Origin of the sequence: Paenibacillus sp. 2TAF8 (genome assembly GCF_052114825.1) — a bacterium.
In the GTDB taxonomy this organism is placed as follows: domain Bacteria; phylum Bacillota; class Bacilli; order Paenibacillales; family Paenibacillaceae; genus Paenibacillus.
The window spans coordinates 1-48,239 of the sequence record NZ_JBFRFN010000034.1 but is presented as its reverse complement, the minus strand read 5'-3'; the positions used below and the strand labels follow the sequence as shown (position 1 = coordinate 48,239).

Annotated in this window: 47 protein-coding genes and 1 pseudogene; 37 read left to right on the top strand and 11 right to left on the bottom strand. The window is 45.4% G+C overall.

Going from position 1 to position 48,239, the window contains the following annotated elements; translation table 11 throughout:
* Positions 1–302: 302 nt before the first annotated feature.
* Both AB4Z30_RS28470 and AB4Z30_RS28465 read right to left on the bottom strand, forming a co-directional pair.
* Positions 303–1,253 (bottom strand): aldo/keto reductase, encoded by a 951-nt coding sequence (locus tag AB4Z30_RS28470; protein WP_441931000.1) that lies wholly within the window; start codon positions 1,251–1,253, stop codon positions 303–305.
* Between the two features lie 97 nt (positions 1,254–1,350).
* Complete coding sequence (locus AB4Z30_RS28465) at positions 1,351–2,355, bottom strand: Gfo/Idh/MocA family protein (RefSeq protein ID WP_441930999.1); 1,005 nt, start codon at positions 2,353–2,355, stop codon at positions 1,351–1,353.
* Positions 2,356–2,473: 118 nt separating this feature from the next.
* Between AB4Z30_RS28465 and AB4Z30_RS28460 the strand changes: the two genes are divergently transcribed.
* The 4 genes from AB4Z30_RS28460 (at position 2,474) to AB4Z30_RS28445 (ending at position 5,844) form a co-directional block, all read left to right on the top strand.
* Complete coding sequence (locus tag AB4Z30_RS28460; RefSeq protein WP_441930998.1) at positions 2,474–3,313, top strand: AraC family transcriptional regulator; 840 nt, start codon at positions 2,474–2,476, stop codon at positions 3,311–3,313.
* A 132-nt stretch (positions 3,314–3,445) separates the two neighbouring features.
* Complete coding sequence (locus tag AB4Z30_RS28455; RefSeq protein ID WP_441930997.1) at positions 3,446–3,853, top strand: RrF2 family transcriptional regulator; 408 nt, start codon at positions 3,446–3,448, stop codon at positions 3,851–3,853.
* Positions 3,854–4,141: 288 nt separating this feature from the next.
* Positions 4,142–5,317 (top strand): MFS transporter, encoded by a 1,176-nt coding sequence (locus tag AB4Z30_RS28450; protein WP_441930996.1) that lies wholly within the window; start codon positions 4,142–4,144, stop codon positions 5,315–5,317.
* Between the two features lie 74 nt (positions 5,318–5,391).
* Entirely contained in the window at positions 5,392–5,844 is a 453-nt protein-coding gene (locus tag AB4Z30_RS28445; protein WP_090924326.1) for a nuclear transport factor 2 family protein, read from the top strand.
* A gap of 618 nt (positions 5,845–6,462) precedes the next feature.
* On the opposite strand, the gene AB4Z30_RS28440 is transcribed toward AB4Z30_RS28445, so the two are convergent.
* Positions 6,463–7,833, bottom strand: coding sequence for an MFS transporter (locus AB4Z30_RS28440; protein WP_441930995.1), 1,371 nt, complete (start codon positions 7,831–7,833; stop codon positions 6,463–6,465).
* Between the two features lie 204 nt (positions 7,834–8,037).
* Between AB4Z30_RS28440 and AB4Z30_RS28435 the strand changes: the two genes are divergently transcribed.
* The 6 genes and pseudogenes from AB4Z30_RS28435 (at position 8,038) to AB4Z30_RS28410 (ending at position 12,311) form a co-directional block, all read left to right on the top strand.
* On the top strand, positions 8,038–8,364 hold the full coding sequence (locus AB4Z30_RS28435) for an ArsR/SmtB family transcription factor (protein WP_441930994.1): 327 nt from the start codon (positions 8,038–8,040) through the stop codon (positions 8,362–8,364).
* 173 nt (positions 8,365–8,537) lie between these two features.
* Positions 8,538–8,732 carry a hypothetical protein gene (locus AB4Z30_RS28430; protein ID WP_434749335.1) on the top strand — a complete coding sequence of 65 codons (195 nt, stop codon included), beginning with the start codon at positions 8,538–8,540 and terminating at the stop codon, positions 8,730–8,732.
* Between the two features lie 137 nt (positions 8,733–8,869).
* Positions 8,870–9,397 (top strand): annotated as a pseudogene (locus AB4Z30_RS28425) (helix-turn-helix transcriptional regulator); the annotation flags it as partial.
* A 379-nt stretch (positions 9,398–9,776) separates the two neighbouring features.
* On the top strand, positions 9,777–10,778 hold the full coding sequence (locus tag AB4Z30_RS28420) for a hypothetical protein (protein WP_441930993.1): 1,002 nt from the start codon (positions 9,777–9,779) through the stop codon (positions 10,776–10,778).
* 67 nt (positions 10,779–10,845) lie between these two features.
* Positions 10,846–11,880 carry a hypothetical protein gene (locus tag AB4Z30_RS28415; protein ID WP_441930992.1) on the top strand — a complete coding sequence of 345 codons (1,035 nt, stop codon included), beginning with the start codon at positions 10,846–10,848 and terminating at the stop codon, positions 11,878–11,880.
* A 242-nt stretch (positions 11,881–12,122) separates the two neighbouring features.
* On the top strand, positions 12,123–12,311 hold the full coding sequence (locus tag AB4Z30_RS28410; RefSeq protein WP_441930991.1) for a Spo0E family sporulation regulatory protein-aspartic acid phosphatase: 189 nt from the start codon (positions 12,123–12,125) through the stop codon (positions 12,309–12,311).
* Here the strand turns inward: AB4Z30_RS28410 and AB4Z30_RS28405 are convergent.
* The gene (locus tag AB4Z30_RS28405) at positions 12,283–12,564 is read right to left on the bottom strand and encodes a hypothetical protein (RefSeq protein WP_441930990.1); all 282 of its coding nucleotides are present in this window, start codon (positions 12,562–12,564) and stop codon (positions 12,283–12,285) included. The two genes, AB4Z30_RS28410 and AB4Z30_RS28405, sit on opposite strands and share 29 nt — an antisense overlap.
* 475 nt (positions 12,565–13,039) lie before the next feature.
* Here AB4Z30_RS28405 and AB4Z30_RS28400 point away from each other — a divergent pair, with 475 nt between their 5' ends.
* The 4 genes from AB4Z30_RS28400 to AB4Z30_RS28385 all read left to right on the top strand — a co-directional run bounded on the left by AB4Z30_RS28400 (position 13,040) and on the right by AB4Z30_RS28385 (position 18,654).
* Entirely contained in the window at positions 13,040–14,764 is a 1,725-nt protein-coding gene (locus tag AB4Z30_RS28400) for a DUF6138 family protein (RefSeq protein ID WP_441930989.1), read from the top strand.
* A 29-nt stretch (positions 14,765–14,793) separates the two neighbouring features.
* On the top strand, positions 14,794–15,843 hold the full coding sequence (locus AB4Z30_RS28395; RefSeq protein ID WP_441930988.1) for a hypothetical protein: 1,050 nt from the start codon (positions 14,794–14,796) through the stop codon (positions 15,841–15,843).
* The gene (locus tag AB4Z30_RS28390; RefSeq protein WP_441930987.1) at positions 15,833–16,549 is read left to right on the top strand and encodes a hypothetical protein; all 717 of its coding nucleotides are present in this window, start codon (positions 15,833–15,835) and stop codon (positions 16,547–16,549) included. Before AB4Z30_RS28395 ends, AB4Z30_RS28390 begins: the two co-directional genes overlap by 11 nt.
* 134 nt (positions 16,550–16,683) lie before the next feature.
* Positions 16,684–18,654: a hypothetical protein gene (locus AB4Z30_RS28385; protein ID WP_441930986.1), complete on the top strand. Its 1,971-nt coding sequence runs from the start codon at positions 16,684–16,686 to the stop codon at positions 18,652–18,654.
* 154 nt (positions 18,655–18,808) lie between these two features.
* Here the strand turns inward: AB4Z30_RS28385 and AB4Z30_RS28380 are convergent, their stop codons facing one another.
* On the bottom strand, positions 18,809–19,915 hold the full coding sequence (locus AB4Z30_RS28380; protein ID WP_441930985.1) for a stalk domain-containing protein: 1,107 nt from the start codon (positions 19,913–19,915) through the stop codon (positions 18,809–18,811).
* Positions 19,916–20,117: 202 nt separating this feature from the next.
* On the opposite strand from AB4Z30_RS28380, the gene AB4Z30_RS28375 reads away from it, so the two are divergent.
* Positions 20,118–21,002 carry a phosphotransferase gene (locus AB4Z30_RS28375; protein WP_441930984.1) on the top strand — a complete coding sequence of 295 codons (885 nt, stop codon included), beginning with the start codon at positions 20,118–20,120 and terminating at the stop codon, positions 21,000–21,002.
* A 16-nt stretch (positions 21,003–21,018) separates the two neighbouring features.
* Here the strand turns inward: AB4Z30_RS28375 and AB4Z30_RS28370 are convergent, their stop codons facing one another.
* Positions 21,019–21,225 carry a hypothetical protein gene (locus tag AB4Z30_RS28370; RefSeq protein WP_311278476.1) on the bottom strand — a complete coding sequence of 69 codons (207 nt, stop codon included), beginning with the start codon at positions 21,223–21,225 and terminating at the stop codon, positions 21,019–21,021.
* 390 nt (positions 21,226–21,615) lie between these two features.
* On the opposite strand from AB4Z30_RS28370, the gene AB4Z30_RS28365 reads away from it, so the two are divergent.
* The 12 genes from AB4Z30_RS28365 (at position 21,616) to AB4Z30_RS28310 (ending at position 33,982) form a co-directional block, all read left to right on the top strand.
* A complete protein-coding gene (locus AB4Z30_RS28365) occupies positions 21,616–23,262 on the top strand; it encodes a copper amine oxidase N-terminal domain-containing protein (protein ID WP_441930983.1) in 1,647 nt (548 codons plus the stop codon).
* 238 nt (positions 23,263–23,500) lie between these two features.
* Entirely contained in the window at positions 23,501–23,956 is a 456-nt protein-coding gene (locus AB4Z30_RS28360; RefSeq protein ID WP_441930982.1) for a disulfide oxidoreductase, read from the top strand.
* On the top strand, positions 23,956–24,399 hold the full coding sequence (locus AB4Z30_RS28355; RefSeq protein WP_441930981.1) for a FixH family protein: 444 nt from the start codon (positions 23,956–23,958) through the stop codon (positions 24,397–24,399). Before AB4Z30_RS28360 ends, AB4Z30_RS28355 begins: the two co-directional genes overlap by 1 nt.
* 91 nt (positions 24,400–24,490) lie before the next feature.
* A complete protein-coding gene (locus AB4Z30_RS28350; RefSeq protein ID WP_441930980.1) occupies positions 24,491–25,471 on the top strand; it encodes a LacI family DNA-binding transcriptional regulator in 981 nt (326 codons plus the stop codon).
* A gap of 137 nt (positions 25,472–25,608) precedes the next feature.
* Positions 25,609–26,940 carry an ABC transporter substrate-binding protein gene (locus AB4Z30_RS28345; protein ID WP_441930979.1) on the top strand — a complete coding sequence of 444 codons (1,332 nt, stop codon included), beginning with the start codon at positions 25,609–25,611 and terminating at the stop codon, positions 26,938–26,940.
* Positions 26,941–27,108: 168 nt separating this feature from the next.
* Positions 27,109–27,993: a carbohydrate ABC transporter permease gene (locus AB4Z30_RS28340; protein WP_441930978.1), complete on the top strand. Its 885-nt coding sequence runs from the start codon at positions 27,109–27,111 to the stop codon at positions 27,991–27,993.
* Positions 27,990–28,820: a carbohydrate ABC transporter permease gene (locus AB4Z30_RS28335; protein ID WP_441930977.1), complete on the top strand. Its 831-nt coding sequence runs from the start codon at positions 27,990–27,992 to the stop codon at positions 28,818–28,820. The genes AB4Z30_RS28340 and AB4Z30_RS28335 overlap by 4 nt, the downstream gene beginning before the upstream one ends.
* A gap of 45 nt (positions 28,821–28,865) precedes the next feature.
* A complete protein-coding gene (locus tag AB4Z30_RS28330; RefSeq protein ID WP_441930976.1) occupies positions 28,866–30,353 on the top strand; it encodes a glycoside hydrolase family 32 protein in 1,488 nt (495 codons plus the stop codon).
* A gap of 84 nt (positions 30,354–30,437) precedes the next feature.
* Positions 30,438–31,934 carry an alpha/beta hydrolase family protein gene (locus AB4Z30_RS28325; RefSeq protein ID WP_441930975.1) on the top strand — a complete coding sequence of 499 codons (1,497 nt, stop codon included), beginning with the start codon at positions 30,438–30,440 and terminating at the stop codon, positions 31,932–31,934.
* Positions 31,935–31,958: 24 nt separating this feature from the next.
* Positions 31,959–32,360, top strand: coding sequence for a MerR family transcriptional regulator (locus tag AB4Z30_RS28320; protein ID WP_441930974.1), 402 nt, complete (start codon positions 31,959–31,961; stop codon positions 32,358–32,360).
* Between the two features lie 174 nt (positions 32,361–32,534).
* On the top strand, positions 32,535–33,593 hold the full coding sequence (locus tag AB4Z30_RS28315; RefSeq protein ID WP_441930973.1) for a serine hydrolase domain-containing protein: 1,059 nt from the start codon (positions 32,535–32,537) through the stop codon (positions 33,591–33,593).
* A 59-nt stretch (positions 33,594–33,652) separates the two neighbouring features.
* On the top strand, positions 33,653–33,982 hold the full coding sequence (locus tag AB4Z30_RS28310; protein ID WP_441930972.1) for a hypothetical protein: 330 nt from the start codon (positions 33,653–33,655) through the stop codon (positions 33,980–33,982).
* 261 nt (positions 33,983–34,243) lie between these two features.
* Here the strand turns inward: AB4Z30_RS28310 and AB4Z30_RS28305 are convergent, their stop codons facing one another.
* From AB4Z30_RS28305 to AB4Z30_RS28290, 4 genes are all read right to left on the bottom strand, one after another.
* Entirely contained in the window at positions 34,244–34,921 is a 678-nt protein-coding gene (locus tag AB4Z30_RS28305) for a deacylase (RefSeq protein WP_441930971.1), read from the bottom strand.
* A 107-nt stretch (positions 34,922–35,028) separates the two neighbouring features.
* A complete protein-coding gene (locus tag AB4Z30_RS28300) occupies positions 35,029–35,997 on the bottom strand; it encodes an ABC transporter ATP-binding protein (RefSeq protein ID WP_441931002.1) in 969 nt (322 codons plus the stop codon).
* Positions 35,998–36,083: 86 nt separating this feature from the next.
* Positions 36,084–36,884 carry an ABC transporter permease gene (locus tag AB4Z30_RS28295; RefSeq protein ID WP_441930969.1) on the bottom strand — a complete coding sequence of 267 codons (801 nt, stop codon included), beginning with the start codon at positions 36,882–36,884 and terminating at the stop codon, positions 36,084–36,086.
* The gene (locus tag AB4Z30_RS28290; protein WP_441930968.1) at positions 36,881–37,657 is read right to left on the bottom strand and encodes an ABC transporter permease; all 777 of its coding nucleotides are present in this window, start codon (positions 37,655–37,657) and stop codon (positions 36,881–36,883) included. The genes AB4Z30_RS28295 and AB4Z30_RS28290 overlap by 4 nt, the downstream gene beginning before the upstream one ends.
* 304 nt (positions 37,658–37,961) lie before the next feature.
* Between AB4Z30_RS28290 and AB4Z30_RS28285 the strand changes: the two genes are divergently transcribed.
* The 10 genes from AB4Z30_RS28285 (at position 37,962) to AB4Z30_RS28240 (ending at position 47,223) form a co-directional block, all read left to right on the top strand.
* Positions 37,962–38,804 carry a DegV family protein gene (locus tag AB4Z30_RS28285; protein ID WP_441930966.1) on the top strand — a complete coding sequence of 281 codons (843 nt, stop codon included), beginning with the start codon at positions 37,962–37,964 and terminating at the stop codon, positions 38,802–38,804.
* A 214-nt stretch (positions 38,805–39,018) separates the two neighbouring features.
* A complete protein-coding gene (locus tag AB4Z30_RS28280; protein ID WP_441930964.1) occupies positions 39,019–39,735 on the top strand; it encodes a response regulator transcription factor in 717 nt (238 codons plus the stop codon).
* Positions 39,736–39,740: 5 nt separating this feature from the next.
* On the top strand, positions 39,741–40,697 hold the full coding sequence (locus AB4Z30_RS28275) for a sensor histidine kinase (protein ID WP_441931001.1): 957 nt from the start codon (positions 39,741–39,743) through the stop codon (positions 40,695–40,697).
* Positions 40,698–40,875: 178 nt separating this feature from the next.
* On the top strand, positions 40,876–41,799 hold the full coding sequence (locus AB4Z30_RS28270) for an ABC transporter ATP-binding protein (protein WP_441930962.1): 924 nt from the start codon (positions 40,876–40,878) through the stop codon (positions 41,797–41,799).
* Entirely contained in the window at positions 41,792–42,490 is a 699-nt protein-coding gene (locus AB4Z30_RS28265) for an ABC transporter permease (protein WP_441930960.1), read from the top strand. The genes AB4Z30_RS28270 and AB4Z30_RS28265 overlap by 8 nt, the downstream gene beginning before the upstream one ends.
* A 118-nt stretch (positions 42,491–42,608) precedes the next feature.
* The gene (thiD, locus tag AB4Z30_RS28260; RefSeq protein WP_441930958.1) at positions 42,609–43,421 is read left to right on the top strand and encodes a bifunctional hydroxymethylpyrimidine kinase/phosphomethylpyrimidine kinase; all 813 of its coding nucleotides are present in this window, start codon (positions 42,609–42,611) and stop codon (positions 43,419–43,421) included.
* A 294-nt stretch (positions 43,422–43,715) separates the two neighbouring features.
* Entirely contained in the window at positions 43,716–44,396 is a 681-nt protein-coding gene (locus AB4Z30_RS28255) for a response regulator transcription factor (RefSeq protein WP_441930956.1), read from the top strand.
* Positions 44,393–46,156, top strand: a complete 1,764-nt coding sequence (locus AB4Z30_RS28250; protein ID WP_441930954.1) for a sensor histidine kinase — start codon at positions 44,393–44,395, stop codon at positions 46,154–46,156. The genes AB4Z30_RS28255 and AB4Z30_RS28250 overlap by 4 nt, the downstream gene beginning before the upstream one ends.
* A 21-nt stretch (positions 46,157–46,177) precedes the next feature.
* Positions 46,178–46,723 carry a CDP-diacylglycerol--serine O-phosphatidyltransferase gene (gene pssA / locus AB4Z30_RS28245; RefSeq protein ID WP_441930952.1) on the top strand — a complete coding sequence of 182 codons (546 nt, stop codon included), beginning with the start codon at positions 46,178–46,180 and terminating at the stop codon, positions 46,721–46,723.
* 14 nt (positions 46,724–46,737) lie between these two features.
* On the top strand, positions 46,738–47,223 hold the full coding sequence (locus AB4Z30_RS28240) for a DedA family protein (protein WP_441930950.1): 486 nt from the start codon (positions 46,738–46,740) through the stop codon (positions 47,221–47,223).
* A gap of 613 nt (positions 47,224–47,836) precedes the next feature.
* On the opposite strand, the gene AB4Z30_RS28235 is transcribed toward AB4Z30_RS28240, so the two are convergent.
* Positions 47,837–48,239 (bottom strand): hypothetical protein (locus AB4Z30_RS28235; RefSeq protein ID WP_441930948.1); only part of this gene is annotated, 403 nt, incomplete at its 5' end.

Here is a 48,239-nt window from a genome sequence, read left to right as displayed (position 1 = left end):
GTGTGCGTGTGCGTGTGCGTGTGCGTGTGCGTGTGCGTGTGCGTGTGCGTGTGCGTGTGCGTGTGCGTGTGCGTGTGCGTGTGCGTGTGCGTGTGCGTGTGCGTGTGCGTGTGCGTGTGCAATATTGCGAACAATAGCAGGCCCAAGGTAATATTCCTTTACGAAACTATTCCAAAAAAGGACCAAGGCAGAAGTGCTCTGCCATGATCCTTTTTTTGTTTGGTCATTTGTGGTTTATCCACTGACTTTTGTTTTTTTATGTTAAGCGAATTTAAAGCTTTTAAAGTTTCAGAAACTAAACCTTACATACCTGCTGGCTTAATCTCACTCGCCAGATCGATCCAGGCGATCTCTTCCGAACTTAGCGTGATGCGGGAGCCTTCGTCACAGGAGAGCAACTCTGCCTGATTCTGTGCACCAATTAAGGCACAGGTTGGGAAGGACTGATTCAATACATAGGCCAAGGCAATCTGAATTGCCGTTGTATTCTTGGATTCAGCCAATTCCCCGGCACGACGCAGCCGCTCCCAATTGCCTTCGCTGTAGAATACACGCACCAGATCAGCATTGTCGCGTACCTCAGGCGTGAAACGTCCGGTGAAGAAGCCGCGAGCCTGGGAAGACCAGGACAGGAGTGGCAATTGTGATTGCTCATGCCATGCGAGCGTTTCGGCATCCGCCGATACACAGCCTGCCCAGAATGGCTCATTCGCTTTGGCAAGACTGAGGTTCGGGCTGCTGAACGTGAATCCTTTGAGACCGTGGGTGGCGGCATAAGCGTTAGCTTCTTCTAACCGCTGCCAGGTCCAGTTGGAGGCGCCGATGGCGCCGATTTTGCCAGACTCGATGTGCTCGTTCAGTGCCTCCAAAATGGTAGCTACAGGCATATTGGGATCGTCCCGATGCAGTGCGTACAGCTCGACATGATCCGTCTGCAACCGCTCCAGACTTTGAGTCAGGTCTTTGCGGATTGCATCGGCGTTCACGCGAGGGCCGTTCTGATCATGGTGTGCCCCTTTCGTGAGAATGACCATCTGGTCGCGATTGCCACGTTCCTTCATATAACGTCCGAGAACCTCTTCGCTCTGTCCGCCGCAATAGATGTGGGCTGTATCCACCGTGTTGCCACCGATCGCCAGAAACGCATCCAGATTTGTTGCAGCTTTCTCATACGTATCATGAAAGAAATAGTCTGTTCCTTTGATTAGTCGGGAGACTTTTTTGCCAGCACCGGCGATTTCAATATATTCCATAGATAAACCGTCCTCTCATATATAAGGGTGCAATTCGTTTTGAAGTTTTACCGTTCTTTGCAGTATCTTGTAGAGCATATGGTTTCTTGTTCACGCCTCACAGCGTAATTCGTGTACGTTCTTCTGCCGAGCGAAGGCAAGCTTCAAGCACTTTCATATTGGCTGCCGCATCCGAAGGAGCGAAACGAAGCTCTTTGCCCTGAAGTACAGCGCGAGCCATATCGTCGCCTTGCAGAGCATAATGATTGACCTGTGGCACCTCAACCTCCCGGCGTTCACCGCCTGCTGAAACAAAGAAGTTGGAGCTGCTGTCTGGACGAGCAATATAAGCAGAAGGGACTTCAATAATACCGTCAGAGCCGAGTACCTCCAGCGTATTACGGAAAGCCGCCCACATGCTGCTGTCAAATGTAACGCCAACATGGTTATCGAATTCAAGCAATCCGGAAGCCATCATATCCACCTGATCGTGTTCTGGTGAGAACATACCGATAACAGTCACGGCTTTCGGCTCCTGTCCCAGCAGGAGGCGAGCCGCACTAATGGAATAACAGCCGATATCATACAGCGCGCCGCCACCCCATTCCTTGCGGAAACGCACGTTGCCGGACGAACCGGAATTGTTAAATGAAAACGTACTGTGGATGCCACGAATTTCTCCGATCTCGCCGCTGGCAATGATCTCCCGAATCTGGTCATAACGCGGATGATGGCGGTACATAAACGCTTCAGCCAGATGCACGCCTGCATCAGCACAAGCTTCAACCATCTCAAGCGCTTCTTTTTCCGTGAGAGCAAGTGGTTTTTCGCATAAAATATGTTTGCCAGCCTGCGCTGCGCGGATTGTCCATTCCCGGTGCAGATGATTCGGAAGTGGAATGTAAACGGCATCAATTGAATCATCTTCTAAAATGGCCTCATAGCTTCCGTAACCCTTTTCAATTCCAAGTTTATCAGCGGTTTGCTGTGCTTTATCGAGATCCCGACTGGCAATAGCGGTAACCTCGTTCAACTCCGATTGCTGCAAGCCAGGAATGACGGAACCTATTGCAATGTTGGCGCTGCCGAGAATGCCCCAGCGTAACTTTTGAACAGAATTCATAACTTGTTTCCTCCTGTAATTGAATGTATATTGTGATTATAATGAATAGATGAATGAATTAAAATGATAATATATTGAATTTGATTAACACAATATTGTTTAATGGGGTGAACCAACCATGATGAGACAAACGGTATTGCTGACCCTGCAGGATATTCCTTATTTCTGTTACCCGGAATCTGTCGGACATTATACGGATCATGCCCAGCACGCTGTATTACGTGAGGCAGGGGTGCTGGGTAATTTCAATATTCACTATGTTGCGGCAGGCAAAGGATACGTGGAGGCGGATGGGGTGGTGCATGAGCTCAGGGCAGGTCAAGCGGTGCTCTATTTTCCGCATCAACGGCAGCATTATTATAGTAGCGAAGATGAGCCATGGGACGTACGCTGGGTCCATTTCTACGGAGAACGGCTGCATGATTATATGCTGGAGCGGGGATTGCACCGCAATCTATTATGGACGCTGAGACAGCGTACTTCCTGGGAAGACGCTCATCTGGCGCTGCTTGAAGAAGTGGAGCAGAACAGGATGCTTCGTCCAGCCCAGTTATCCACATTGACCTATGCTTTGCTGGCGGAATTTGTACAGCATGCGGTACCTCTCAAAAACACACGTACCACGAGCAAAACGGAGAGCCGAGTGCTGTCGCTATTGCCGCGGATGCAGCAGGAGGCTTGTGAGCCTTTTCTGTTGCAAGACTGGGCAGATCGCGCAGAAGTGAGTACGTACTATTTTTGCAAAATATTCAAGAATGCTGTAGAGATGACGCCAATGGAGTTTATCACACGTTCACGGCTGCAGATGGCCAAGCAGTGGCTGCTTGAACGTCCGTCGGCCAATATTGGGCAGATTGCAGAGGAAGCAGGATATCCCAATGCAAGCTATTTTAACCGCCAGTTTATGGCGCATGAGGGCATGACACCTACCGATTACCGAGGGTTGTACCATAAATAAGGAAGAAAAGTGGATGAAGCAGACTTCCAGCAACGCCATCTAGCTTGCGACTCTTGTGCTCATTCGTTTGACAGAGCCGTCAATCAGGTCTATTATGGATAAATTAAATCCGTATATATGAGGTGTCCTCTCATGAAATATTCCAAAGCGACCAACTATGCGTTGCATACGATGTTATATCTGGTTAGCACCGCGCCAGAACAGCTCATCAGCGTGCATCAACTGGCCGAGTTCCAGAAAGTATCTCCAACATACTTGTCGAAAATATTAACCAAACTAGTCAAGGCTGGAATGATCGAATCCACTTCCGGTGCCAATGGCGGTTATCGGTTGAGCCGTAGGAACCCTGATCCTTCTTTCCTGGAAATTATTCATGCCATCGAAGGCAAGGCTTCCTTGTTTGAATGCTCACAGAATCATAATGCAGCGTGTTTGATCCAGCAGGTTATGGTTCAGGCCGAAGAAGAGATGGAAAGCTTCCTGCAGCATAAAAAAATGTCAGAGCTGGCATCCCGGATGAGGGAAGCCCATTCACTGTAGTCTTTATTGCTCTAATATGTCTCAAGGCTGTCTATATTCAAGTGACTTCCAGAGTAAGTATACTCCCTCTGGAACTATACGATAAGGCAATCCCCCGAATCTCGTCAGAGAATTGGGGGATTTTTGACATGTGAATTAATATGTTACCTCTGGATTAGATAAAGGCGTGAGTATCATATATCACAGTAATGATATGGGATTTAATGATATAATAAGTAAATTTTCAGCATCATTTGATTGGAATTGTTTCTTTTTGGAATGATGCTTCATATTAGAGAGGTGCCTACTATGAAACATCAACAGCTCACCATTCCGTTAATGTTGATCTCACTGCCAGGTATATTTCTGTGGGTTTTACTCCCGATCTATATCAAGGAGTTAGGATATAGCACGTTTCAATATTCTTTAACCGTATCGATTCTATCTTTTACACAAATCTTGTTGAAGCTTGTACTTGGTAAAGTATCTGATCGTTATAGCCGTCATCGTATATTTCTGTGCGCATTATTATGTTGTACGGCATCTTACTTTATCTATGCATCAGCAACGAACTTATCTATTATCATTGTTGCAACTATTATGAATGGAATAGCCGGAATTCTGCTGACGATGGCATTAATCGGACTCATCTCGGACAGTAATCAAAAGTTAGGCCAACAAATGGGAGCTTTCAGTAGTAAACAGCAGATTGGGCGTCTGGCTGGAGTAGGGATCTGTTATGTCGTATTAAGTAGTTACGAATTTGTCCATGGCTGGAGTATGTTATTCCTGATTTGTGGGGTGGCTTCTCTGCTCGGATTTATGTATACGTTGAGATCGCCTGAAATCCCCAATAAAGAGATAACAAATGAAAAGAAGGGGAAAGTCAAGTTATCCAATGGGCAGCGTAAAATCTGGTGGTTTAACTTATGCCTTAGTATGATATCGGCTATATCGGGTATCATTTTTATTCCATATATGCAGAAGGTTTACGGTGCCAGCATCGAGCTTATCACTGTTGTATTCCTTGTGCCCATGATTATTTTTCCTTTTGTAAGTGCAAAACTGGGGAGGGTGGGAGATCAGAAAGGATATCGAAGAACAATTTTTGTGTCCATAGCTGTATGTAGCATGGGTGCACTCGGTCTGGCCTTTTCACCAAGTTTACTTTTGTTTGCGATCATCTGCACGGTAATGGACTTATTTTCTACTGCTCAGGAGTACGCTTTGGACGGTGCATTCATCAAAGGAACACCACAAGCTCATATTGGAGATGCATTTGGTAAATTCTCAATCAGCAACAATCTGGGAGGGATGGTTGGTGCTGCAGTCGGGGGATATATTTTCGATATGTTTGGTTCCAACGTGCCCTATATTGTGTTTGCTGTGATGATGCTATTATTTCTGCCATTCGGATTGTATTTGATCCCCTCGAGTAAAGAGCAGAGCAGAGCAGGCAAGAACGGGAAGTCTAGTATTTCATGAAGGCAAAATGCTACAATAAAGAAGATGCTATATATACATACTTAATCACATTAACATCTCTGGAGGGAATACACATGAGCCAAACGACGACGATGACGGAACTGGAGCAGCTGCTGGCACTCGAAAATATTAGAAATACCAAGGCGCGTTATTGCCGCTATATTGATACGAAAGCTTGGGACGAACTCGGTGACGTATTTGCCCCGGATGCTGTTGCGGATTTCAGTACGGAAGGCAATCCTATTCCCGTTTTGACTGGACGTGACACCATTGTACAAGTGTTCCGCGATCTGGTAGACCCAGCGGTAACTGTGCACCATGTACACAGTGCAGAGGTGGAGTTTGTATCTGCGACCGAAGCGAAGGTCATTTCTCCGATGGAGGACTGGGTGACGTTCCCGGAAGGCAATGAGAACAAATCCTTTCACGGATTCGGGCATTATCACGAAACATTTGTTAAGATCGATGGGCAGTGGCGTATTAAGCACACCAGTTTGAAACGTCTGCGACTGGATCTATTTGAATAAGGAAATTTAAAATAAGATCGGAAAAGAACCTGAACAATTTCAGGTTCTTTTATTTTTGCCAGAAAATGAAATTTGACTACTTGATATAAATCTAATTTATGTGATATGAAGGATTATATGGTTTTCGGTTGAAATTGTATTATAAAATAGGCGGTTCGGCAACTAGACCTTGTATGAAGTGTTCTGAAGAAAAGTGGGGCTGAAACGTGCTGTTATATTGAACCTTTTGAAATGAGGCTGTTATCGATGAACAAAATTCAAAAAAGAATCCTTATTACATACGGCGTGTTACTGATCTTGTTTGGTGTAATCCTCGTCCCATTCAAATTGGTGTATGGACCCGAGCATGTGATTTTTGATTTGAAATATGGCCCCTTATGGTCATTAGTGGACCATTCTAATTCAGTGAACGGCTTTAACCCGATGTATGAGTTGCAGACGTCGCGTTTGATCTATACAATTTTCATTTTAACTTTATTAGGAAGCGTCAGTTTTTTTCTTGCAAACAATAAGAGCAAAAACGTGGCATGAATATAGAAACAAAGGAAGAAGCCGTTAATTTTATTGGCTTCTTCCTTTGTTTAATTAAGGTATTCTAAAATAATTAGAGGTTAATAATTAGGCCACCTTATGTTTCCGTGACTGCATTCTCAGATAGATTTGCGAAAAGATAACCGATGCGAGGCCGACCGCGGTCATGCCCCAGAAAATAAAGCTGTAAGCCGAAGATAGCTGTATGTTCTGCATCGCGGTCAAAGCAACTCCGGTTACGGCTACGCTGAATGCACCGCTGAAAAATTGACTGAGCTGGAACAATCCCATACCTGCCCCAACTTGATCCATGGACAGATTGCCCGACAATTCGTTAGATACGCTGGTCGTCAAGGAAGAGAAACCAACACTGAGCAGCATGTATACAACCATGATGGCATAGATGCTTTGATCTGCAAACAGAGCGAACAGTCCAGCAGCCGCCAGGAGCAGCCAAGGTGCAAACTTCAGCAGCAACGTATTGCCGTGACGGTCAATCATGCGCCCGATACGGTTAGACAGCAGCATAGATATGAGTGCACCGGGGAAGATCACAAGTCCCGACTGTGCAGGTGTCAGTCCGTAGAGATGAGCCAGAACCTGCGGTAGCAGGAACAATGTAGCGAAGTTATTAATGTACGATACAATCCCGAGCGAGCTGAGAATCATATATTTTTTGTCTTTAAAGAGTGCAGGTTGCACAAATGGATCAGCTGCGCGGCGAATGCGGAACCAGAACAGCAGCAGTGCGGTTACCCCAATAATGAGTGTGACGATCTGACGAGAAGTCAGGAATAACAGAATCCCGGTTGTACCAATGGCAAGCAAGATTGCGCCGAGCAGGTCAAAGGAACCTTTTTGCTGCGTTTCTCGTGGTAACAGTTTATAAAAAACAGGAATCAAAAATAGCGCTAAACCTGTGACGATAAACAGATCATGCCACCCTAAAAACTGAGTAATGCTACCGCCAAGTACGGGGCCTAGTCCCAGACCCAGCGAACTGGCGGACATGATCACAGCCATGGATTTACCCCGGCGCTCATTCGGAATGTAGCGTGTAATTAGCACGATCGCTAGTCCCGGAACGGAAGCTGCGCCTGCCGCCTGAACCAGACGGGCAATGAGCAGAACAATGAAGTGGTCACTGAAGAAACCCAGAACAGAGGCGGCCCCAAGTAGCGTAAGCCCGGTTGTAAACAAGGTACGTATGGGCACAAAATCGGATAAACGGGAGAACGTAATTGAGGAAATCGCAAATACAATGGAATAACCCGTAACAATCCAGGATGAAGCGACAGAGGTCAGCTTGAATTCGGCTGCAATGTTGGGCAGAGCCAGATTAAACATCATCGTGTTCATTACAACGAGCACAACGGTGAATCCAAGCAACGCCACAATTAATCCTTCCTGTATGCCTGTCCGTTCCATCGGAGTTGCAGTAGTAGTCGTGTTGTTCATAAAAACCTCCTATCGTGATGTGTATTTCGCAACATTTCAGAAACGGTGTGTAACATTTGCAAAATGGTGTATAATGTCAGCCCCTGTGCTTCACACAAGGGATACATGCGAAATTTATAAGTTCGATTGGTGTCGAACATTAGAAATATATCATGGATGTATGTTAGAATACAATGCATAGTATTAAAAAAAGGAGACTGCCGTATGAAGATTTTACATCATCCGCAAGCGACGGATATTGAGCTTTCTTCCGTGCTATATGCGCTCAGCGATCCAACCCGGCTGGGAATTGTGGCCGAAGCCGCCAGAAGCGGGGAGCAGCCATGTAGTCATTTTCATGCTCGCGTTGTGAAATCGACGATGTCGCACCATATCCGTACTTTACGGGAGGCGGGTGTGATCCGAGTCCGAGTACAGGGTACACAGCATTTTATTACACTGCGGTCTGAGGATCTGGAAGAGCGATTCCCAGGGTTGTTACAACCTCTTCTCCAAGCTGCGGCGCAGACAAGTGCAGGTTCGTCCGAATGAATGTCCTTTCTTCCTTATGAAGAAGGGGCATTTTTTTATTTTTGGATAGATGTGCGCGATGACTCCAAATTGACTTGATAAAAGATTACTCCTGATGCGACATTCTGTGTCGTGCCAACGCCTCTATAATGATGGTGAACACACAAACCCTATTGAAAAGAGGTTCACAATCATTGGCTAAAACGAAAAGAGGTCGCGTTCTGTGGAGTCTTCCGTCCAGAGGACGGGGAACATGTCCGATATGCAAGAGTACACGAATCAAATTGTTGTATACGCAAACGAAAACAGATGGTACAAGTCTGAAAGTTTGTAAAAAATGCTCTAAAGCTGTGCAGTCCAGAGTAGATCTGGCAGAAGCGCATGTGTAGAGCAGAGACGGACAACTGGCATAAGTAAAAGTCATACGGAAAGCCTGTCCAGCCTGTTCTTCGGAACAGGCTATGTCCTTTTGATATAATACAGGAATAAACGGTGGAATGAGTCAGGGGGAGATGGCTTGAGCAACATGCATCGGATTCATTGGTTCGATGAACAGATTCGAAGCGGGCGTTTTCCGAACAGCGGTGGTTTGGCGCGTCAATTTGAAATCTCTCGGCGTCAGGCGCAGCGTGATATTGAATATATGTTGAATACTCTTCGAGCTCCATTAATGTATGTAGCCAAGTATCGTGGGTATTGTTACGAGGATCAGACATTCCGCCTGCCGCATTTATATATGACCGATGAGGAGCAGCGTGTTCTGAAATATCTGGCTCATCGGTATCGGCATTATAACTATGATCAATCGGATGCGGTGAAACGGGTAGCGCATTTACTGGAGCGTTTTACGATGGAGGAGCATCTTTCTGATCAGCAGCAGTTCCCGGTGTTTACAGCACAGCCGAGGCAGCTTCAATGGTTTGAATTGTTGAACCATGCCATCGCTGATGCTCGAAAGATACATATCTTTTACAAGGATCACGAGGGGGAGCATCAGATGACCTTTTGTCCCGTGAAGATGACCTCTCAGTTTAATGCAGACTACCTTGTTGGTTACGAGACAGACCCGCTGCAACAGACAGCGATTCGGCTGGAAAGCATCGTGCAGCTGATGGTGCTGGATGAACACTTTGAATGCCGTCAGGATGCATGGATCAGCAACTGGGAGGATGCATTGCCTGTGCGCAAACCGTTCGTGGCAGAGATTCGTTTTCGGGAAGTGCAAGGATCTGAACTGTGGCAAGGGTACCGAATTCGAGAACAAAAAGAGCAAGTTTGTTTTATTGAATTTTATGATGCCGACGTGTTCTTGCAGCATTTGTATGCTGCGGAGTGGGAGGAACTGCTCTCTCCAGGCTGGCTCAGACGTAAGCTTATGCAACGGACAGAAGAGATTACACAGCGGCTGAGCAGGGGAACGAACGGGGGAGAACATGATGGCTGAAAAAATGCTGGAGCATCTGGTCATGAAACGGGAGTCGAAGTCATTTGTGGATAGCTTGCATGCCATATTAACGCATACAGGTCAATTCCAAGGAGAAAAGTACATGCTTGCAGGGTATACCGGCATGGCCTTTAAATTGTCCGTTCATAAGAAATTACTTCCGATGTCAGTAACGGCCTACGGACAATGGGGAGTGGCGCATCAGGGCGGTATCGATAACCTCGGCTTATTTACGATCTCTGATGGGGGACGCAGTCGCCATCCGACATTTGCTTATTATCAGCAGGATGCTGTGAACTGGGTTAGACGCAGTCTGGATGAAGGTAAAGGTGTCATCTACTGGATTCCCGAGTTTGGTGTCATTCATGGGTATGATGATGCAGATCAGGTCTTTTATGTGCAGGATGGCTGGAACAAGGAGCCACATATTTTACTGTATGATAATTTCGGATTGAACTTCACAGGCTTTTGGCATTGTCAGATATTTGGTGATCAGGTGCAGATTGAGAAACAAGAGATGGTGCTTGAGTCTTTGCGACTGGCCACCCAGGATTGGGATATTCCGTACCGCTTGCTGCCAGATCAAAATATAGCTTCCGGACGGCTGGCATATGACGTTTGGATTGAAGCACTACGCTCTGGAGATTACGATGGTCCAGGGGCAGCCTATCTGCTGGACTCGTATTGTCAATCGCGTACTGAAATCCAAATGTATTTACATGATGTTCGCAGCTTATGGACTGAACTGGAGCAGGCATTGAATTGTTATAACCAGATTGCTGAACTGATCCAGCAGATGAGAGTACTTCTGGTACGGGAAGAACATGGGCTTGTGCTACGGAAGGATGCCAATGAGCAACTTGCACAGTGGCTTGGACAGGCAAAGTTACTTGAAGAACAGGCGGTTGATTCTTTTCGTAACATATCCGCGCAGTATGCCGATCGTAAACGATCTACGGTACCCCGCTGGGGCACACACTCCGCACGGTAGAACTGGGGATGGGGACGTACGATGAAGAAAAGGAAGGCAGAATGGATGCAGGAATGGGGCTCAAAGAATGAATAAAATGAGGTTATTGACTGATTTAGCTGATTTAATGCAGCGACTACCTCAGAGCAATTCGGAGATCTCAAACACGGATACATGGCGATACGCAACAAGCACCTATGCAGATGCGTTATATCCTATTTTATTACACCAAAAGTGGACACATCTTCCGCGCTATATGATTGCAGGCATGACAGCAAGTCTTTTTCGTTTCGTGGTGGACCGTCGTCTGACGACAGAATCCATCTCGGCATATAACTGGATGGCAGAGAACTTTGTTGCTGCTGATTTCATCGGAGTGACAGCGAGTCAGGCTGCCGGGTTTTCCTTTGAACCGACGTTCCCACTCTATCAGAAGCAGGCATTGCATGATATTAAGGCCTCGATTGACCGGGGAACCGGGGCGGTGCTGTGGCATGATCAATTTGTGGTGGTTGTCGGATACGACGATGACGAGGAAGTCCTATTTCTCTGCACAGGAGATGATCCTGACATGCTTCGTTTACCCTATTCCTTAGTCGGCCGGAATAACTCACCCTATTGGTATTATCAAGTGTTGGAAGCTCACCAATCCATCGATATGTGGGAAGTGTGCAAGGAGTCGTTAATACAGGCCGTATACAAATGGGAAACGCACGACTATATGCTGCCAGCGCAGGATTACGCTTGCGGTTCTGCCGCATACACCGCGATTGCGGATGTGCTGCAGTCCGGAAACTATGAGAGCCATCATGCGGCAAGTGTGCTTCGCTATTACGCGTATACAAGGGAGGACATCGCTTTATATGTCAAAGCACTTGAGCATTTGTCGCCGTACATGGATCAAGTTATTAAAAGATACACAATACTTGCGAATATCTATGCATCGATTGTTGAAGTGCTGGATAATTCTGCGGCGTGGAATGCAAGGGAACCGGAAAGTGTACAGCGAGTTAGTGAACTCATTCGAAGCGCAGGGGATACGGAACAGGCAGCGATTGATGCAATTAAACAAGCCTTTCCCGAAACGATAAACAACCGCTCCTCGGATATTGGACTCAGATAACACCACATCGCCTTACATCAACATAGCTATAGATCAAATGACATGTTAAACACCAGAAAGGCAATGAGCCGATCTGGTGTTTTTTTAGTTGTGTTGCTTCATGAGCAGAGTGAATTTTTATTTTCATTAAAAAAATACATAAAATTTTAAATAAAGGTAATCTGAATCCTGTTTCGTTCCGAATATTATTATATATGGTCTTTTTTGGATGTATACTATGCAGTATAACAGGGGGCAGAACGATGGTACGTAACCCGGAAACCCTTCAGGAATGTATCGAAAACGCAAGGCAGAGACTTTACCAGATGGCAAACCAATATACGAGTCTGCAACATCCAGAAGTCATTCGTCAGTCGATGGTGCTGGATGAATTAATTAATGAATATAACGATGCCAAACGCTTCATTTCACAAAGGAACCATCATATTTAGGGTCAAGTGTACGAACGGCTGACTGAACCTCCGAAACAAGTCGTTCGCGTTCTTCGTAGAGTGGCATCTCTTCTTCATCAAACTGAAAGTGAATCGTTCTGACATCGCCTTCAGACAGTGTTATATTGTGAGATTCTAAGAAATAGAGAAATGAGTCATCAAACCTTATTCCATCTCGATCACGGTAGCAGTGCATATAGTCAATATCCTTTTCTTCAAGCACTAACACACCTTGTTCTGTCAACTTCATCATTGTATCCTCCTTCATGGGTATGCAATGTTTATCTACAGTATATAGCGGGTAGGAAGCTTCTGGAAAGAGCTGTATATTACATGGTCTAAATATTTTATAACATAAATGATTTCTGTTTTTCTCATTCATAGGAGTTTAGTCTTCAAGTAATCGTACGAAAGTCCGACAAGGTAATAGGTAATTTCATAAATACACTGAAACGAAGCTGCTGATATCTCATTTCGGTGTTTTTTTTGTGCTTCCTCCGAAGTTTCACGCCAGAGAAGAGACTCTTGATCAGAAGCAAGTAGGGGACAACCGTGCGTAAGACTTATTGTTGCGAGTATGACCAAGCGTGTAAAATATAGGTGGATTGCGAACGGAAATACGTATTTTTAACATTGAATAGACAGGTTGCCGGGCTGGTTGAGATAGAATCATCAGGGTTGCAGAACAGGAGTACATACAACATGTATTACGGAAGGCAGGAGATAGAATGACAGCAACATTGGAACAAGCTTTGGAAGAAATGATTCAGGCTATTGATGATTGGTTTGATGAGCAAGCGGCACGAACCGATTTAGAGCAGATAATTACACGAACGACACTGCAGATGGGCATATTTGACGATATCTTTGTTTTGTACAAGCCGGGAAGAACGATTGTAGATAGTCTGGATATGGGATGGGATGAAGGATCACTGTCCACGCAGACGATCCGATTCACAGAAGAAATGGTGCGAACTGAAATTCAGCCACGACTGGTTGAAGTGGTGCAGCAAAGACTAGCCGAATGGGCGGATACACCGCTGATCGATTATCGCTTTACGTTTAGAGGCAAGTTTCCCACAAGTAGTGGGATGCTGAAGCTGACGTTGCTGGAATACATCAACGAAGAGAAAAGACAGCAGCTGCTGGAACGGATTCGGACGTATACGGAGCAAAAACTGGAGAATGGTGTATACCCGACCAAGCCGCTCGAAACGACTTTTTTGGCAAAACATCTGCTTGATCCCGTGTTGTTTCCATCTATGGATGCTGCATGTATCATCAGACAATATGAACGGATTCAAACGTTAAATCGGGAGCGGAAGGATGCTCTTGCCGAGCACCGTCATACGATCATTTATGCTTTGACATTATGGGCAGAACAGCTGTTTTTACCGAAGTATTTTGACGTGCAGATTTCAGATTATCGGGAAAATGAATACACGTTAAAGCCAGGTCAGAAGCTGGGCGGACAGATTAAGGATACAATAATTCAGGATAAAGACATGGAAATAGATACGGATCAGGATCAGGCTGAGGATTCACACCCTATAGATCTGCTGCTCTATGCAGCAGTGATGATTCTGCGTTTCGAACCCAGTTACAGCAAGCCGAGGGGGCTCAAGTTTCTGGAACTGGCCAAGCAGCTTGGCAGTGGGCAGGCAGAGCGGATGTTGGCTGAAGGCAGCGGAGCATATAAGCCGGAAGATACTTATGTTAAAACGGAGCAGGTGGAATGCCAGGCCAATGATGTTTTTGCGCGGATAACGATTCTGATCCATCAGGAAGGGCCGGAGGCATATCAACAGGCGCTTGCCTTTATTGTCCATTTGTTGGGGCAGGGTTTCCCCAAGAGTTATCACATCAAACTGAAATCCAAAGTAAAACAGTACCTGCCGATCAAAGGGCTTGCGAAATCGGATACACACCGGTTCTTTGCGAATGCACTAGAGTATTCTGAACTGCATTCGCTTCTGGAGCAGTACGCACGAGCTGCCATCCAGGAATTTGAGTTTTATGCCGATACGGAAGGGGAGAAAAGCGGGATGCCGGGCAGTTACGCTGTCTTCGGGCTTGGACTTTCAAGTGAGCAGTATTTTCCTCTGATTAACGATTATATGGGACAAGTCGATGATGAACATCAGCTGATTCAGGACAAATTTATTGCTGCGTTTGCTGAAAAGTACGGGGTGACCGTTGAATCCGTACCTGTTCTCGTAATGAGCTTGCGCCGTTCGACGGATGGATTGAAGCTCAAGTTGTTGCCAGAGTTTGAGCAGGATAAGAAGCTTGAATGGCTGCTGGAACAGGTTCAGAAACTGGAGGCGCATGATGCACAGCGTGTGCTCTACCCGATTTTTGGTAAGGTGGAGAAGCTGGTAGCACTGGCCCGCAAAGCAGATGGGAAACGAAAGGAATTATTACTTGGGCTGTCACAGGCCGCAGGCAAATAAACGATTCTTTTAAATGAGGTGGAGTTAAGATGGAAGCATTAACGAGAAAGGTCTGGCAAGGTCTGTCCGAGCAGGACAAGCAAGAGTCGATGCGCCGTATTGAGCTACTGCTGCCTGAAGGGATGAAGTATGAGGGGTTACAAACGTTCGAACGCTATGGGCAGCGGACTCAGACCGGAGTGTTTACGCACGATGAACAGCGATTCGTATTTGTTCCGGGTGATCAGGTAACATTAGGCTGGGAAAAGTGGCATAACGGAATGGATGAGGAAACTTCTGAGGAACTGCATGAAACCGTTAGTGAATATGGAGTACAGAATGTCGATTCATTTTTGGCTAGTCAGATGTCACCTGTTAGAGAAGTCAACATCGGCCCCATGCTTGTAGAATGTGAGACAATCCCCTTAGGGTGGATTGAGGTTACCGAGGAAGAAGCGTTTGCCCAGGAGCATGAAGATTTCCCTAGGGCCTTGGCCGAATTCAAGGAATCGGGGCTGAATGAATATGAACTTCACCTGGAATTTAAACTGATTCAAGATCAGGGAGAGGTTCGAATTCTCTGGTTTAATGAAGGGATCGAGTTGGAGGACATTGTACGAGAAGAAACAGCAGACGGGTTTAGTTTATTGACAGAGGATGAGTGGGAGTACGTATATGGAGGCGGATGCCGCACGTTATTCCCATGGGGGGATAGCTTCGACTATACGATGAGATTAAGGCATTTGGGGAAGCCGGAGAGACCGGTTCAGTCTGAGCAGACGTCGATTGATCCAGAAACAGATGAAGAAAATCATCACCTTTATGATCTGGAGTTACCGAACTTCTTCGGTATAAAGTTTGCCGGAGATCCATACAAATATGAACTTACACTGGGTGCAGATGGAGAAGTGATGCCAAAAGGTGGAGATGGCGGGGCTTTGATCTGTGGAGGAAGTGGGCCATTACTTAGTTTCCTTCCTTCTGCTTCGGTATTTTTCCGGGATGTGAGTGTGGATGAACTGGATTGGGAGGAATTGATGGACGCGCTGTATTATCGCCGAGTGATCCGTCTGGCGGATGTGAAATTGGATGGCGAATAACAATCGTTCGGAACCTTCGGCACATAAAACAAAAGCTACTACTGGCGTGGTCATGTATGAGGGGACGTCATATCCCGAGAAAACATTCCGAGATTATCTGGTAATCTATGCATCTGATGGAATTCGGCTCAGTGCCGGCACGCTGGTTCTGTTTTTCCTGAATGTATTTCTGCTTATTCCGATTTTTAGTGTTCCCTATCAATCTCTTTATGCTTATCTTCTTCTGCCACCATTAACGATCATGAACCTGTGGGCCATCGTTCTGATTATTGCTCCAGGCAGACTTCAATTAAATTATGTATTGTTTCGGGGTGTTTTTGGACTTGTGTGTTCAGTCAGTTTTATGGTGGTTATACAGAAGTTTGCTTACGGGACGTTGGGCATGACAACGCCATGGTATGTGATTGGTTCTTTCGTGGTGTATGTATTTACTTTAATACAATATGTGAGGTTTCGTTTACAAAAATTAAAGCAGCCGCCTCGGCCTAACAAAATAGACAAAAACTTCAGGATGCCTATAGCTGTCATAGCCGTGATTTCAGGAGGGGCATACCTGATGGCTAACATTTCACTGGCTTTCGTTACAGAACAGACAGTAGTCGTTATTTTGATTTGCGTATATAACATGCTTATCCTTGTTGTGTTTCACTTTGTTATGGACTTGCATCGGTATTACTGGCTGCGCCGAGTCATGAATACAAAATGAAGCTGGACGAACATCTCGTTTTTGATTTATAAAAAAAATTTCATATATGGAATAAATAGTGATGAAAGATTTAGATAAAGGAAATATACTTAACAAGTCTCAATCCAATCCATTATATAGAGAAGGAGTTAAGTATGTCCAAAGAGTACAAGTGGTTTGTAGTCAGTGTTGTTGTTATATTTATCTTAATGTCTAACATGTATGGATACTCCGAGGCATCCGCTGCCTCTCTGCCTCCAAGTGCACAGACTGGAGAACGAGTGAGCTCATCTGCAGATCGGGTGCAACATAACATTCGTTTTGCGATCCGAGGTACCGAAGTTGAAGTTTCGACAGTGAAGACCAGTTTTGATACCGGAGAAATGAAAAGAAACAATTACCATTTTACAGATCCAGCCGTTCTTCCACGAATACATACGGGTTTGACGACAACCTCTCACCATTATGATCCGATCGTCAGTGATACACCAGCAGGTTTAAAAGGATACATGGTTTATTACGCAACGGAAAAGAACGAGCAATACTATGTTTTGTATGAGTATGATTATAGCTCGAATAAACTTCGCAAGGTTCGTGAGAGTGAAAATCGGATTTATCTGGAGCCTCAGCTTGGCTTGTTTTACACCATGTATGAGAAAAATGTTTTCAAGTATCAGTATTACTCCATGGTAACCGGGAAAAAAGTGTATACTCACGGGTCAATATTCAAAGAAAGAGAGATTACTGACACGAAATATGCGGTATCTCCAATACCAAAGAATCGTGATTTCGGAGTATATTGCACATCGACGTTAAAAGATTGTCATTATCTGGAGTATGGTGGAATAAAGGGGCAAAAGGCCAAGGTCAGCAATTTACAGATGATGCATGATATGAAGACAAAGCTAACATCAAAATCATTTCAGGCAAGTTCGGATGTGCAACTTAGCGTTTCGCAGGGGAATGTACATGATCGGAAATCGGACTGGACTGTGATTGCAACTAAGAATGGCAAAAAAACAACGTTGATAAAAGAGCGTGTTGGCTATGTGCATTCCTTTGTCTCTCCTGAAAGAAAGACATTGGTACTGGTTACGGAGAGTGGTCTGGATAGTAAAATGGAATCATCCAAAGTACATCTCTATGATCTGAAAACACTAAAGAAAATTCGCTCCTATGATTCACCGTATAAAGCTCGTACAGAAAGTATTCAATGGGTTACCGAGGATGAGTATGTGATTGAACAATACTTCTCCAATCCAGGCGGCTACCCGCCATCCTTATATGTGATTTCAGAGAATAAACATCTCAAATTGAGGTATGACACCTATCGTGACTGGAAAAATCACTGGAATTCGTTTCAGTTCTCTACGATTTTCTTTCCAATGGAGCCTGTAGCGATTAAGTCCGGTAATGGTGTATTAGCGTATAAAGGCCAGCCGTCCTTCTATATGGGAGGTCAGAACTATGTTCCTTTGCAAGAATTTACGCAAGCCTTCCATATTCAATATCAGCTGAGCAAAGACCGGATCACCTTTACGCGTGGTCAACGCTCTTCCAGCATAAACAAACCTTCTAGCCAATTGCTAACCATATACAATCAGACCTTCATTCCGATAGGTCAATGGAATAAGGATCTGGGATTGAAAGTTTCAGAAACGAAGGGCGGAATTCATAGTAGAGAATTGATTTTGAGTGATGAAGAAAAGGGTACTGAACTGGCAATGGCTCCTAAAGATCTTGCGTTTCGAGCATATGCACGATGGATGAATAGTGTTGGCGACGGTTACCAGTTAGATATGGTAAATACAAGAACAGTGGAATCACCAGTATCGGACCGATTAGAAAGTGTAGTGTTAAATTTTGACGGTACGATCACGTATGATTATCCTGAATCAACTTTGACTGAATTATGGTTTACCAGTCAGGATTTTAATACCGTTATTGGAACCTTGCCTGTATCCGATATTCCCGAGAAAAAGTGGGGGTTCACTACAGCTAAAATCCCTGCGAATGTAATACAAGACGGAATTGTGAATGTAATTGTTCCCGGGAAAAAAGGAATTTCAACCTATGTGTACTCGGTGAAACTTCCAGCCCCGTTCGATAAAAACAAATTTGAATAGGCATGATCACAGGTACAGCCTTCAGGCTGTGCCTTTTTCATGAACAAAACACATACCAGACCGGCTTTTATGTCTGGAGAACGGATGAGCCGAGATGGTATGTGTTTTATTTGTTAGTGTTTATCTTATGGTGTTACCCTAAAGAAGCTAAGGTTTATTTCAGTTTTTGCACCGCTACTGCCATTTGCTCCAGTTGGGTATGCGTCAATTGGTTATTTGGCGAGTTGAGTGTGACATAACGATCATCTAGCTTGAATGTAAGCATGTCAGTTTTATCCGGTGTGTACCATTTCGCAGATACGCCGTTAGGCAGTTTTACCGTTTTGCCATCATAACTGAACGAGTAATCTCTAGGAGATACCGTTACATTCATGCGGTTGAAGACAAAGTTCACGCCATCACCGCCTGCACCCACACTTTTGAATGCATCTCCCGCAACCATATGTTGTGGAGCATAAGCAGTGGTGAAGCCATCAAATTGAGCAAATGATTTACGGATCTGTTCCATTTGCTGTTTGGAGTAACTTACATTTTCAAAAGCAGTAACACCTTGATCATTGCCGCCCTTTACTTTTTGTACAGATACGGCTACTTGTTGCAACTGCGCTTGGGACAGTTTATGATCTGGCGAGCTAAGGGTGACATAACGATCATCCAGCTCGAAGGTTAACATGCTGATATCGCTTGGTGTATACCATTTTGCACTAACACCGTTAGATAGTTTAACCTCTTTGCTCGTGTAGCCGTCCGAATAGTCTCTAGGAGAAACATCAACCTTCATATGGTTGAAAATGAAGCTTACACCGTCGCCAGCGGCAACGCTTTTGAACATATCACCTGCAGTCATCTGCTGTGGAGCATACGCTGTCTCAAAGCCATCGAATTGAGCAAATGCTTTTTGGATCGCTTCTTTTTGCGCCGCAGTATAGGTTACATTGGTAAGCGAAGTTGGGTTGTTGCTCGCTTCACCAATAATGACTTGTTTGTTAACGCCATCATAGGTTACAGGCACATGTAGTGCATCAGCCAGTGCGCGAACCGGCAGGTACGTAGAGTTGTTATACGTGATTGGTGCAAGTTTTTTACCATTGCCGTCCGTTGGTGAGTATGCTGCACCGTCTACATTAAAGCTGATTCCGTGATTCAGGTAAGCTGAAATTTTCTCAAGCTGTGTGCCTGCAAATACACCGGCCGCTCCTGTTAAGGTCATACCTAGTACCATCATCGTAGCTACGGATTTTTTCATGTTCTTTTTCATCATATATCTCTCCTTTTAATTGGGGTTATTTGTTGTCTTGCTGTTCCTTATGGCTTTATATTACCCCTCGAACTTATCCAGAATAATTCTGAATTATCTCCAACTTGTAAACATGTGTAACGATCTTTGCATCATAACGGACAGAGTCATGTAAAAGTCACAGATGAAGCATCTTGTTTGAGTTTCATATCAAGGAGGGAAATGGATGGATCATCACGTTATTAAAGGGTTTATTGAAGAGTTGTATGATATTGGTCGAATACATCGCGTGGAAGTGATGAAACAGGGGACAAGCTCAGAAGCAAAATGCGTGAAGTCTTCAGCAGGTAGATTTATTTTACGTAAACTAAGAAATGAGCAGCAGGCTGTAAACGAAGAGAGACTTCATCACGTCCTGTCACTGAAAAACATCTCTCCAGCACTGGTAATTGCGCGAAATGGGTTGTCCTATGTTCAATTGAATAATGAGATTTATAATTTGCAGTACTTTGTGGAAGAAACGGTACCGTACGATCAGGGAACGGTAGATTTTGTTGGATTCGGGAATATGCTTGCCCGCTTCCACCACTCTGTTCACAAGCTTGAGATTATTAACCAGCCGGATCGCTTTGCTTTGTCTCTATTATGGTCACAAGTCTGTGATGAAGTCAGGGGATCTTCGTCAGCCATCGCCTATTCACTTGTGGAACAGGTGGAGCAATGTATGAGATATGTCATGAGAGATGAGACCGTTACTCACGGTGATCTGGGTGTATGGAATATGTTATTTACGAAACAAGGAATGTTTTTGATTGATTTCGGAGAAGTCAGAAGAGGTGATCCACATTTTGATATAGCTGCCGCACTAACTTCGATGATATCTGTAATGGCAACAGAGAATGAATGTTTCTCGGTGTTGAAAGATGTGATGGAAGGTTATGCTGAAGCTGGAGGACTACTTACAAAAGAACGGTTGTATGAACAAATTCACCTTTGGATGCTGCGCGGCTGGCTGGCGTTGATCAGGGAGAGGGGAGTTACCTCCCCGATGGCGGAGTATATTGAGCAAGGCATGCGAAGAGTTGTCACTTTCAAGAAGATGTTGCTGTAGTGTTCATGGAACCCAATCAATTGTACAAATACAGGACAAACCCGCCTATGCCCAATACCACAGCGCCGACGTATACATATGTAAGTTTACTCAGATTTTGCCGTGTACGGCGATCATATTCGGGGTTACTGATGCGATTGGCTTTCGAATTCCCGATGATAAGCGTAGCAATTCCGCCAAATAAGGCGATACCGATAACCAATGCATAAGGCAGCCAAGTCATGAGTGGACCTCCTTTTCCAGTCGATGGAAAGCGTTTGCCTCTATTGTATCTCAGGTTCACTCGCAATGTAAGCTATTATTGAGAAATATAGGAAATTAGTGTGGTTTGAATTTAAAGGATTAACATGCATATGTAGATGGAAGAATGAATTAAATCTATACGGTATGTTGCAGTTTGAGTTGGGTGTGTTAGACTCGGATCACTAAAATTTTAATTTTTTTTTAAATGAAAAAATATTGGTGTACCAAGCATTTGCGGCTTTCTTTATTGAAAGCTGCAATTTTTTTTGCCTGGGGAGTGATCCAGAATGGAGAACCGTGCGTTACACCCTATGAAGACAACGACAAAGAAACAAAGGAACCACAAACATACTTAAGGAGTGACCCACCAATGAAGATGAAAATGAAAACATTTATTGCACCTGTACTTAGCTTGTCGCTGTTAATGCCAGGAATCGCGGGAGCGGCTGCTGCACCCCAGACGTCCACTTCCATGACGATGATGAAAGCATCCGTAAACACCCCTGCGGCTGACCTGAGATCGAATCTGGATCATCTGTTGTCCGAGCACTTTGCTCTGGCGGTAACAGCTATGGCGAAAGCTTATGATGGAGCCAAAGATGCAGATTCAGCGTACAAAGCACTGGATCAGAATGCGCTGGATATGCAACCGGCGATCGCTTCCCTCTACGGTGAAGCTGGTGCCAAAGAATTCGAACGTATCTTCCGTGCACATAACAAATATACCGACGATCTCGTGAAAGCCACCAAGATGGGGAACCAGGCTGGCATCAAACAAGCTCAGGATAACATCAACGGATTCGTGGATGAATTCTCCACATTCCTAAGCACAGCGACAGAAGGTAAATTACCGAAAAACGCGGCTAAACAAGCATTGAAAGTGCATGAAGACCTCGTACAAAAAGTATTCGACGAGTATGTAGCCGGAGATTACACGGATGCTTACAAAGCATATCGTGAGGGTTTCAAGGAGATGTTTGACGTAAGTAAGGCACTCTCTACCGCGATTACAACACAAATGCCAGAGAAGTTTAACAACACCAAAGCTGATACGAAAGCAGCTGATCTGAGATCCGCACTCAACCACTTGGCTTCGGAACACTTTGCACTTTCCACGTTGCAAATGCAAGAGCAGTATGATGGACGTACAGCGGCATCGAATGCCCTCGTTAACGCAGAAGCTGGAAATACAGCGGACTTCAAAGCTGCGATTGCTTCTATTTATGGTAATGAAGGAGCGAGTGCGTTCGAGAAAATCTGGGTGACTAACCACGTCAACGCTCAAAGTGATTATGTTAAAGCTGTAAAAGATAATGATGCTACCGCACGTGCAGCTGTGCAAAAACGGATCGATGGCTTCACAACGGAGTTTGCTACATTCCTGGATTCCGCAACAGCAGGCAACCTGCCAAAAGCAGCAGCACAACAAGCGCTGACAACGCATGAAAATCAAGTGCAAAAAGTGCTGGATCAATATGCAGCAGGCAACTATGATGCGTCTTACACCACGAATCGCGAAGGTTACAAAGTGATGTTCGGGGTAGGTCAAGCGCTCGGTAATGCCATCGTGACTCAGTTCAACGACAAGTTCCAAGAGACAGCACCAACAACGCCTGCACCAACACCGGCGCCAGATATGACAACCGTATGGATGAAGCTGAACAGCAAAATGCTGAAAATTAACGATAAAACAACGAACATGGACACCACACCTGTGCTTTGGAAAAACACAACTTACATCCCGCTGCGTTTCCTGAGTGAAGGTATTGGCGCAACGGTGAAATGGGATAAAAAAGCGCAACAAGTTACCGTTATGGCTGGTGATGATACACTCGTATTCTGGGTGAACAACACGGTCATGGAAGTCAACGGTATGAAGGAAAACGTAGGTTCTACTGTCTTTGTTAACAAAGATGGACGTACACAAGTACCGCTGCGTTTCATTGCTGAATTGCTGCAATGGAATGTGAAATGGGCTCAGAAAGATGGTTCTATTACACTGACCAAAGCAATGTAAGGGAAACGTAACGCAAAAATCAACCCTGTGATCTAATACACGCGATAAGTTGATATAATCAATCTCACATTCAAACTGAAAAGCTGCCCATGTGGCAGCTTTTTTGTATTCGCCTGAAAGAGCAAATATTTGGTATAATTAATCGCGTAATCAATTACATAAGCATTCAAATAACTCAAGGAATACAACGTAATGCTAAAATCATTCAAAATGAACAATGAAAGAGGAGGACAGAGGTATGAGTGCAACATCCAATTCAGAGAAGCCTGCACGGAGTGTAGATACCCGATTGTTTATAGCCTGGGCTGTGTCTGTTATTGCAACCTTGGGAAGTCTTTATTTAAGTGAAATTAAGCAGTTTCTTCCATGTGATCTGTGCTGGTTCCAGCGTATATTTATGTATCCCTTAACAATTCTGCTCGGTATTGCGTACTTCAAGGATGATGTGGGAATTGCCAAGTACGTGCTCCCGCTCAGCTTTATCGGGGGCGGAATTTCCTTGTATCACGTAACGATTCAGCGCATCTTCTCGTCTACCGGCAACGCAGTGGCATGTGGTAAGGTACCATGTTACACCGATTATTTGAACTGGTTTGGTTTTATCACGATTCCATTGCTGGCTCTGATCGCATTTATCATCATTATTGTGATGCTGTGGGGCATCGGCAAAACGCTCAGAAAGGACCAATGCTGATGAAGGGACAAGCTCGCTGGTTTACGCCTTTGCTCATTCTGATTTTTATTCTGAATGGCTGCTCTTACACGGAACAATCTGCCTCAGGTGAAATGCCGGAGATGATTCGAGTGAAGCTCATGATGCCGGATCAGGCGAAGGTGAACGAAGAAGTCGCTTTACAGATCAAGCTAACCCAGGGGGAAAAGTCTGTAGATGATGCCGATCATGTACAATTCCAAATCTGGAACGAACAGAACGAACCTGCGGCACCTTCCATTGAAGAAGGCATGATGAATGCCGATGAGCTTGAGGCTCGCGGGGCAGTGAAAGCTAGCTCTGTAGGTGATGGCATATATGAAGTGAAGCATACATTTCAGGAACCGGGGGTCTACGTTGTCCAGGCACATATAACCTCAGGTGCAATGCACACTATGCCGAGGGCCAAAGTTGTCGTGGAATAAAGCACCCGTGAGGGCATTGGGATGGTTCAGGATATGAAACAGGTATATAATGAGGATGGACAAAAGAATGTAGACAGGAAAAGAGGCTGTTATGGCAACTATTCATGATGTTGCACTCAAGGCTGGTGTTTCAGTAACTACCGTCTCGCGTGTGTTGAACAACAGGGGTTACATCAGTCAGAAGACACGTGACAAAGTGTACCAAACGATGGACGAACTGAATTATAGACCCAATGAGATTGCCCGTTCCCTGTTACGCAAGCAGTCCAACCTTATCGGTTTGATCATTCCAGATGTATCACATCCGTTTTTCGGAGAACTGGCCAGTTATGTAGAGTATTATGCATACCAGAATGGTTTCAAAATTATGCTGTGCAACTCTCATATGGACCCTTCCAAAGAACGTGAATATGTAGAGATGCTTAAAGGAAATCGGGTAGATGGAATTATTATGGGGAGTCATACACTTGAAGTGGATGAATACGTTAATCTCCATTCACCCATTGTAACTTTTGATCGACAGATTGGAGAGGACATTCCGTTTATATCCTCGGATAATTATCAGGGCGGTGTCATGGCTGCGGAGTTACTGCTCTCCAAAGGGAGACGGCATATAGCTCATATCTGTGGTAATTTGGGGTTAAATATGCTTTCCAATCGTCGTACGATAGGTTTTCTTAATACGCTGGAGGCACATGGTGTCAAGCCAATCATGATTTATGAAACCGATCTCAATGTGTTTGATCAGCATCAGTATACGGAATTAATGGATAAACTGCTCACAGAGCAGCCGCTGCTGGACGGATTATTTGTAACGAGTGATCTCATGGCTGTTCATGCACTTAAAAAAACGATTTCAAGCGGACGCAGGGTACCCGAAGACATCGCTATCATAGGTTATGATGACAGCCGAGCAGCTTGCTATACGGTGCCCGGAATTACAACGATCAGACAGCCGGTAGAAGATATGGCCGAGTTGGCCGTTGATCTGATTCGACGTCAGATTGCAGAGGAACAGGTAAATATGGAGAATATTTTTCCTGTATCTTTAGTGGAGAGGGAGACGACCTGAATCAGGTTGTCTCTTTTTTTGTGTCGAAATATATTTTTTGATCGATATGTCAAACGATTGACATGTCAAACCTTTGACATTATAATCTGACTTGTAAGCGTTTCCTCTTTACACAAATGAATGGGGGCCATAACAAGATGAAAAAAGAACAACGGTGGACGGGAATTTGGGTATTGTCATTGATTATGATGCTGGTTCTGTCAGCCTGCGGAGGGAAAGCAGCCACAGATTCAAATGCTTCCTCGGGGTCAAACGATGGTGGCAGCGAGAATGTCAAAATTACGATGCTCAACTCGAAATCAGAGATTAACGATCAACTAGATCAGGCTGCCAAAGACTTTCAAGCGGAAAATCCAAATATTACACTTGAGATTGTACCCGTAGGCAGTGGACAATCTCCGTTCGAAAAGGCCTCTGCCCTCTATGCATCAGGTAATCCGACAACGATGATGATGCTGGATACCGGAGATGTTGAGAAGTTCAAGGATCGTGTTCTTGATCTCACTTCGGAGCCTTGGATGAAAGACGCGGTAGAGAATAGTACAACGGCTACAACATTTGATGGCAAAAATTACGCTTTCCCTTTCTCCATTGAAGGATATGGATTCATTTATAACCAGAAAGTGCTGGATCAAGCGGTAGGTGGAACATTTGATCCCAAATCGGTAGAGACAACAGCGCAACTGGAGGACTTGTTCAAAAAAATAGCAGCTGCCGGCAAAGCACCTTTGATTATTTCACCAATGGATTGGTCACTTGGAGCGCATTACCTGCCGCTTGCTTATGGTGGACAATCCGCAGATCGTTCCCAAGTGGATCAATTCATGAACGATCTGAAAGCAGGCAAAGTAGATCTGGCGTCCAACGCAGTATTTAATGGTTTGATGGATACATTTGATGTGATGAAAACGTACAATATCGACAAGGCTTCACCACTTTCCGGTACGTATGAGCGTGGACCCGAAGTGCTCGGCAAGGGTGAAGTGGGGATCTGGTTCATGGGGAACTGGGCTTGGCCACAAATTTCCGGATTTGATACAGCAGATGGTAAATACGGCTTCCTGCCGGTTCCTGTGAGTAATAACGCAGCTGACTTCGGCAATTCACAGATTTCTGCTGCTGTATCCAAACGTATTTTGCTCGACAAAGAAAAAAGCACACCAGCACAACAAGAAGCTGCGAAGAAGTTTTTGGACTGGATCGTTTATAAAGAGAAAGGTCAGGATTTCCTGGTCAAACAAGCCAGCATCATTCCAGCATTTAGTAACATTGAGCTGGAGCCAGCTGACCCACTCGGCAAATCCATTAGTGAATACATCAAGGCAGGCAAGATTGAAGAATCCATGAGCACACTGCCAGCCGATCACTGGTCCAAATTGGGAGCTTCCATGCAGAAATATTTGGCTAATGTTATTGATCGTGCCGGACTTGCCAGCGAGATTCAAGCTTACTGGACTAACGTAAAATAAATGATTTCGTGTGGCTTTACACACCGCATCAAGGGAAGTTTTTCTCCATAGGACTGATGCTTGATATGAGGGTCAGACAGAAAATAACATAAGTTACTTCTGTCTGGCCTATCATACCGGCGAACCGCTAGGTTCATGACATGGAGAGCGATAGAGTGGAGGATGACAATGCTTACTGAAAAGGGATTATGGACACGTCTGCGCACTCGCCTGATATTTACTGGCCCTACGTTGTTTGCTTTTGCGACAGTAATGATTATTCCGTTTTTGTATGGTATCTATTTAACGTTTACGAACTGGGATGGCATTGCAGTAGATCAAAGTTTTGTTGGCTGGGATAACTATATCGGCGTGTTCAAGGACACCGTGTTCTGGAAGTCGTTTGGTATGACGCTGGAGTATGTATTTATTACGGTTGTGTTAACCAACGTTGTTGCCTTTTTGCTTGCCTATGCCGTAACCCGGGGAATCAAGGCGCAAGGTTGGTTTCGAGCCGGATTTTTCTTGCCCAATCTTGTAGGCGGCATTGTGCTTGGTTTCATCTGGCAGTTTATATTCAATCAGGTACTTGTATTTGCAGGTCAAAAACTGAACCTACCGTTCTTCTCCGCTTCCTGGCTGGCTGATCCGGACAAAGCTTTCTGGGCGCTCGTGATCGTAACCGTCTGGCAGTATGCTGGTTATATGATGGTCATTTACATCGCGGGTTTGATGAACGTACCACGAGATGTGCTGGAAGCGGCAAGCATTGATGGAGCAAGCAATCGTAGAATGCTGATGCGCATCGTACTACCACTGATGGTTCCTTCCTTTATCGTGTGTGTCTTCCTGTCACTGCAACGTGGATTTATGGTGTACGATCTAAACGTATCCCTTACAAGCGGCGGACCTTTTAAAAGTACAGAGATGGTTTCTATGCATGTATATGAGCAGGCCTTCCTCGCGCGTGATTATGGGCTTGGTCAGGCTGAAGCCCTTGTTCTGTTTATCCTTGTGGCGACCATTACATTGCTTCAGGTGTATTTTAGCAAAAAGCTGGAGGTCGAGGCATGATGGCTGGACAATCACGTATGTTGAACGGACTGAAATTAGCAGCCTTAGTCCTGGGCATGATCCTATTCGTATTTCCCTTTGTACTGCTAATCTTGAATTCATTTAAAGCCAATCAGGCCATTACTTCTGATCCGCTTGGTTTACCCAGTTCTTTTCAACTTGAAAATTACGCTAATGCGTTTGATAAAATGGGTTATTTATCGGCCTTCAGCAATACATTGCTGATTACCGTTGTCGGTGTACTGCTCATTGCACTCTTCTCTGCGATGACTGCACATTATTTTGTTCGGCATCACAGCAAGCTGAATCAGTATCTTTTTTTCCTGATGGTAGCGGCGATGATTATTCCGTTTCAGGCGATTATGATTCCGCTTGTGAAAATTTATGGCTCACTTAGCTTGCTCGATAACAAATGGTCACTGATCTATATGTACATCGGCTTTGGTAGCCCGCTTGCCGTATTTATTTATCATGGCTTTGTCAAAAGCATCCCGCTGGAACTGGAAGAAGCGGCTCTAATGGACGGCTGTGGAAGAGTGCAGACCTTTTTCCGTATCGTGTTGCCGGTACTTCTGCCCACGACCGTTACGATCAGTGTGCTGAACGTTTTATGGATATGGAATGACTTTTTGCTCCCATCGCTTGTGCTTACGTCGTCTGAGCAACGAACGTTACCGTTGTCGACCTTTTACTTCTACGGAACGTACACTGTGGATTATGGTCCGCTGATGGCTGGATTGGTATTGACACTGCTGCCTGTACTGATTGTATATCTGTTTGCGCAGAAGTATATTATACAGGGAGTTATGCAGGGCGCCATTAAATAAGTTCAACAAGGCGAGATAGAGATATAGAGACTGGAGTGAAGACATATGAAACATGAAGCGCAGAGCGAAAATCGTTATACCCTTGAAAGGGCAAAGGCGTATATAGAGGAACATCGTCACAACGTTAATCCAGTCTATCGTTTGGGCTATCATCTGATGCCGGAAGTCGGCTGGATGAATGATCCCAATGGTTTTATTTATTTTAATGGCATGTATCATATGTTCTATCAATACTATCCTTACAAGCCGGTATGGGGACCGATGCATTGGGGCCACGCCGTGAGTCATGACTTGGTTTCATGGTCGTATCTGCCTGTGGCATTAGCACCGGATCACCCGTATGATCGCAACGGCTGCTTCTCTGGTAGTGCTATTGTTCAGGATGGAAAACTCGTGCTTATGTATACGGGGCATGTAGTCACCGGGCCAGACAAAGATAAGGATTACCAGCAGACACAGAATATCGCTGTGTCAGAGAACGGAATTGATTTTGTCAAAAGCGAGTTGAACCCGGTTATTGGATTACATCAGATTCCAGAATATACAAGTCCTAAGGATTTTCGTGATCCCAAAGTGTTTGAACGGAACGGCATGTATTATTGTGTGCTTGGGTCCAATGATGATACAGGAAACGGAAATATTCTGCTCTATCGTTCAACAGACTTGTTGAACTGGACTTATGTTAATGTGCTGGCTCAGAGCGACGGAACGCTAGGCGACAATTGGGAATGTCCAGATATATTCTCGCTGGATGACCGGGATGTCCTGATTATGTCTCCGCAACGTATGCCAGCCCAAGGTGATCAGTATCGGAATCTACACTCCACCGTATACATGATGGGAACACTGGATACGGACAAGGGAGTGCTTCAATATGACGAGTATGTTCCGCTGGATTGCGGCTTCGATTTCTACGCACCCCAGACGATGGAGGATGCACAAGGACGAAGAATAATGATGGCCTGGATGGAGACATGGGAGAGTGAAATACCCACACAAGCATCTCATGCCTGGGCAGGCGCCATGACATTGCCGCGCCAATTGATTCGTAAGGGAGAACGTTTGATATTCCAGCCGCTTCCCGAACTTTCCAAGTACAGACTTGCAGGTGTAGAACAAAAGGCTCGTTCAGTGGAAGATGGCACACATGATCTTGGTATCAGCGGCGATTGTTATGAATTGCATGCTGTATTTGAAGCAGCGGAGGCTCAGTATTTTGGATTAAAACTGCGCACAAGTGAACATGAGGAAACTGTTATTACTTATGATGTACAGGAGCGGCGCTTAAGCATGAATCGCGATCGTGCCGGACAAGGACTTGGCGGAGAGCGTGCAACGACAGTAGATCTTCATGAAGGCAAATTGGAGCTTCGTATTTTTGTGGACATTAGTTCAATTGAAGTTTTTATTCAGCAGGGAGAGCAGGTTATGTCTGCACGGATATATCCTGATCCTAACTCTAAAGGGATTGAAGTTTTTTCACAAGGAAAATGCACACTTACAGAGCTTCGCAAATGGGATCTACAAGTATAAAACCTAATACAGTAATACTCCTTGACCTTGAAGTATACTTCAAGGTTTATTGTTGTTGTATCAACAACGTTTGGAGGAAAAATCATGAAGATATTTGAATGGATTTTCGTACTAGTAACGATAGTAGGGGCGCTGGGTTTACCTTTTTATGCGAAAAAGCGAAAACTTGCGATAGGCATGCTGAGTGCCTTGGTTATTGCATTTCTGCTACATGCGATCATGGATTCAGTACGGGGGATGTTACTGCCGTCTTATATTGTCGCGCTCATACTCTTTATCCTGTTAATCATTCAAGTGATTAAATGGACTCGTAGTGTTGGAAGCATGACACCGGAAATATATAAGAAAAAGTCAAAAGGGCGTACTTGGCTTCACGGCTTGTTGATCCTCATTCTTGCTGCATTCTCTGGTGTTGGATCAGGAATGCTGACTCGGTATTTCCCGGCATTTACGATGCCCGAACCAACGGGGCAATTCGCCATCGGTACATTTTCACAGCAGATCGTGGATGAGTCCCGTGAAGAGACTCTTTCCCCTGAAGCCGGAGACAAGCGGGAACTGATGATTAATGTATGGTATCCGGTCGATCCGGAGGCTGCAAAAGGCATTAAACCGGAGTCGTATCCTGCCGAATTGGGGGAAGCAATCAGTCTGGTGTTTGGCATCCCGCCTCAAGTATTCAGTTATCTGGATACGATACCTACACATGTGGTCAAAGGTGCAGCGATGTCTAATGCAAGCAGCTCTTACCCTGTTGTCCTGTTCTCTCCCGGTGTCCGGTCTGCCCGTTTTCAAAGTATGACTGCGGTTGAGGAGCTGGTCAGCCATGGCTATATCGTCGTAGGGATGGATCATCCGTATACGTCGGCTCGAGTAACATTCCCGGATGGTCACAAGGTTTCTTATGATGCCGGGCCAGAATTTGCAACATCGGAAGAACTGTATCAATATAATGTACAGGGAGTGGGCATTCGTGCGGCCGATGCACGGTTTGTACTCGACACGCTTGAACAGTGGAATGTGAGTGATCCGAATCAGGTGCTGGAGGGCAGACTTGACCTGAACCATACGGGCATTATGGGACATTCGTATGGCGGGGCAACAACAGCAGAAGCACTCGCACAGGATGAACGTTTTCATGCAGGACTCAGCCTGGAAGGTGGATTTTGGGGCAGTGTTTCCAAGTCATCGCTGAAACAGCCTTTTATGTACATCATGTCTGGTAAAACAGCTAAAAGTCTGGGCCCCAATCCTACCGAGCATGAAAAATTATTCTATCCCGAATTCGAACCCGATCTGAAACATGTTATGAATAACAGTCTGAATGATACTTATTATCTGACCGTGGATGGATTTTTCCATCAGAGCTTCACGGATATTGCGTTAATCTCACCGCGTTTGTTTGCCAAGAATATGTCTGCGGAGCATAATATCGATATTACGAGAAGTTATGCACTCGCCTTTTTTGACCGTTGCCTAAAAGGTGAAGCACAACCTCTGTTGCAAGGAAGTTCAGCCAAATTTCCAGAAGCATCTTATGATCACGAATATACGCAGATACGTAACAAACAAGCGCGATGATTCAGTTGGAAAGGGGAGAGCGTTGTGCAGACCATGACAAGAGGCCAATTGGCCAAAAAGACAGGAGTAAGTATGGCCACGCTTCGTTATTATGAGGATAGCGGCATATTGCCTGCTCCACACCGATCTTCCAACGGATATCGCGTGTATACCGAGGATTATCTGGTCAAAGTCAAGTTCATCAAGGATGCACAGATGCTCGGTTATTCGCTGAAAGCCATACAGGAAACGCTGGAGCTACTAAGCAATGACGATATGGAAAAAGAAACATTGAAGACCCTTGTTCGCGAACGGATTGCCGATATTCAACAGCACATCGATCATCTGGAGCAGATGCAGAGACATCTGGCGGGATTGTTGCTTACACCCGAGGACGATATCGATAGTTATATCCAGTCCTTTAGAGTAGAGAAGAAAGAGCCTTAATCACGGCTCTTTTTCTATTTTAAGAGCAGATAAGCAGCCTTTAGCTAGCAGGAAATGGAGGTAGAGAAACGAATATAACGGATACAACGCACGCTTTAATTCTCCATTCAAGGTTGGTTAGCGTGATCTTCATATGAAGTAATTGATCTACACCAGAGAGGAGCACTATGTTACATGAGGGATATACAAGGTTTTGTTTCTGATTATATTAAAGGTAAAAGACATCTTCATCTTGAGATTGGTATCGTTACCAAGGGAGATATCGAATATCATTCATTCGCCAATCCTCCAAGGCAGAGCACAGTTGCTCCTGAACACCAATTGTTTGAAATTGGATCTCTAACCAAAGTGTTTACAAGTATGCTTTTACTGGAATTAGAATATCAACAACGACTTTCTACCGATGATACAGTCAGCAAGTACATACAACAGGGCAAGAACGATTATTTGAAGAAAGTTACCTTGAAACATCTGGCTTCACATACGTCTGGATTACCCAGATTAGCACCAAACCTCTCCTCGAAAAAAAATCGATACAATCCATATTCCAGGTATGCGGAGCAAGATTTGCTTGCCTTTTTAGCTGATGCGGATTACACGGAACAGATCGGTTCTTTTGAATATTCCAATACAGGTGTGGGGTTATTAGGATACATCTTATGTAAAGTCACGGATCTTACATATGACGATCTGCTGAAAAAATATATAACAAATCCTTTAAACATGATGGAAACTGCCGCTGTGCTGAATACAGAACAGAACAGCCGATTGGTGGATGGACACACTTCAACTGGGAAAGTCATGCCTCACTGGGATATGAACGGAGTACACGATGGAGCGGGAGCAATCAAGTCATCTGTTCACGATATGAGTTTATTTGTACAAGCCAATCTCAATGAAAACCACCCGCTAGCCTCTGCCATGCAACGAAGTCACGTGCCTATTCAAATCGGAGAATCAGAGCTTTATTTCGGGTGGCAAGAGGATACAGCGTTGGATCAGAATATTTTGTGGCATAATGGCGGTACCTTTGGTGCTACCAGTTATTTAGCTATAAACAAGGAACAGGGCGTAGGGGTCGTATTATTATCCAATTACTGTTTTGGATCAGCCGATCGTGTGGACGTGTATCTGGATGCGATCTACAAGGTTTTCACGAAAAAAGATCTGTATCCACTCACATTTTTGGAGCCTGTAGGCAAGGATATACTGGAATCCGTGATGCAGAAATAAGTACTCCTAGTAGAAGTCGTGTTTTTGCTTATTCCTATATATTAAAGGAGGAATCCGGCATGTTTGATGAGTTGGAAATAGCCATAAAAGAGAGGATACAAGAAAGGTACAATATTCTGGAAGAACTGTATTCCATATGGTTTACAACAAGTGAGTCGGCTGTTGTTCCTAAAAGCGCATTCTACCAAACAGAACATATAGAAAAACATAGGGCGATAACCTATTTATTAGATAGGAAATATATTGTAGCCGATTTGGTAGAAAATGATGTTGAAATGGTTGCAATTACAATAACCCCCGATGGAATTGATTTTTATGAACATGGATACTTGAGCGGAAAAGCTAAAGGTTTTCAGGTTGTTTCTGATATAAAAAATATGGAGCAATAAAGCATAGAATCGCTGCTTCAAAATCGATTTTACAAGTCAGTTTACTCATAAGGAGCTGCATGGATGGAGTTATTCAAAGCGTTTAAAGAATGGTCTGATCAAAATGATGGTCAGATTGAGGATATTTCAAATTTTTTTTCTGTCTCATTACCTCCTGGCTACATAGACTATACTTGAATCCATATAGCAAAAATAATCACCTCCAGTGCACCCCAAGATGTCAATCATCGGGTTTTCTGCATTGGAGGTGGTTTTTTTCGCTCAAGTCAGGCCTGCTTCTCGTAGAAAATAATGCACAATTTCCGTCTGATACTTGATCCGCACCGCGCGTTTCAGGCTCCAGCACGTTTCAACGGTGACAGATTTCGCTTGCAGTACCCTTGAAGCCGCTGTCCGAGCGGAGCCCGGTAGCTCATGCCGCTTCAGGTTAAAATGATGCTTGCCCACCGGTATAGAACGGTTCATGCGTTCAATAACCCTGCGGCAGATCGGTACGCTTGAGCTGCCGGGGTTGGTGATCAGCGTTTGTCCGAGCACGCGTGGACTGAGCTGTGACAGACCATTGGCTTCATGCAGATCGAGCCACCAGTCAGGCTGATACTCTCGTGCAAGCTTGAACACGGCGGCTGCCAGTGGATGCTTGGCTCTACCAGCTCGGCGGCGAGGAAAGGTGCGGTTCAGGTCAGGCTTGCCTCTGATTTTTTTCACATAAGCCTGCTGGTTGACTCTCGGCACAATAATCAAGGTTCCGCGATGGATCACATGCCGCCACGAGGCACAATCATCAGCAAGTTTCTGCGCAGCGGCCATACTCGCTGTTTCATTGCCATGAACTCCAGATGTAATCATCATGACGGGTCCGGGATTCGTTCCGCGTACGATGTAATAAGGCGTAGCATAGGGACTGGGTGCAGCAAGAACATGTCTGGTCACAAGCATGACCCTCACCTCCGTTACTAGAGTACGTCATGTCCCTCTCTCCAGTAACGGCGTTCGAACAGCCTTGCAACCCGTTTCATCGTAAAATAGGCCAACCCCTGGACTAATCAATAGACTTTGTGTATAACATCCTCGAAGTCCGGTTCTTTCATCTCAATATCGTCAATCTCTCCCCACTGCTCCAGCTCCTTCAAAATGTCCATCGTACGCCATTCCTTCCGGTTCACAAGTGCAGTGAGCACCTGATTGTCCATACTTGTAACCTGAATGGCGGAAGGCAACGCATCTGGCAGTTGAACCCGTCCACGGAAGGCCACACGGATCAATGTAGGCAAACCGATCGTATCCCGAAGGGAGGCGATGGTTCCGTCATAGGTCAGTTGTCCGTGGTTAATAACCATGACGCGGCTGCATAGCTGTTCGATATCATCCATGTCGTGTGTAGTGAGCAGAATGGTTTTGCCAAACTCTTCATTTAATGTGCGCAGGAATTGGCGAATATTTCGCTTCGCATTCACGTCCAGTCCGATGGTGGGTTCATCGAGAAAGAGTAGCTCTGGATCATGCAACATGGATGCCGCCAGATCGGCCCGCATGCGCTGCCCAAGAGAGAGCTTGCGAACCGGGGTCGCCCAGAATGATTCGAGATCCAGCAGTTCAGCGAACTGGGACAGCCGTTTCTTTTTGACATCCGAACTCACGCCGTACATCTCTGCCAAAATGTCATAGGAATCTTTCACGGGTAAGTCCCACCAGAGCTGACTTCGCTGTCCGAACACAACGCCGAGCTTGCGAACCGTTTTACGTCGTTCCTCATGTGGATTCATCCCGCCAAGCATCACCTCACCCGCAGTCGGGTGAAGAATGCCTGTCAGCATTTTGATCGTGGTGGATTTGCCAGCTCCGTTTGGGCCGATGTAACCAACAAATTCCCCTTGCCGGATATCAAAGCTGATATCACGAACCGCTTCTTTGGTCACATACTGGCGTGAAAACAAGGTGCGTATCCCTGAGAAGCGGCCTTCCCGCACGACAGGGGTTTTGAATTGTTTTTGCAGATTACGTGCTGTAATCATATTCATGTGTATTTCGCCTCCTTCGTTGATGCATATAAATTGAATAAATGCTTTTTACACAGACACTCCGATGACAGAAAACCTCTCTAACTACCCGTGCTTTGATATTTAGTCATGCCGAACGCCCAGAATCGTAAACTTGAAGCCAAACAGATTATCGCAACCGCCGCAATGACTGCCAGTACCCAGGCGCCGCCTTCACCGCGCAACAGGTAGAGAGAGGGAATATAGTTTACAAATCCGACTGGGATGGCGGTCAGCAGGAGACCTGACATCCATTTGGGATAGAGGGTGAGCGGATATTGAGCTGCTGTGCGGGCCGCATCTTCTGTAATGACCTGTAGTTCCTCAATACGTGTGGTCCAGAAACCAAGTGTCGCTGTGGCAAGTCCGATGGAAAAAAGAATGATAGCTCCAGTCACAATGACAAACAGAGAGAGTGGAATAACCATCCAGCCGATCTGCTCGCTGTTCATCATACCTGCCAGCGACCAGCACAGAATGAATCCGCCCTGAAGCACTTCACCAATCATGATGCGGAAGTTCTGCGGCATTAGCGCAAGTAGGACAGGCATGGGGCGCGTCAGCAGTTGGTCCAGCTCACCGCCCACCAAATATTTCTCCAAATGATGCACTTCATTGCCGAATGTGCGATATAGCGTTTTGGATAGTGTCATAATCGCAAAAAGATAACCGATCTCATGTAATGACCAGCCCTTGATCGCACCAAATTTGTGTAGTACCAATGCGACCATCAGAAACTCGGAGATTTGAATGAGTGCAGCGAGAATGGATCCTAACACGAAATTGAACTTGTACTGCATCCGGCTGCGGATGCTTGTTCGAATGAGTATTTTATATAAATGGAACCATGAGATTGGCTTCATCCGCCCTGCACCTCCACTTTACGACGTAACAATTTGGTCATGGCAAGACAGAGAAGGGTCATGAACACACACCAAAGTAAGGTTCCCCATAGGAAGGAGCCGTCTTCAAAACCAAGGTAAATTCGGGTGGGGACGTAGAGCAAGAAAGGATAAGGCGACAGCCAGGCCAGTTGTTCCAGCCATTTCGGCAGCCATTCCAGCGGGATGAAGAAACCAGCCATCAGGTTCATCAGGGCATGATTGGCCCAGTGCAGCCAGGATGACTCCGTAGTCCACATGGATGTGACACCGATAATATAGTTCATGCAGATGGACAAGTATGCAGCGCCGGCAAGTGCAAGTGCGGCATATCCAAGAGTCCAGGCCTCTGAAGGCCATTTCAGGGAAAAAACGATGGAGTAGAGCAAATAAATTGGAAGGCTTTTGTACACGAACTGGTAGGCGATCTGCCCCCATTCCCGTGCCATCAGGTGAGTGAACAGATGTACCGGACGCATGAGATCCAGTGCAATCTGCCCTGTCCTGACACTAAGCGGAATGCCGAGTCCATTGGTCAGGAAGCCTGAAATCCAGAGTGATGCTTGCGTGAACGCAATGTAACTGATCATCCCCTGAACTCCGTATTCTCCAAGCTGGTGGTCGGCCCCGATGCCGATCCAGAGACAGGCGTACATGTAACCAAACATAGCGCTTGCCAGGTTATGTACCATGTGTGCCCCGCGATATTGCAGGTTTCGGGCGTAGGCTTTGGAAGCGAGTGTAAGATAAAGCATATGACACCTCCGATAAGTGGATTGAACGGCGGACCCGTTCACTTCAGTCAAGGCGAAAAAGAGAGAAGGACAATAGCATACCAATTTATCCCTTCACAGGCAAGACATTTTTTTAGATAATACTGGAATTTTAGGGTTGTTCATGAATGCGCCACAAGACAGGCCGGGGTCAAATCCTCTATAATTAAGAGGTAAGACCGCAAACGTTTACAATTGTTTTTATTTAAATTTAAAATAACCGCCGGGCATGTGCCTGACGTTTGGTAGAATACCAGCACGAAAGCCGGCAAGAGAGAAGGATGTCATGAAGAAAATTGCATGGGTCACCGACAGCACCAGTACAATCGATTCCGCTTTTGCGGAGCAAAATCATATCTATATCGTGCCGCTGCGCATCGTATTTGGCGAGGAATGTTATCGGGAAACCGAGGAAATCTCGTCGGATACATTTTATGAGAAACTGGCAGCTTCTTCACACGCGAGCAGTTCACAGCCGCCGATTGGTGAATTTATTGAACTGTATGAGTCACTGAAGGACAAGTATGATGAGATTATTGCGATTCATTGCTCTACGGAACTTAGCGGAACGCTCCACACCTCGATGCAGGCTGCGGACATTGCAGGCGCGACGGTTACCGCAATTGACTCAAAGGCAGGAGCCTATCCTCTTCGCGAGATGGTTATGCAAGGCCTGGAATGGCAGAAGCAAGGATGCTCGGCCACCGAGATTAAAACCCGCATTGAACAGATGATTGATAACATGTCTTTTTATCTGATTCCTGGCAGCCTTCAGAATCTTCACCGTAGCGGACGTGTGAGTGGAACACAGCTGATTATCAGCCAACTGCTCAAAATAAACCTGTTGCTCCGGTTTGAAGAAGGCAAAGTGGTGGTGAACGAGAAGATCCGCACATTCAAACGTACCAAAGAGCGTATGCTCGATATGCTGAAGAAAGACATGGAGAAAGTTAAACATGTGTGTATTATGCATGCGAATAATGATGATGAAGCCCACACGATTAAACAGCAGATCGCAGAAATTCTTCCTCGCTTGAAGACAGAGATTATGCCGTTTATTCCAGTGGTCAGCATTCATACTGGATCGGGTACAATCGGATTGTGTTGGATTCGCGGTGAACAAGCATAGCTGATAGCTGTAGGAGAAACATTGATCAATACTGCTAATCATTGAAGAGAAGCAATAATCTCATCATAATTAACAACATATTTAACATCATAAATAAAGTCATAAAAACCTGATGAAGCCCAAGTATGCTTCATCAGGTTTTTTGATCTGTCATTGCCAATCTCATCAAACTGTGAGGTAATGAAGGAAAATGTTTTATGCCGGAGGGAAGCCTATGTCAAGTCATCGCTTGCTGCTTGTGGAAGACGATCGTTCGATTAGTGAGATGGTTGGCCCCTATTTGGAAAAAGAGGGCTTTGACCTTACATATGCCTATGACGGACTGGAGGCAGAACGGCTATTCAACGAGGCGAAGCCTGGTTTTGCCCTGATTATTCTTGATTTGATGCTGCCGCATCGCAGCGGGATGGATGTCTTGCAAACCATTCGCGCCAGTAGTCTGGTGCCCGTACTCATTTTATCTGCAAAAGATGGGGATGTGGACAAAGCGCTTGGCCTCGGTTTTGGGGCGGACGATTACCTGAGCAAACCGTTCTCCCTGATTGAGCTGACGGCCCGCATCAAAGCCGCCATCCGCCGTGCCAATTATACGGCTCAGCCTGCTGAAGAAGCGGTGCAAAATCACCGAATCATGATCGGCGGACTTGTAGTAGATATGGAAACGTATGAGGTAGAACGTGAAGGAGAACCGATCAAGTTAACATCCAAGGAATTTGGCATTTTAAAATTATTGATCACCCATCCCGGTAAAGTGTTCACCAAAGCACAGATTTACGCGTCTGTCTGGGATGATCATTATTATGGAGACGAAAATGTAATCAACGTACATATGCGCCGCCTGCGAGAAAAGCTGGAAGCAGATCCCTCGGATCCACGTTACATCAAAACGTTATGGGGCATTGGATATAAGCTGGAGGCAGAGCTGGTATGATCATTATGCTCTGGTTGCTTTCTTTATCTACGATACTGCTCGCATGTGCTGTCATTGCGCTTGGATTGAAGCTTCGTAAACGAAGTACACATCTAACCTATATTCACAACAAAGTGTCTGGCATTCTGGAGCAGGGCACATTTGAACGATTGCTGGTATTTGATAGTGATGCACAGGTAAGCCGGTTGTTAAATGACATGAACCGGTTGCTGGAGCATACTCATCTGGCTAAGGCTGACTATGTCAACCAGGAGAAGGAGATGCGTCATATGCTCTCCAACATTTCGCATGACTTGAAGACACCGCTGACGGTTGTATTAGGATATAGTGAAACGTTGCTGCACGGTGCGTCTTTGACGGATGCAGAGCGCAGGGTGATGACGGAGAAAATACAGGATAAAGCACAGGAAGTGCTGCGTTTAATGCATTCCTTCTTTGATCTCGCCAAGCTTGAATCGGGAGACCGTGAGCTGGAACTGAGCAGGGTGAATATTAGTGAGCTGTGCCGTGTCAAAATGTTATCGTTCTATGAATTGCTCATAAAGCTCGGGTTGCAAGTGGAATTGGACATTCCCGAGCAGGATGTGTTCGTTCGCGCAAACGAAGAGGCGCTCGATCGCGTGCTGGACAACCTGATTACCAATGCGATGAAATATGGCGCCGACGGTAAGGCGCTCGGAATATCTATACTGAACCGAGAAGGAGAGTCAGTTACGGTGCAGGTGTGGGATCGCGGAAAGGGCATTCCGGAGCAAGAGCACAGCAGGGTCTTTGAACGGATGTACACGCTGGAAGATTCGCGTAATCGGATGTTTCAGGGTAGCGGTCTCGGTCTAACGATCACGAAGCGACTGGTCGAACGCATGGGTGGACGTATTGATGTTCATAGCGTGCCACATCAGCGGACGGTATTTTCTTTTACGTTGAAAGAAATGCAGGACGTGAAAGATCGAACTATATAAGTTGAACTATTCTTTTTCACGTCATCGGAGTAGGCTGTGTGAAATCTTTAGTTCAACTGATATAGCACAGGTTTTAACTTAAGGTTTTTGTAAGATTTGATTAATAAAAAAGCAGACTTTTTTCTTTACAATACAGATATAAGCACCCCATCAAGGGGACGTAAAGGAGAATGACCAGATGAGTTATATTGCACGGACAATAAATCTAACCAAGGTCTACGAAGGGACTGAGGTTGTATCCGGTGTTAACATGAATATTAAACAAGGGGAAATTTACGGGTTTTTGGGTCCGAACGGGGCAGGGAAAACGACGTTAATGAAAATGTTAACTAATCTTGTTAAACCTACCGCTGGTGAGATCGAACTCTTTGGCGAAAAACTGAATCCGGACTCTTACGAGCTATTGAAACGAATGGGCAGTATTATCGAGTATCCCTTTTTCTATGACAAACTCTCAGCTTGGGAGAACCTAGATCTGCACTGTGAGTACATGGGGTTCACGAGTAAACAGATGATTGGAAAACATATGGAAATGGTCGGTTTGAAGGATGCGGGCAAGAAGCCTGTAAAGGAATTTTCTCTCGGTATGAAGCAGCGTCTTGGGCTGGCGCGTGCGCTGATTACAACACCCGAGTTGTTAATTCTGGATGAACCGATCAATGGACTTGACCCGGTGGGCATCAAAGAAATGCGAGATCTCTTCAAACGATTAAGCAGCGAGTATCGCATTACCATGCTGATATCCAGTCACATTCTAGGTGAGGTAGAACAGGTTGCAGACACCATTGGCGTCATTCGGGATGGAAGGCTTGTTGAAGAAGTATCCATGGAGAGCATTCGTGGCAGTCATACCGATTATATTGAAGTACAGGCTTCAGATCCGAAGAAGGCTGCATACGTCGTAGAACATTTGCTGCATCTGAGCAATTATAAGCTGTTTGATGAGAAGACATTGCGTGTCTATGACCCGGGTTTAACGACTTCCGATCTTAACAGCAAATTGGTTCAGCACGGGGTTGCGGTGGAGTCGATTTCTAAACGTTCACACTCCCTGGAAGAGCACTTCATGGGTCTGATGAAAGGGGCTGATGACGTTGCTTAAACTTATTCGTCTGGAATGGCGCAAGCATCGCTTTGCCCGGAATTTCGTAGGTGCAGGTATTGCCAATGTCTTCATTCTTCTATTTATTATCATGATTGGTATCATAGAGTTTGGGGCTGAAGACTATCCTCTGGCCGACTACCACAGTGCCTTCACCTTGATTGACACTTTTGTCCGAGCGGTCTTTATCATATTCGCAGGTTCCCTGATATCCAAATTGATCATTAGCGAGTACCGGGACAAAACGATGAATGTCATGTTCACCTACCCGATCAAGCGGCATAAAATTATCGCTGCGAAGTTAATGTTAGTTTTTATTTTTACGTTTACGATGATTATGTTTACGGACATTCTAATGGGTGTTCTCCTGCTGGCGGCAAATCAATATTATGGTTTTATTACCGAGCCGCTGGGGTCGGCAGCATTGGGGCAGATGACACTTAAATACACGATCAGTTCGCTCTCGGCAGCTGCGATGGCTCTGATTCCTCTGTTTTTTGGGATGCGCAAACATTCGGTGACTGCGACTGTAGTTTCTTCGGTTCTCCTTGTTTTCATTGTATGCTCCGGTTTCGGCGGCCCTATAATGTCGCTAAATAATATTATTGTAATTCCGTTGACTTTGGGAGCGATAGGATTATGGATTGCTACACGTTCCATGACACGACTGGAGACCAAAGATGTGAATTAAGACATAAGTTCTTTTCCTTCTGAAAACCATGCTCCGCTTGGCCTCACATGCCATTGACATCCGCTCGTACAAGGGATAGGATAGTGTCAACTGAAACACGAAGGAGAATAGAACGACCATGACGATTCCAAAAACATTAACTATCGCTGGCTCGGATACGAGCGGTGGCGCAGGCATTCAAGCGGATTTGAAAACATTCCAAGAGCTAGGCGTATACGGCATGACCGTACTAACAACGGTTGTTTCCATGGAACCTGAGACATGGGATCACCAGGTCTTTCCTGTAGAATTAAATGTAGTCGAAGCTCAGCTTCGCACTGTATTGGACGGAATTGGTTTTGATGCGATGAAGACAGGTATGCTGGGTTCGGTCGATATCATTGAGCTGGTGGCGAAACATATTCGCCGCAGTGGTCTGCCACAGATCGTTATTGATCCGGTTATGGTCTGCAAAGGTACGGATGAAGTGCTGCAGCCGGAAAATACAGAAGCCATGATCGAATTTTTGTTGCCAGGAGCAGATCTCGTAACGCCAAATCTGTTTGAAGCTTCCCAACTGGCAAAGAGTGGTCCGATTCGCTCCAAAGAGCAGATGGAAGCTGCCGCTGCTACAATTCATGCGCATGGTGCCAAACATGTTCTGATTAAGGATCGCGGTGTGATCAATCCAGGTAAGGCTATGGACTTGCTTTACGATGGGACAAACTACGAATGGTTCCAAGCTGATGTTGTTGGCTCCGGGTATACACATGGTGCGGGATGCACAACATCTGCTGCAATTACGGCTGGGTTGGCCCGTGGCCTATCGGTGAAAGAGGCTGTGCGTGAAGGGAAAGCTTTTGTAACCAAAGCGATTGCTGGCGGGTTCCCGTTAAACCGCTTTGTTGGTCCTACACTTCATGTGGCACATCGTTTGGAGCATCAACGTTAATCAAGGTTTGGAATGCACATATCCGGAGTAGGACAGGCTGCATTCCATGGCATAATTTGGATTAACATATCTATAAATTTCATCTCAGGAGCGGTCAACAAACAGTGTATTACTTGTTGGCTGCTTCTTTTTTTGCGTATTTTGATAAAAAATAGTAACTTTTGGTATATATTAATCGTATATATGGTGGAGCCGATTTTTGCGTATAACTGGATTGATCTGGATAAACCAGGACACATGAACGACACATGAAGCAGGTATGTTAACTGTAGAAATAGAGAAGGAGAGTCGGTCATGATCAGAACCGTGCTTCTGGTAGAAGATGAAAGCCGCATTCGTGAGATTGTGGCCGATTATTTTATAAAAGAACAATGGAATGTTATTGAAGCTGAAGATGGAGTGCAGGCACTGGAACAGTTGGCTTTGCATGAGGTAGACCTGGTCATTTTGGATGTATTGATGCCTGAAATGGACGGGTGGACATTATGTGGTCATATTCGTTCCACTTCTGCAGTACCTATTATCATGCTCACCGCAAAGTCGGAGGATGATGACAAGATTCACGGATTCCAGTTAGGTGTAGACGATTATGTGACCAAGCCGTTCAGCCCCCGCGTTTTGGTTGCGCGGGCGGAGACGCTCATGAAACGAGTGGAAGGGGCAATGGGGCGAGAGCAGGGTGTGATTCGCTTTGGCGAGGTCACGCTGGACCCTTGGGCCAGACGTCTGGAGAGAAGCGGAATTGAGGTAGAACTCGCACCCAAGGAATATGATCTGCTGCTCTATCTGGCCCGGAATGCGGGTATTGTCTTATCCCGGGAAGCGATATTAAATCGGATTTGGGGATTTGATTTTGAAGGAGATTCCCGTGTAGTAGATACACATATCAAAAAACTCCGCAGTAAACTGGGCGATGAAGCAAAATGCATTCGTACCGTCATTGGTACAGGATATCGATTTGAGGCAGAAGCATGAGACGAAATGGCGTAACGATGAAGCTGTTTCTGGTCATGGCCGGATTTGTGGTTCTGCTATATGGGACAACGGTGCTTGCCCAGCTGATCTGGTTCCCCGATTTTTACCAGCATCAGAAGATTACGAGTATGAAAAAGAAGCTATCCAAGTTTGAGCAGCAATACTCTGCCAGTCACTGGAGTGATCTGCAACTTGCCAAGGAAACGGGCAGATTCATGCGTCAAAACCAATCCCATCTTGTCATTTTGACGAACACAGGCAAGCTGGTGAATGATCCTTTTCACATTACATTGCTTCAGGAAGACGGCAAACGTGTGAAGGTGTCTCTGTCTCTTTTTATTAATAGTGAAAACGCAGGCTGGATCAGATCCCATCTGAAATTTGGTCAGAAGCTGACGGTGAAGGGTCCCTCCAGCGATCAGGATCAACCAGAACCTATGGTATATCCTTTCAAAATCCAGGATGGGTCTTCTACCGCATGGGGGACAGAAGGCTTTCAGGAATCTTTATTGCCTGTACAGGAGTGGACAGGGGTGCTAACAGAGGTTGTACTGCCTGACCTTGCTACATGGAGTCAGAGGCAAGGGTTGCTTGTGCAGGCTCTGGACAGCCGATTCCCGTTGTCGTCAGAAGACCGGAAAAAGCTGTCTAATGGCAAAATGATCAATGAAGAATGGACAGAGAGCTGGAGCGGAGTACGTAACATCGTTACCATTGCTCCTGTGCACCGTGCCGATGCGGAGCAACAGTTGATTTTCTCTCTCACCTCCCTGCAGGAGGTTCGGGAAGCGAATGAGGCTACTCGTTTATTCTATGGATACTTCGGTATAGGTGCCTTTGTATTGATTCTGCTGCTCGCGCTCTTACTGTCCAAAATCATAACCAAGCCGCTGCTCGCTTTGAATCATGTGGCGAAAAAGATGTCCACCCTGGATTTCACGGTGAGATCATCGATCCGGCGCAAGGATGAGATTGGGAGCCTTTCTGATAGTCTGAATGCTTTATCAGGCACACTGGGGCAGACGCTGGAAGAGCTTAAGGAGGCCAATGATCAGATGCGTACCGATATGGAATTGAAGCAGCAGATTGAACAGCGTCAGCGTAAGTTTTTTGCCGATGCTTCTCATGAACTCAAGACACCGATAAGTATCATAAAGGGATATTCTGAAGGGCTGAAAGACGGCGTTAGTGAAAACAAACGGGAACGTTACATTGAAGTCATTGTTGACGAAGCCATTAAGATGGAAACGATGGTGGAGGAAATGCTGGATTTGGTCAGACTGGAATCTGCTGCAATTCAACTGAATACCGGAGCGATTGCTCTGTCTGACATGATCGAAGATATTGCTGGGCGCTTGGGGCCCCAGTTGAAAGATAAAGGACTTGAAGTGGTACTTGTCTCCACAACGGAGCAGACCATTGAAGGGGATCGCAGCAAGCTTGAGCAAGTATTTTATAATATTATGATGAATGCTATACGCCACGCGGTTCCGCAAACCGATATAATGATTGAGATTAGCAGGCATGACGGTTGTGTTCATGTCACGATTGAGAATAAAGGCGAACACATAGCGGAAGAGGAACGTCAATATATATGGGAGAGGTTCTATCGTGTAGAGCGCTCGCGCAATCGCAAAATGGGAGGGACCGGGCTAGGCCTGGCCATTGCGAAACAGATTTTGGATCTGCACGGATGTGGTTATGGTGTCGAGAATACACCGGATGGCGTACGTTTTTATATTACATTTCCTAAAGCCTAGTATGAAAGGAAGTTAAATTTTATGAAGTCTTTACCATCCATTTTAACCTTGGGGAATTTAAGTTCTGGGATGCTTGCGGTCATTATGGCGATTCACGGGGAGTTTGCCTTGGCTGTAACAATGATATGGGTAGCGATGTTCTTTGATTTGTTTGATGGATATGCAGCACGCAAGCTTCATTGCGAAGGGGAATTCGGCAAGGCACTAGACTCGCTCGCCGATGTGGTTTCCTTTGGGACAGCGCCCGTGCTGATTTTGTACCTCAATTCGATGACAGAAGTGGGGATGCTCGGTATGGCACTGACGGCACTGTTCCCGGTATGCGGAGCGCTTCGTCTTGCGCGTTACAACTGCCAGAAAACACCCGTTAGCGGTTTTGTCGGGATGCCGATTACGTTTGCAGGTGGGTTGATGTCATTCTTCGCCCTGTGGAGTCCTTATTTTAATCAAGGTGTAGCGTATCTTGTTATTGTTGTATTATCCGGTCTCATGGTTAGTCAAATCCGTTTCCCTTCACTAAAGCAAATACTGCCCTCTCATGAGAAGGATATTGTGGAACCGAAATAAGGAGCGAGTCAAGTATGGAGTTTGCTAAAGAATTTATTGGTCAATACGGATATTTTGCGATTTATGGATTACTTGCTCTTGGCGTCATTGGGATGCCTATCCCGGATGAGGTGATGATGACCTTTGTCGGTTATCTCGCCTCCATCTCGGTTCTGAATTATTCCGTGTCCATCGCGGTCAGTTTTGGCGGAGCGTTTACAGGTGGGCTACTGAGTTATACGATTGGCAGAAAAGCGGGCAGACCCCTGTTTGACAAATATGGTAAATGGATCGGCGTAAATGCCAAGCGGTTCAGCAGGGTGGAGACATGGTTTCTCAAATATGGGTCCTGGTCTATTATTCTCGGTTACTTTATCCCGGGCATTCGTCATCTGATGTGCTGTTTCTCCGGCATGAGCCGCATGGCGATGGGCAAATACGTTATTGTTTCGAGTATTGGCGCATTTGCTTGGTGTGTCGTGTTTATCTCCATCGGTTTCTATGTGGGTGTGTTAACCTAGATTGGACAACCTTTTTGTGTCAGACGGACGGACTAATTTCTAAAATACATCTTAGGATTGAAGACCTCTTTGCGTTTAAGGTGGTCTTTTTTTTGCTGTGTATATTTTATGAAAAGCAACAGCAATAGCTTAAAATAAGCCGCCAGAAGCGCATCAGAATGACATCAGAATCTTACCAGAATCATACCAGAAGCGCATCCGAACTACATCAGATGCACACCGCCAGTACAGCAGAACCAAACCAGAAGCGTATCAGAACTATACTAGACACACGCGAGAACCAAACCAAGAAGTACAACAGAAGCGCACCATAAGCACAACAGAAGCGCATCAGAAGCACAACAGAAGCAAGTACAGTAGAAGCACGCCAGAAGCGCACCAAGAAGCACAACAGAAGCACACCAAGAAGCACAACAGAAGCAGATCAGGAGCACACCACATCAGCACTATACCAATTTCGTCTTTATTTTATGCTAAGCCCATCCTAGATCAGCAAACTTCATAGCAAGTCCACTACAAGCCAGTTCAATTTCACTAATCTCCGAGAGAGCTATTCAAATAGACCAATGACATGTAAAACTCCTCCTCAAAATTCTAACGATCACAGATGAGCTTATTTGCACGATTTTGAGCTCTCTGAAATTCTAACGATCACCAGGGAGCTTATTTCAGCAAAAACACATAAAATAGACCTGTTTTCGCACCAAATGATCGAAATAAGCTCTCCTGAGATCGTTAGAAAATCAAAAGGTGTAATATACGCCAAATAGCGTCTCTGGTGATCGTTAGAAAACACTACACCATGGAACAACGTCTTCCAAGCGAATCCAACCACTGCACCACGGAACAACGTCTTCCAAGCGAATCCAACCACTGCACCACGGAACAACGTCTTCCAAGCGAATCCAACCACTGCACCATGGAACAACGTCTTCCAAGCGAATCCAACCACTGCACCACGGAACAACGTCTTCCAAGCGAATCCAACCACTGCACCAYGGAACAACGTCTTCCAA

Bases quoted from the DNA above. Each gene is read 5' to 3' on its own strand.
- AB4Z30_RS28390 (WP_441930987.1), top strand. From the start codon at position 15,833: ATGGCGAATAACAATCGTTCGGAACCTTCGGCACATAAAACAAAAGCT.
- AB4Z30_RS28315 (WP_441930973.1), top strand. From the start codon at position 32,535: ATGAGGGATATACAAGGTTTTGTTTCTGATTATATTAAAGGTAAAAGA.
- AB4Z30_RS28300 (WP_441931002.1), bottom strand. From the start codon at position 35,997: ATGATTACAGCACGTAATCTGCAAAAACAATTCAAAACCCCTGTCGTG.
- AB4Z30_RS28275 (WP_441931001.1), top strand. From the start codon at position 39,741: ATGCTCTGGTTGCTTTCTTTATCTACGATACTGCTCGCATGTGCTGTC.
- AB4Z30_RS28290 (WP_441930968.1), bottom strand. From the start codon at position 37,657: ATGCTTTATCTTACACTCGCTTCCAAAGCCTACGCCCGAAACCTGCAA.
- AB4Z30_RS28410 (WP_441930991.1), top strand. From the start codon at position 12,123: ATGGTACGTAACCCGGAAACCCTTCAGGAATGTATCGAAAACGCAAGG.
- AB4Z30_RS28330 (WP_441930976.1), top strand. From the start codon at position 28,866: ATGAAACATGAAGCGCAGAGCGAAAATCGTTATACCCTTGAAAGGGCA.
- AB4Z30_RS28270 (WP_441930962.1), top strand. From the start codon at position 40,876: ATGAGTTATATTGCACGGACAATAAATCTAACCAAGGTCTACGAAGGG.
- AB4Z30_RS28380 (WP_441930985.1), bottom strand. From the start codon at position 19,915: ATGATGAAAAAGAACATGAAAAAATCCGTAGCTACGATGATGGTACTA.
- AB4Z30_RS28250 (WP_441930954.1), top strand. From the start codon at position 44,393: ATGAGACGAAATGGCGTAACGATGAAGCTGTTTCTGGTCATGGCCGGA.
- AB4Z30_RS28325 (WP_441930975.1), top strand. From the start codon at position 30,438: ATGAAGATATTTGAATGGATTTTCGTACTAGTAACGATAGTAGGGGCG.
- AB4Z30_RS28405 (WP_441930990.1), bottom strand. From the start codon at position 12,564: ATGATGAAGTTGACAGAACAAGGTGTGTTAGTGCTTGAAGAAAAGGAT.
- AB4Z30_RS28465 (WP_441930999.1), bottom strand. From the start codon at position 2,355: ATGAATTCTGTTCAAAAGTTACGCTGGGGCATTCTCGGCAGCGCCAAC.
- AB4Z30_RS28395 (WP_441930988.1), top strand. From the start codon at position 14,794: ATGGAAGCATTAACGAGAAAGGTCTGGCAAGGTCTGTCCGAGCAGGAC.
- AB4Z30_RS28310 (WP_441930972.1), top strand. From the start codon at position 33,653: ATGTTTGATGAGTTGGAAATAGCCATAAAAGAGAGGATACAAGAAAGG.
- AB4Z30_RS28350 (WP_441930980.1), top strand. From the start codon at position 24,491: ATGGCAACTATTCATGATGTTGCACTCAAGGCTGGTGTTTCAGTAACT.
- AB4Z30_RS28355 (WP_441930981.1), top strand. From the start codon at position 23,956: ATGAAGGGACAAGCTCGCTGGTTTACGCCTTTGCTCATTCTGATTTTT.
- AB4Z30_RS28240 (WP_441930950.1), top strand. From the start codon at position 46,738: ATGGAGTTTGCTAAAGAATTTATTGGTCAATACGGATATTTTGCGATT.
- AB4Z30_RS28295 (WP_441930969.1), bottom strand. From the start codon at position 36,884: ATGAAGCCAATCTCATGGTTCCATTTATATAAAATACTCATTCGAACA.
- thiD (WP_441930958.1), top strand. From the start codon at position 42,609: ATGACGATTCCAAAAACATTAACTATCGCTGGCTCGGATACGAGCGGT.
- AB4Z30_RS28345 (WP_441930979.1), top strand. From the start codon at position 25,609: ATGAAAAAAGAACAACGGTGGACGGGAATTTGGGTATTGTCATTGATT.
- AB4Z30_RS28440 (WP_441930995.1), bottom strand. From the start codon at position 7,833: ATGAACAACACGACTACTACTGCAACTCCGATGGAACGGACAGGCATA.
- AB4Z30_RS28470 (WP_441931000.1), bottom strand. From the start codon at position 1,253: ATGGAATATATTGAAATCGCCGGTGCTGGCAAAAAAGTCTCCCGACTA.
- AB4Z30_RS28305 (WP_441930971.1), bottom strand. From the start codon at position 34,921: ATGCTTGTGACCAGACATGTTCTTGCTGCACCCAGTCCCTATGCTACG.
- AB4Z30_RS28455 (WP_441930997.1), top strand. From the start codon at position 3,446: ATGAAATATTCCAAAGCGACCAACTATGCGTTGCATACGATGTTATAT.
- AB4Z30_RS28445 (WP_090924326.1), top strand. From the start codon at position 5,392: ATGAGCCAAACGACGACGATGACGGAACTGGAGCAGCTGCTGGCACTC.
- AB4Z30_RS28340 (WP_441930978.1), top strand. From the start codon at position 27,109: ATGCTTACTGAAAAGGGATTATGGACACGTCTGCGCACTCGCCTGATA.
- AB4Z30_RS28415 (WP_441930992.1), top strand. From the start codon at position 10,846: ATGAATAAAATGAGGTTATTGACTGATTTAGCTGATTTAATGCAGCGA.
- AB4Z30_RS28255 (WP_441930956.1), top strand. From the start codon at position 43,716: ATGATCAGAACCGTGCTTCTGGTAGAAGATGAAAGCCGCATTCGTGAG.
- AB4Z30_RS28285 (WP_441930966.1), top strand. From the start codon at position 37,962: ATGAAGAAAATTGCATGGGTCACCGACAGCACCAGTACAATCGATTCC.
- AB4Z30_RS28365 (WP_441930983.1), top strand. From the start codon at position 21,616: ATGAAGATGAAAATGAAAACATTTATTGCACCTGTACTTAGCTTGTCG.
- AB4Z30_RS28375 (WP_441930984.1), top strand. From the start codon at position 20,118: ATGGATCATCACGTTATTAAAGGGTTTATTGAAGAGTTGTATGATATT.
- AB4Z30_RS28450 (WP_441930996.1), top strand. From the start codon at position 4,142: ATGAAACATCAACAGCTCACCATTCCGTTAATGTTGATCTCACTGCCA.
- AB4Z30_RS28385 (WP_441930986.1), top strand. From the start codon at position 16,684: ATGTCCAAAGAGTACAAGTGGTTTGTAGTCAGTGTTGTTGTTATATTT.
- AB4Z30_RS28460 (WP_441930998.1), top strand. From the start codon at position 2,474: ATGATGAGACAAACGGTATTGCTGACCCTGCAGGATATTCCTTATTTC.
- AB4Z30_RS28420 (WP_441930993.1), top strand. From the start codon at position 9,777: ATGATGGCTGAAAAAATGCTGGAGCATCTGGTCATGAAACGGGAGTCG.
- pssA (WP_441930952.1), top strand. From the start codon at position 46,178: ATGAAGTCTTTACCATCCATTTTAACCTTGGGGAATTTAAGTTCTGGG.
- AB4Z30_RS28370 (WP_311278476.1), bottom strand. From the start codon at position 21,225: ATGACTTGGCTGCCTTATGCATTGGTTATCGGTATCGCCTTATTTGGC.
- AB4Z30_RS28280 (WP_441930964.1), top strand. From the start codon at position 39,019: ATGTCAAGTCATCGCTTGCTGCTTGTGGAAGACGATCGTTCGATTAGT.
- AB4Z30_RS28435 (WP_441930994.1), top strand. From the start codon at position 8,038: ATGAAGATTTTACATCATCCGCAAGCGACGGATATTGAGCTTTCTTCC.
- AB4Z30_RS28400 (WP_441930989.1), top strand. From the start codon at position 13,040: ATGACAGCAACATTGGAACAAGCTTTGGAAGAAATGATTCAGGCTATT.
- AB4Z30_RS28360 (WP_441930982.1), top strand. From the start codon at position 23,501: ATGAGTGCAACATCCAATTCAGAGAAGCCTGCACGGAGTGTAGATACC.
- AB4Z30_RS28335 (WP_441930977.1), top strand. From the start codon at position 27,990: ATGATGGCTGGACAATCACGTATGTTGAACGGACTGAAATTAGCAGCC.